Below are 57,483 nucleotides of genomic sequence, written 5' to 3' on the forward strand. Positions count from 1 at the left end.
TCGGTTTATCCACACGAAATGTCCCTTAAGCCAGCTGCTGCGTCTTGGGCCGCCACCACGCGGCCTGCGCCGCCGTGAATTCCTTGTGCTCAAAGGTCGAGATTTCATCGAGCGCCCGCATGTACTCCGGCACCATCGCTCGCGGCAGCCGCAGCCCCATCGTCAGGTGCGGGGTCCACCGCGGGCCTCTCCCCTCCGGGTTCGAGGCACTGAGGCGGCGCGCGGCAGATTCCAGCTCATCCGTGGTTTCTAAAAGCCACGCCACGGTCTGTTTACTCTTCGTCCCAAAGACCACCGTGCCCACGCGGCGAAAGGCCGCGGGCAGAAGCGGCGGGAGCAGGTTGCGGGCCTCGTCGACGACTGCGGTCTCGAGCGCCGGCGCGAACGTCACCGTAATGTGCGGGCGCTGGTGCTGCACCGGAAAGCCACGCTGAGCCAGGGCAGCATAGACGTCCCGGAGGGTATTTTCATCCTCTGGGGTGAGGTACAACAGGAGGTTTTCGGGCGAATTTCGGCTCACACGGCCCGAGTCTAACTAACCTCCCGCAGCGCCACGACGGGTTGCCCGCGGTGGTCCAGCACATCCGTCTCTACGCCGTAGACCTCGCGCAAGAGCTCCTCCGTGAGCACCTCCCCCGGCGCGCCATGGGCGCAGGCCTTGCCACCATGGAGCACGACGAGCTGGTCGCACATCCGGGCGGCCAGGTTGATGTCATGAATCGCCACCAACGCGAGGCTTCCTTCCTCCCGAGCTTTTGCCCGCACGCGGCCCAAGACGAAGAGCTGCCGGTTGAGGTCGAGGGCGGAGGTGGGTTCGTCGAGAAGCATGAGCCCAGGGGTCCCCACCAGCATCTGCGCCACGGCGACGAGCTGGCGTTGGCCGCCGGAGAGCTCGTTGAGGTAGCGCTGCGCAATGTCGTCGAGCCCCATGGAGTGCAGGACCGCGGCGGTGCGGGTGATTGGGTCCTCGCACGCTTCGCGCCGCGCCGCAATCAGCACCGCCTCAAACGCGCGCAGCGCCGCGGTGTGCGGCAGGCCCTGCGGCACATAGCCAATGAGCTGGCGGCGCCGCTGCCCGCGCGGGCTCTGGCCGTCGACGCGAAAGTCCACCGTGCCGCCCCGCGCGCGATGCACGCCAGCGAGCGTCTTGATGGTGGTGGTCTTGCCGGACGCATTCGGCCCCAGCAGCCCCACGACCTGCCCGCCGCGCAGGGTGGGAAGGCTCAGCCCGTCCACCACCGTGCGCGAGCCATAGCCGGCAGATAGATCGGTGATGGTGAGTTCTACGTCCACAATGCCCTCCTCCGAGTCATGACGATGGCGATGAAGAATGGCACGCCCAGAAGCGAGGTGACGATGCCGATGGGGATGGCCAGCCCGGGCTTAATCAGGAGGCTGAGCGCGTGGGCGGCGCACATCACCGCCGCGCCCGCGGCCATGGAGGCCGGCACGAAGTAGCGCTGGTCCTCACCCACCAACATGCGCGCGATGTGCGGGCCCACTAGGCCGATAAATCCGATGATGCCGGCGAAAGCCACGGTGGTGGCCGCGACGAGCGAGACCACGACGAGAACAATCACGCGTAGGCGGGAGGTGTTGATACCGAGGGCGGTGGCGCGGGCGTCACCAAGCCGCAGCGCCGTTAGCCGCCACGACAGCGCTCCCAGGATGGGCAAGGCTACCGCAAGCACGCCGGCCAGCACGGCGTTGGCCTGCCAGCTAGCGCGGGTGAGCGAACCCATGGACCAAAAGACGATCTGCTGGAGAGCCTCGCTGGAAGAGCGGTATTGAATGAGCGCCAGCATGGCCTGGAAGAAGAAGACGAGGCCGATGCCGAGCAGCACCATCGTCTCGGACTTCGCACCGCGAATAACGGCGGCAACGACGATGATGGCTGTGGCCAGCGCCGCCGACAGCCACGCGATGAGTGCGAGGTTGAACTGCGGCTGGGCCAGAAGCTGCCAACGCAACACGATGGCGCTGGCTCCGCCGAAGGCAGCCGCCGCGGAGATGCCGAGGGTAAAGGGCTCCGCCAGCGGATTATCCAGGATGGTCTGCATCTGCGCGCCAGCCAGTGACAGGCTGGCCCCGATAAGCAGCGCCATGACGGCCATAGGCAGGCGCAGGCTCCACAGGACTGTACGCGTTTGCTTGTCGACGCCTCCCGGATCCACCATCCCCCGCAGCACCTGCCCCGGGGTGAGGTCGATGGCGCCAACGATCACGCTAAGAACGAATGCGGCGAGTGCTACGACGATAAGCCCGGCGACGATGGCGATACGGCGGCGGGTCACGCGGGAGTGCTCGCGTGCGAGGGCCTCCACGGGAAGCACCGCGGTTTCTGCGCGCGTGGTCCGTTCAGGGCTTGCCGAGCGCGCGGTTGAGGTGAGAATGCTCATGACTAGTTGGTACTGAAGAAGGTTCCGTCGCCGGGGACGGGCGAGTATTTCTCTTGGGCTTCGGCCCATTCTTGCTGAACGTCGACGTCTGCGTAGTCCTCTGGGTGGAGCCACGCGGCGATCTGGAGGAGCGCCAGGTAGTTGAAGGGCGAGTTGTAGAACTGGTGCCACAGGCCGTGGAGGTTGTGCTCCTTGACGGCGGAGAGGTCCTCAAAACCAGGTTGAACGCCGGCCAGCGAAGCGGCGCTCTCGTGGGCATCCTTTTCGCTGATGCCATAGCCGGCGGCAGCGAAGCCGGTGTGGCCCTTTGCGCTATCGACCTTGGCGGACCAGTCGCCGCCGGTGGCGATGATCATGTCGGGATTGGCGTCGATGACCTTCTCCGGGGTCAGCGCGCCGGACTCACCCTCGATGATGCCGTCTGCCACGTTCTTTCCACCGGCGACGTTGACCAGCTCAGAAATGTTGGAGTCATTCCACGAGCCGCAGCAATCGGAGACACCCGCTGCGCGCCACACGAAGGTGGAGGGCTTGTCCTGCGCTTTCGTGGCGCGCTCGGTTACCAGATCCACGTTCTTTTGCCAGTCCGCGATGAACTCCTCCGCGCGGTCCTCGTGGCCGAAGATATCGGCGAAGATTTCCATGGTGGGAATGGTGTTCTCCAAGGGCTTGGCGCGGAAGTCCGTGACGGCATAGGTCAGGCCGGCCTGATCCAGCTTGTCGGTGAGCCCAGCGGTCTGGGAGGCCTCGTACTGATCCTTGGAGAGCACGATGAGGTCCGGGTCGAGGCTGATGAGCTCCTCCACAGTGACATCACCCTTGGTGAAGCCGCCGATTTCCGGCAGCTCGTTGACTTTGGGCGTGGTCTTTTCCAACTCGCGGTAGTAGTCGGGCACATTCTGCTTCAGGTCCGATCCGATGGCCACGACCTTGTCCAGCGGGTCTTCCTTGTTGAGGATGCCGGTGGCAAAGACGCTGCGGCCTTCTCCCAGGATGACGCGTTCCGGCGCGTGGTCCAGCTCCACCTGGCGGCCGGCAAGGTCTGTGAAACTCACAGCGGCAGTCCCCTGCGCTCCCGTGGCCTGCTCGCTGCCGGCATCGGCATTGTCGGAGGCACAGCCCGCCAGCGCGCTGGCCAGCGCCGCCACCATGGCGCACGCCCCTACTACTCGCCCGGCGCGCGGACGGGATGCCTGGCCTGCAGGCGTCGATACGTGAAGCACGATTTCTCCTTCAAACTTTGGTCTTATGGTCTGTTCGGAGGTTCATACTACACAGACAGGTAAGACTAACCAAAGCCTGCATAGGGTAGGCAATGCTTCCAGTAACGCATACGGAGCACAAAAATGCCCCACCCCGGGGTATTTCCCAAGGCAGGGCCTCTAGGTATGCAGTCGCGCCCAACGGCGCTAACCGGCTCTAGCGACGCTCAGCGAGCAGGCGCTGCAGTTCCTTGATATCGGACTTGCGGCGCTTGGAGCGGAAAACGGAGAAAGCGATAAGGCCTACGACGGCTGCACCAACGCCGGCGAGCGCCATCTGCACATTGCGCTCCTGCAGCTTCTGGGTTGCCGCGCCCTTAGCGTCCTCGACGAAGTTCTGCGGCTTGCTGCGATCAGCCAGCTCATCCAAGGTGCTAGCCAGCTGACGGCGGGTGCGCTCGATGTCGCGCTGGATATCATCAATGTTGCGTGCCACGTGAATCTCCTGAATTTGGCTTCGTTCGGTGTTGTTGCGGTTAGTGTCTTTCTAACCGTTGTGGTTCTAACGTCGACATTCTACATTGACCGCCAGCTCCCCTGCAGAGTTGGCCAACGTTTGTTTCACCCTCGGTGGCGTAGATTCGCCAGATAGCCTCCCCGTAGGGCACGGTAAGGTAGACAGCATGACTGAAGCACAACGACTATCCGTAGGAGACAAGGCTCCCGCTTTTTCCTTGAGCGATGATGCCGGCAACACCGTAAGTCTGAGTGACTATGCTGGCCAGCGCGTCGTGGTTTACTTCTACCCGCGCGCCAACACCCCTGGCTGCACGAAGGAAGCCTGCGACTTCCGCGACAGCCTGGAGCAGCTCAATGGCATGAACATCGCCGTGGTGGGAATCTCCCCTGACAAGCCCGAGGCACTGGCAAAGTTCCGCGAGGACCACGAGCTGAACTTCCCGTTGCTGTCTGACCCCGACAAGGAAGTCATGACGGCTTATGCCGCTTTCGGCGAGAAGAAGAACTACGGCAAAATCGTCCAAGGCGTTATCCGCTCTACCTTCCTTGTGGAAGAGGACGGCACGATCGGCCAAGCCATGTACAATGTCAAGGCCACCGGCCACGTCGCCCGCGTGCTTAAGGGGCTCAACTAAACCGTGGAATCCAGCTCGAAGTCACCGGAGATTCTGGTCCCGAGGCGTCGCCCAGCGCAGGCGCGCAGCCGGGCCAAGTATGACCGGATCTTGTCCTGCGCGCGGGAGACGCTCGTGGACTATGGCTTCGAGTCCTTTACTTTCGACGAAGTCTCGCGCCGCGCGGAAGTGCCGATTGGCACGCTCTACCAGTACTTCGCCAACAAGTACGTGCTGATCTGCGAGCTCGACCGCCAAGACACCGCGGAGATGTTGGCTGAGGTTGAGCGCTTTTCCCAGCGCGTTCCTGCCCTGCAATGGCCGGACTTCCTCGAAGAATTCATCGACCACATGGCTCGTGTTTGGCGCAACGACCCCTCGCGCCGAGCGGTGTGGCATGCCGTGCAGTCCACACCCGCGACCCGCGCCACGGCTGCGGATACGGAGCTCAGCTTGCTCAAGCCCATCGCGGAAATCATCGAGCCTCTTGCCCAGGGCATGGACGCCGATGCCCGTGTGGAGATCGCCGCCTTCCTCGTCCACACCGTGGTCTCCCTGCTCAACTACAGCACCATGCGCTCCGAGGAAAGCTTTGATGGCGTGGTGGAAGAGATTAAGCGCATGCTCATCGCCTACCTCTTCGCCATTGCCACGAGCGCCTAGCCGCACCCAGCGAAGTCAGGTGCGACCAGGCGTGTTTAGCGCGAAAGGTACACAATGGCGGTGGCGTAGTCACCATCGTGGCTGATGGACAGCGCAGTTGAAAAATCCCCCAAGGACTCCCGCGCGAGGCGGGCAATCTCACCACGCAACTCGAGTGCTACGCGCCCCCACGCATCCGGGCGGACCTCAATCTCCGCCCAGTCCACGGCTTCCTCTGCGATGACCGGCGGGTGCGCGTAAAGCGCTTGCGACCACGCCTTGATGAAGGCCTCCTTCGCCGCCCAGCGCCCCGCCAGGTGCTGCGCGCGGGCAGCACCGCTCAGCCCCCGGGCCTGCGTCACGCGCAGTTCGGAAGCGCTGAAAACCTGCGCGAAGCGCGTGCCGGGAACCTCCAGCTGCTGGGCAAAGGACGGGATATGCACTAGGTCGGTGCCCACGCTCACGCCACTTTTTGTCATGCGGGCAAGCTTAGCGTGCCAGCTCCTGTTTGAGCTCCTCCAGCTCGTCGCCGCCCGCCATCCACTGGGTCAGCTCCGGCAACGTGACCTCCTTCTTAGAAGCGTCCAGCGACATCTGCCCCACCGTGAGCACGATGAAGTGATCGCCCACGAGGTAGGCGTGCTGCGGGTTGTGCGTAATGAAGACCACGCCCATGCCGCGTTCGCGGGCGGCGTCGATAAAGCGCAACACCATGCCCGACTGCTTCACGCCGAGTGCTGCGGTGGGCTCGTCCAGGATGATGTAGCGCGCGCCGAAGTAGATGGCGCGGGCAATCGCCACCACCTGGCGCTGACCGCCGGAGAGCGCGGAGAGTTCCACGGAGACGTCGCCAAGCTCAATGCCCATTTCGGACAGCTGCTCGTGCGTAATGCGCTTCATCTCTTCCTCGCGCAAGCTCCCCAACGCCCCGGTGAGCTCCTGTCCCAAGAAAAAGTTGCGCCACACCGACAGCGAGGGCACCAACGCCAAATCCTGGTACACGGTGGCGATACCGGCGTCGAGGGAATCGCGAGGGCTGGTGAAGTTCACCTCTTCCCCATCGACGGTGATGGTGCCACCGGTGGGCTGGTTAAGTCCGGCCAGAATCTTGATCAGTGTGGACTTGCCCGCGCCGTTATCACCCAGCACGCAGGTCACCGCGCCCTCTTTCACAGAAAGGTTGATGCCGCGCAGGGCGTGGAAGTTGCCGAAGGTTTGGGAAATATCGTGCAGCTCAATCATGGTTATCGCTTCCTCGTAAAGTTGGCCACCGAGGTGTTCGTCAGCACGGCAAAGAGCAGCATGGCACCGAGGAAGAACTTGAACCAGTCGGGGTTCCAGCCGGCGTACACGATGCCCTGGTTGGTCATGCCGAAGATGAGCGCGCCGATGGCGGTGCCCACCGCGGTGCCGCGCCCGCCGGTCATGGAGCAGCCGCCAATGACCGCGGCGATGATGTAGAGGAACTCGTTACCGATGCCCTGTCCGGCCTGGATGGAGTCGAAGGCAAAGAGGGTGTGCATGCCCACGAACCACGCCGCGAAGCCGACGAGCATGAACAGCGCCACCTTGACGCGGCGCACGGGAACGCCGACGGCGCGGGCGGCTTCATCATCGCCGCCCACGGCGAAGATCCAGTTTCCCCAGCGCGTCTTGTACAGCACCCACGAGGCAATGGCGACGAAGAGGATCCACCAGATGACGGTGGCGCGGATGCTCAAGCCACCGATGTGGATGGTGCCGGCAAAAATGACGCGGGCCGAGCTGAATCCTTCCATGTCAGCGATGGTCGGGGTGGCCACCTGGCCGGTCACCAGCTTGGTAATCGCCAGGTTGAGCCCCTGCAGCATGAGGAAAGCCGCCAGCGTAATAAGGAAGGAGTCGATCTTTGTGCGCACCACAAGGAAGCCGTTGAGCGCGCCGATGGCTAGCGCGGTCAGCAGGGATAGGCCCACGCCCACCCACGAGTTGAGGTGGAAATTGTAGTTGAGCATGGTGGCCACAAGCGCCGCGGACGTCACCGCCACACCGGAGGACAGATCAAACTCATTACCAATCATGAGCAGGCCCACCGCCAACGCCACGATGCCCAGCGTGGAGCTGGCATAAAGCACCGTAGAGAAGGCCTCCACCGAGCGGAAGGCGGGCGCCACGATCATGAAGAGGACGAAGATGACCACCGCGCCGAGCAGACTGGCCAGCTCCGGGCGGCGGATGAGGCGCGCGAAACCGCTGCGGCGAGTCAGGCGGGTATCGGAAGGGCTGGATAGTGCCTCGTCGGATGCAGTCGTGGTTTCGCTCATCGCAGGCCTTCCTTAGCAGATTCGGAGATGATGTCCACGTTGGTGGAATCCACGAAGGAGGGGCCGGTGTAGACGGGGCGGCCGCCGCCCATGGTGGATCCGTTGCGGTGCGCCAACCACAGCGAGTCGACGGCGAGGTAGCCCTGCATATAGGGCTGCTGGTCGACGGCCCACTGGATACGCTGATCCGCGATGGCGCCGACAAGCTCGGCGTTGGTGTCGAAAGTGGAGACCTTGGCCTTGGAGGAGGCGTCGGCAACCGCGTCGGCGGAGCGCATAGCCACGGAGGCCTGCAGCGCCATGACCCAGTCGATGGAGGGATCCTGGCTCAGCTTCGCGTTAATGGTGGACTGCGCGGCAGTCAGATCCTTGCCGTTGACGTACAGAAGCTCAACCTTGCCGTTGTCCAGCCCTTTCTTCACGCCGGCGCAGCGCGACTCCTGCGAGGAGTTGCCTTGCTCGTGGATAACGCACAAGACGTGCTTGGCGCCCTCATCCTTGAGGCGCTCGCCGGCCTTGGTGCCGGCCACTTTTTCCTCTTGGCCGAAGAAGGCGCTCATTCCATACTTCTGGTAATCATCCATGCCGGCGTTAAGCCCCACGGTCGGGATGCCGGCATCGGAAGCCTTCTTGGCCACAGGCCCGATCGCACCAGAGTTGGGCATGGTCACGGCGATGCCATCCACGCCGGAGTCGATGGCGGACTGCACCAGGTTTGCCTGGTTGGGCGCTTCCGGGTCCGAGGAGTAGCGCAGCTCGATATTGTCCTTGCGGGCGGCATCCTCCGCGCCCTTGCGCACGAGGTCCCAGTAGGTATCCCCCGGCGCGCCGTGGGAGATCATGGCGACGACAAGGCGCTCGGTGTCGACGCCACCGGCTAGCTCGCCGTCAGCGTCGGGGCGGGGCGCGCCACCGGTGGCCGAACATGCTGTAAGCACGGCGGCGGCAGCGACCGAGATGAGACCTAGCAGTGGTTTCTTAGCATTTTTCACCCTTGCATGGTGCCCCAGATTGGGGGACTTCTCCAACACGTCTGACCTGCTTCTTTATCGTTCCAGAGGGTACAAGCTGGGGATACTCCACGGTTTGCTACCCCCGTTGAGCTGTGCTTCCTCCCTCCGGATCCAGGGTGCCTCCGCGCAGTCGCGCGGACTCGCTTAGCAGCACTGCAGCCTCGCGTTCAGCTACCTCGGCGGCTGTGCCCGCCCCCAGGTTGCGGCTCACCGGCCGCTCGTACAGGGCGGGCCCGCCGCGCATGGCTTTTTCCAGGCGCCGCAAGCCACACCGCTCCCGCTCGGCGGCGGCTGAGCGCCATGCTTCGGCCTCGGCCTCACCCCGCTCACGAACCAGCGCGGCATAAAACGCACCCGGGTGCACAAGCGCGATGAGGGCGGAGACATGCCCGAATCCCAGGGAGGTCACCAAGCCGGCTTTCGGCGGGGTGCAGCGCAGGTCCAACGGTTGGCGCAGCCACACCAGGTGCGGGTGGCGGCGCAGCACGGGGTCAACGCAATCAAGCGAACGGTTCGGCGGAAGGACTCCACTACGCAACACCTGAGTCAGACCGATGAGCTGGAAGGCGGCGGCACCGCCCTTGGCGTGCCCGGTCAGGCTCTTCTGCGAAACCACATACAGCGGGTTGCCGGGGCTGCGGCCGAGTGCGGCGGCGATGCGCTCGTGCAGATCCGATTCGTTGGGGTCGTTGGCGTTGGTGGACGTATCGTGCTTCGACACCACCGCAATATCGTCCGCGCCCACGCCGAGGGCCTTCAGCGAGCGGGCCAGGCGGGAGTCCTGCCCACCCCGCGCCGCCGAGAGCGCGCCCAGGCCCGGCGCGGGGATGGAGGTGTGCGCGCCGTCGGCGAAGGACTCGGCAAAGCCCACCACGCCAAGCACCGGCAACCCCATCTCGGCCGCAAAGGTTCCCCGCGCAAGCAGGATGGTTCCGCCGCCTTCGGATTCCACGAAGCCGCCGCGGCGGCGGTCGTTAGCGCGGGAGAAAAAGCGATGCTCAATCCCCTTCGCCGCCATCTCCGCGCTATCGGCCGTGGCCGCCATGTCCCCGAACCCGGTGATTCCCTCAATCGACAGGGCGTCGATGCCGCCGGCCACGACGAAGTCCGCTTTGCGCAGGCGCAGCTTGTCGACGCCCTCCTCCACCGACACTGCCGCCGTGGCACAGGCGGCCACGGGGTGCACCATCTGGCCATAGCCGCCGACATAGGACTGCATCACGTGCGCGGCAATGACGTTGGGCAGCGCTTCCTGGAGGATGTCATTGGGCCGCGGCTGGGCCAAGAGCTTATCGACGTACAGCGAGCGCAGCGCCTCCTGGCCTGCCATGCCGGTTCCCTGGGTGGAGCTCACGCGCGCCGGGTGGATGTGGGCTAAGAGCTCGGCGGGGCTAAAGCCCGCTGACAGGAAGGCCTCCACAGCGCACACGAGGTTCCACAGGGCGAGGCGGTCGAGGTTATCCACCATGTCCGCGGGGATGCCGTAGACCTGTGGGTCGAAGCCCTCCGGAATCTGGCCGCCCACAAAGCGGGTCATGGCCACGCGGCGCGGTACGCGCACCGACGAGCCCGCGGCCCGGGTGACCTGCCATTCATCCTCACCGGTCGCATCAGTGACGCGGCGCAGCGTAGTGCCCTCGCAGCTGTCGACGAAGCTGCGCGCCGTCTCTTCGTCCTGCACAGTGAAGCTCAGTGGCTTCTCCAAGTAGATGGTGGTCAGCTCGGGCGCGAGGTTATCCACCATGGGCAGGTGCGGGCCGAAGTCATCGTGGAAGCGACGCACACCAATCCCGGCGAGCACCTCGTCGTGGAAGCGCGCGTAGACGTCTTCCTCGGCTATCTCCTCGCCTTCGGCCGTCAGCCATCCGGCTGTGCGCTCATCCCAGCTGATGAGCCCGCGGCTCCACGCCAGCTCCAGCACTCCAGCAGCAGACAGGTCCCCGCCGACCTCCGCCTCAAAGCGAGTACGCGATGAACCCAGCGGGCCGAGCTCGCCGGCCCCGACGATGACCACCATGTCCTCGAGGGACTGCGTCACGCCATTGAAGTCTGGGCTGGTGCACTCGGCAGGCCTGAGCACGTTCGGCAGGGCTTTTACCGTTCGCGGCGCCTTCCCTTCGCACAAACTACCGGCTACGCGCGATGCGTCGCTGTTCTCGGACTGCGCCGCACGGGCCAGCGCTGCAAAGTCCAGCTCGGCCTCGGCCAGCCCACCGGTGAGGTCCACGCTCAGTGGTGAGGACGCTGCCTGGGCACGGATGTCGGAAGAAGCAGTGGCGTCGATAAGCTGCACCGCCATCTCCTTCGCCGAGAAGGTCCGCACGCCGCGGGCCTCCACCTGAGTAACCAGCGGATCGTTGCTGCCCATCAGGCCGGTGCCGCGCACCCACCCGATCTGGGCATGCACCAGCGAGGTGCGCGCGCCCCAGCTGGATTGCTCGGAAGACCAGCGGTTAACCAATGCATCGAGGGCCGCCTTGGCCTCGCCGTAGGCGCCGTCGCCGCCGAAGCGCCCGCGGTTGGGCGAGCCCGGAAGCACCACGTGCAGCCGGTGGCCAACATGTGTATCCGCGCCTACGCCGGACAGCGACGCGATGAGCTTCTCCACCGACCACAGCAGCAGACGCATCTGGGACTCCGCCCCCGCCCCGGCATCCGCAAGAGTGCCGGCCACACGCGGCGCGGCAAAGGGGAAGAGGAGATCTGGCACGTAAGCCGGCTTCAGTCGCACGGACTCACCACCCACGGTGGCGGTGTGCTCCGCCGCAATCCATTTCGCGAGCGCGTCCACGTCCGCGAAGGAATTGAGGTTCGCTGGAACGACCCATAGTGCTGCCGCGCCGACGGCCCGGCTGCGGTAGAGCTGCTTATAGAACTCGAGGCGCTCGTGGCTTAGCTGGGAGGTCGTGGCGATCACGGTCGCTCCTTCCGCGAGCAGCTCGCCGATGAGCTCGGCGGCAATCGAACCCGGCGAGCCACCCGTCACCACGGCCACCTGTCCGGCGAAGAGCAATCCGTCGGCCGGGGTGCGGGCATCGCGAGCTAAGTCTTCGTAGCCGAAGTGCTCGGCCAGGAGCGCAACCTCCTCGCCGGTGCCCAGCACGTCCAGCTCGGGCTCTGCTTCCCCGGCGGCGGCCGCGCGGGCGATGTCCTCGCGGGCGCTGGCCCAGAGGTCGTCGAGAAGCACTGCCTTGCGCGCATCGAAAGCGGAGGCGACTTGTCGCTGCCAGTCCGGGCCGAGCTCCGCTGCAACGAGCTGCTCCAGCTCCGTGTGCGAAGCGCTGTCCCCCTGCTCAGTCGCGGTCTCCTCGCGGCCCAGGGCGGCGAGTGCCGCGCGGGCGGAGTCCTCCAGCGCCGCTTCGAGGCCCTCGGTATAGGCGCGCACCGCCTCCGGGTCCACGGTCTCGGTCGGCGTGGCCAAAGCTTGCTTCTGCAGCGAGACTCCTTCGCGCTCGCCGGCGGCGCGCACGGAGGCGTCGATCAGCGCATCGAGCTCAGCAACCGATGCCGCACCGGTCATGGGCAAGCTGGCCAGCTCCCCGCCGCGCAGTGACGAGCCCTCGCGCGTGCCCAGGACCAGCTGTGCAATAGCGCGATCGGCCCAGCCCGGGCCCAATCCCCAGGTAGTGCTCACGCGCTCGGCCACGTAGCTCGGCTTCTTGCCCGCGGGCCCGGTCAGCCGGGTGAGCGCCTGCGCGACGTGCTCCGCGAGGACCTCCCCAAACGTTGCATAGCCCGGCGCGCGCTGCGCCACGCTCTCCGCCAGCTGCGGGATGGGTGCGTCCGCGGCATTCTCGATGGCGCTGATACCGAACTCCACGCCGAGGTCAACGAGCAACTGGTTGCGGCGGGAGGACACGCCTTCCACGAGGGTTTCTATGGAATCGGTCGCGGCCATCTGAGCAGGCCGGACCTTGGTCCACAGCGCGATGAGCATCTCAAGAGCCTGGTGCACGCTGAGCGGAAGATCCTCGACGGCGGCTGGGGCCTCCTCGCGCGGGGCGTGCACGGAGTCTTCCCGGTGTGCGCTCTCAATTGGCTGCCTCGACTCAGGCTCATCTGCCTGTGCTTCGACGGCGTCCGCAGAATCCTTCGCTGCTGACTCGGGTGCCGTCTCGGCGTCTTCGGCAAAGACCCGCCCACGGTCGCGCTCATAGTTGAGCACCTCAATGCCTGCGCTGCCCGCATACTGGGGCAGGCGCAGTGTTTGGCCCAGCATATTGGTCAGCGTCGGCGCGGTGCCAACGCCAACCTCGATGAAACGCTCCACGCCGAGCTGCCCAAGGATCAGGTCCTGGGTCTCTATCCAGCGCACCGGGGAGGCAAACTGCCAGGCCAATAGCTCGATGAGCAGGGTTCGTCCTAGGCGCGCCGGGCATGCCATGGCACCATCGAAATCCGAGAGGATCTCCTCGATGGGCTCCGAATCCACCACTTCTGCGATGGCCTCCACGAACTCGCGGCTCAGCGCAAAGGGCCGCGCCACGAGGTTTGGAATATAGCGCCCCACCAGCGCGTCGAGGTTAATCTCTTCAGGGATGAGTGCATCGAGGTGCGCGCGGAAATCCGCCACGCCGCCCACCAAGCGGGAGGAATGGAAGGGCACGTCAATCCCCGGGATGGGGATGACGGCACGCTGCCCGGGGGCGCGCTGCTCGGCGTCGCTCGCCAGCGCATCCAGGCCCGCCTTCGTCCCGGCGACCGCGTATTGGCGCCCGGCAATATTGTGGTTGACCACCTCGAGGAACGCACCCGTCTCCGCGGCCACGCGGGCGACATGGGCGAAAGCCTCGCCCGCGCTCATCCCCATCTTGTGCGGGCGCAGCGCCGCCAAACCATAGAGGGACTGGCCAGCGGAATCGCGCTCGACCAAACGGTGCATGGTCAACCCGCGGACATAAACGATGTCCAGCACCGCCTCCAGCGACAGGACCTCGGCATAGGCGGCCAGTGCGTTGTACTCGCCCACCGAGTGGCCAGCGAAGAAGGCACCACTATCGAGAACCCCAGCTTCCTTGAGTGCCGCGATCTGCGCGCAGCCCAGGGTGGCCATGGCCACCTGCGTGAACTGCGTCAGGTAAAGCACCCCGTCTGGGTGCGTGAAGGTCTCACCATCCACCACCACGGTGTCGGGATTGTGGCGGACAATCTCCAGGATGGAGAAGCTCAAGCTGCGCCGCGTGTGCTTGTCCGCGCGCTCCCACACCGCACGGGCTGCTGCGGATTCCGCATAGTCCCTCATCCCCATCCCCGGCGACTGGATGCCCTGGCCGGGGAAGGCATAGAAGGTAGTGGGGCTGCTCATCGTTGCTCGCGCCTGTAGCACCGGCACGCCCTGGCTGGTGGCGGTCACGCTGCGGACCTCACCGTAGCCGCGCCGCTTGTCGACGCCCACCCGTTCCACCTCGAACTCCACCTCACTGCCCGGAAGCACTGGTGCAAGCCAGGTAGCGGACCAGTCGAGGACGCGGGCGCCGTCAAAAGCCGCGGCCGCCTGCGCGAGCGCCGAGGTCCACATGCCGTGGACGATGGGGCCTTCACGATGTCCCGCCAGCGCCGCCGCGTTCGATGACAGGTGGATGGGGTTCCTATCCCCCGTAACCACGGCGAAAGGCAGCAAGGACTCCGGTGCCACCACGCTGGTGCGGTGGCGGAAGGAGCGCGGTGTCTCACGGACCGATGACTCTACTGTCTCCGCCCCGCTTTCTTGTGCACCATAAGTTGCGGCGCCCACGGTCTCGAGCGCGGCGTCACCGCGGCGCCCGGTGATAAGGAAGCGCTCGTGCATCTGCGCGAATTCATGTTCTTCTCCGCGCACGGCTGCAGCCACGCCGACAGAAACGTCGACTACGCGCCCCGACGGTGTATCGCGAACGTGTTTCAGTTCTGCGGTGTAGCTCAGTGCCAAGGGCTCAGCGCCTGGGGCTGCGCTAGTGAGAAACAGCTCCCAGGTATCTGGTTTGAGGCTCAGCGCGTGCTCGAGGTGGACCAGGTCGAGAAAGCCCTCCACTACCGGCTCCCCGGACGCCGCATGGGCGCTGGCCAGCACGGCGAAGGTGGCCGGCCAGGCGGGGCCGACGAGGACATCGGGCGAGACAGTAGCGCTTATCTCCCCGCTCGTCACCGCGCTGTAGTGGGCGATGTCGGTGGTGCTGAGGTGAGCGCTGACCGTCGCGGTCCCGGAGCTAACGTCCGGAAGATCACCGCCGAGGGCCTGGCGCAGCAGCTCCCGCATGGCGGTCTCGGCATCCTCGACCTTAACGAGTGGTGAGGCACCCGGAATGCTCGGCGGAGTGATGCGAACACGCATCGACGCATCGGAGTGGAAAGGAACGGTCAAGCACATGGCCTCCTCGCCCGCAGCTTCCAGTTCGGCGCCATCAATCCCAAGGCTCAGCGGGTTGGGCTGCTCGCGCCCGGCCCAATTCAGGCTCGGGGCGCGGCGGATGATCTCTTCGTCGCTCATGTTGAGCTCGCCCGCAAGCACCTCGTCGAACTCTTCGTCGGAGGCGTCGAGAAGCGCAAGCGCCGCCTGCTCGAAGTGGTCGAGTATCTGTGCCACCGGCTCGTTGGCCTGCGCGATTCCCTCAACGGCTGACGTGCCGGGGATGATGCAGACCTCGTCGGCGTCGTAATGCTCATCGTGGGCCTGCCACAAGGTATCGCGGCGCCAGCGGCGGCGTACGTCAGCATCGATGACCGGCACAAAGTTTGCGGGTTTGCCCGGACCATCCACGAGCTGAATGAACCACGCGGCGTCGGTCGGGTGCAGCGCCGCGTCACCGTAGAGTTCGCTTAGCTGAGCAACTGCCTCGGCAGGGTTCTCGCGATCAACCTCAACGCGCAGCTCGATCTCGCCGTGATCGGTCGGGTGAAGGCGGGCTTCGGCGCGAGCCACCATGCTCGTAAAACACCTCAACCAGGATTCATCGACCCAGCCATCCAGGTAGGACAGCTCAAGGTAGCGCTGCAGCCACTCGGAATAGGACATCTCATCGAGGTCCCCGAAGTAGGGCTTGCACGTGTGCCCGATGGCCTCAATGATCTCCGCGCGGCGCGCCTCCACGGCCGCAACATCACCGGCCACCTCATCCAGCAGGCGCCCGGCGCGAGCGAAGGAATTGTCCAGCTCATGGATGTCCGCGCCCAGGTCCGAGCGGCCCGACACAACGTCACTGCTGCGCGCGGCGACAAGAGCCTGCTTCACCGCCTCGGATGCGGTGGATTCCTTCGCTGCTATGACAGCGGTGCCCACCATGATGGCGTCGACTGGCGCTGCGGGCAGGCCGAAGCGTTGCGCCCACGTGCCCAGGAGGTACTCCGCGCCACGCGCCGGGGTGCCGATTCCCCCGCCAACGGCGAGGAGGACATTGTCGCGCTCACGAATCCGCGCGTAGGTGGCAACAAGGACCTCATCAAGGCCCTCTAGGGAATGGTGGCCACCGGCCGCGCTTCCTTCCAGCTGCATGATGATGGTGGTATCAGGGAGAGCATCGGCGATGCGGAGCACCTCCTCCACCTGCGCCGAAGTTCCCGGCTTGAAGGCGACCCAAGGGATGTTCGCGGCGTGGAGCTTCTCCACCAGCTCTACCGCCTCCTCCACAGGAGGAATGCCGGCGGAAATCACCACGCCATTGATGGGCATTCCTGCGGCACGCGCTCGCAGAATCGAGTTTGGCCCCTCAATCTGGCGGCGCCACTGGGAAGCCGCAAGGTACAGCGCATTGAACTGGGCGTTCACCCCTGGCTTTAGCAGCCGGCGCAGGGTATGCAGGTTCTCCTGCAGGATGTCATCGGTGTGCTGACCCCCGCCGGCCAGCTCCGCCCAGTGCCCGGCGTTGGCCGCTGCGGCAACAATGCCCGGGTCCACCGTGGTGGGGGTCATCCCGGGGAGCATGACCGGTGAGTATCCGGTGGTCTGCGTAAAGGCAGTCACCAGACGCCCGTCCGCCACGCGCGGTGCCCACTCGGACCACGCGCGAGGCAAAATGGGTGCGCGGCCCGGCTCCACGAGCTGGGCCAACCCTTCCGATGCAGCGACGGCCAGCGTGCCTACACCGCGCCCGGCGACGATTTCCCGAGTCAGCAGCTCCACCCCGCGGGCGGGCCCGATTTCCAGAATCCAACGCGCCCCGGCCTGAAGCGCTATGTCAACGCGCTCGGGCCAATCCACGTAATCGGTCAATACTGCCCGCGCGAGCTGCGCGGCGGATTCGGGTTCCAGTCCGATCCGAGCTGCCCAGCTTTCCACCTGGTCCACCGCACACTGCATGGTGGGATGATGGAAAGCAGCTGACACGTCAAGGTCGGAAACGGTAACTGCGGCGGGCTTCCCTTCCGCCCCTTCCGCCTGAGTCGTGTTCTCCTGCAGCGCGGCCTTCACCCGGGCAAGTTCAGCCGGGGTTCCGACGATGACGAAGCGCCCCCGCCCGTTATCGAGTCCGATGTGGGCGCCGGCGTCGCGTAGTTGCTGCTTCGTCGCGCCGGTCACCGCCGCCATGGGCGCGCCCTGCGGGGTGCGGACCAGCCCAGCACTGCGTGCAGTAGTCGTCATGGCCGCGCCGATGAGGCGTGCCAGCGCCAGAGCCTCGGCTGGGCTCATGCGTCCCTCAACGACCGCCGCGGCAAGCACGCCCTGGGAATGTCCGATGCTGGTGACGGCATCCTCGAGTTCTATTCCCTGCGCACGCAGTGATTCGAGGACCGCTAGCTGCGCGGTGAGGATGCCGGGGGTGGAAAGCGAGGCGTCGGCAAGCGCGTGCGCCCACGCCGGCTCCTCGTCTGCCCAGGCCAAAGGGGCAAACCCGTGCGGAGCAGCAGCCAGAAGCTCCTCCTCCAGCGGGGCGAGGAGTTCCTCGGCCGCGGAGAGGAACGCCGCTATCTTGGGTCGGACGCCGGTGGCGAGGGCATCGCGCAACGTCGGCAGCCAGGCATAACCCTGACCGGAGAAAGACAGCGCAAAGGGCTCGGAGCCCAAGCGCGCGGACAAAGGCGACAAAGGCGCAGAGACGTGAAAATCAGACACCTGCACTACTCCCCCAAGGTGTGGGCGACGAGTTGAACCGCCTCTTCGAGGGAAGACTGGGTCTTCGGCTCAGGCGCATCACAAAAGACCTGGCAGGCGTGGTCCGGGACAACCTCGGCCGAGCGCGTCAGACCGCGTTCAGCGAGGTACTCGTCAAAGAACATATCGATACTCATACCGTGTGCCGATTCTACCCACTAGGATCAATGCGTCATGGCCTCTCGTACCCCGTTCTTCATCGCCGCGCTGCTCAACGCCGCGGTAGCAGTACTAGTGGTCTTCGGTCTTATCCTCCCCACCCCAACCGAACCTGCGCCCGAGCGGCCCAAGGCCACTGAGACAGCGGCACCCACGCAGGAAGGCCCAGCAGAAGAACAAGCCGAAGAGGCCACACCCGCGCCAAGCATTGCGCCGGACATCGCCGAAGCTCTCGCCGCCTTAGAATCCTTAGAGGTCAAAGGCCGCGCGCCCAAGACCGGCTATGAGCGCGAAGAGTTTGGCCAGGCGTGGTCCGATGACGTCACCGTGGAGTTCGGCCACAACGGCTGCGATACCCGCAATGACATCCTCCGCAGGGACTTGGATCCGGAGAGCCTCGTTCTCAAGGAAGGCACCCACGACTGCGTGGCGCTTTCCGGCACCTTGCACGATCCCTACTCGGGCCAGGACATTGAGTTCCAGCGCGGGGCGCAGACATCACGTGCGGTACAGATCGATCACGTTGTGCCGCTTGCCGACGCCTGGCAGAAAGGCGCCCAGCAATGGTCACCAGAAAAACGCCGCGACTTTGCTAATGATCCCCGCAACCTCCTTGCCGTTGATGGTCCCCTCAACCAGCAAAAAGGCGCTGGCGATGCCGCCACGTGGTTGCCGCCCAACAAAGGATTTCGCTGTGAGTATGCGCGCCGCATCGTAGAGGTGAAGGCGGCCTATGAAATCTGGGTCACGGCAGCGGAGAAGGATGCGCTCCGTCGGCTACTGAATGCTTGCTGAGTATTTTTACCCCTTTTAGATGCCCTGATACCCCTCCCGCTACCCCCGAAATTATGCGCATAATATTCACTCGCCCCTAAACGGTTATGCAGGGTTTTCGGCGGCGGGAACCTTGGTGCGCACTGCACCTACATTCCTCACGCCCGATGATTTCTATAGGCCTATTAATATGTAATAAATGCAACCTAAGGACGTGCAGGCAGCACCCCTCATGAAACAAAAACCATAAATTGCTCCATCCCGTCTCACATTTCTTTTAATATGTGACACAGCACCTAGCCTGAGGTCTAGGTCACATGGATGCCGTGAATTTTCACGGCCGCCGTACTTCCCAAACCCGTTGAGACCACACCCTGCGAAGGAATAGTGATGTTCAAGTACATCATCAAGAAGACCGCCAGCTGGCTGGTAGTCATCTTCCTCGCGACTAATATCGCGTACCTCCTGGCCGCAACCTTCCTTGATCCCCGATCAAATTATGTCGGCCGCAACCCACCGCTCGGGCCGGAAGAAATCGGCCGAATTCTCACGCCACTCGGCCTCAACCCGGAGACCCCTCTCATTGAGCGCTGGTGGGGATGGCTGTCCAACATCATCTTCCACTGGGACTGGGGTACCTCCCCTCTCGGTGACCCGGTCAGCGCACAAATCGGGCACCGCGCGCTCGTCTCGGCACAGCTGCTGCTCGTGGCCACGATTCTCTCCGTCGTCATCGGCGTCGCCCTCGGCGTCTACACCGCCTCCCGCCAGTACAAGGCGGCCGACCGCTTCTGGCAGGGAGTCTCCATCATCACGATGAACACGCACGTCGTCGTGGCCTCCATCTTGGTCGTCGCCGGTGGTCTGTGGATCAACCGCGTGACCGGCCACCGCGTAGTCTACGTGACGGGCGCTTCCAGCCTCGGCGTCGAAGGCTTCTTCCCCAAGCTGCTGGATATGGCGCAGCACCTCATCTTGCCGTCCATCTCGCTCATCATCATCAGCTACGCCGGCTACCACATGATGCAGCGCACCTTGCTGCTGGATAACTTGAACGCCGACTATGTGCGCACCGCCCGGGCCAAGGGCCTCACGCGCTCCCAGGCCATCCGCAAGCACGCCCTGCGCACCTCCATCATTCCGGTCGCAACCTCCGTGGCCTTCTCCGTTCCCGGAATCTTTACCGGCGCCATCATGACGGAAACCATCTTCGCGTGGAAGGGAATGGGCCAGTACTTCATCGAAACCATCAGCCGCAACGACGTCAACGGCACCACCGCCGTCGCCGCATTCGGTGCCGTCATGATTGCCTTCTCCGCAATCCTGGCTGACCTCGTCGTCGTCGCCCTCGATCCGCGAGTAAGGGTGAGCTAAATGTCTCCAGAAAAGAAATCTACGTCGCCACGCTCCGAAGCGCGCCACACCGAGCGCCACCGCCGCAACGACCTCGCTATCGATACGGCAGCTGATAACCTCGGCGTGCGCCCGCATGCCGCCACTGCGGACTTTTCACCGCAGACCGAACCCAGCGCACAATCCGCACTCGGCTCCGGCGTCGACGTCGATGACGCGCAGCGCAAGCAATTCTCCAGCAGTGATTTCCGCGGCACCTCCAAGCTCAAGCTGTACGTCCGCCGCTTCTTCCGCAACAAGGCGGCTGCCGTCGGCCTCGTTATCTTCGTGCTACTCGCGCTGCTCTCCATCTTCGGCAGCTACCTCACCCCGTGGTCCTTCGATGAGCCGGACTTCTTCAACCTCTCCACCGGGCCTTCCCCGGAGCACTGGTTCGGAACCACGGACTCTGGAAACGATCTCTTTGCGCAGACCGTCCACGGCTTGGGCCGCTCGCTGATCATCGCACTCATCGTCTCGTTGGCCTCTACCCTGCTGTCCGCCTTCATCGGCGCGGCCGCGGCCATGTACGGCGGTGCGGTGGAAAAGGTCATCCTGGCAGTCATTCACTTCCTGCTGGCTATCCCGACCTTCCTGCTCATCGCCCTGGTGGTTTCTGATTCCGGCGGCGACTGGAAGCTGCTCATCGTGGTGCTCATCGCCTTCGGCTGGATGTACCCGGCGCGCGTCATCTGGGCCATGGCGCTCAGCGTGCGCGAGAACGACTACGTCCGTGCCGCCGACTACATGGGAGTCTCGCGTCTGCGCACCATCTTCCGCCACGTGGTTCCCAATATCGGCTCGCTGCTCATCATCCAGGCGGCCCTGGGCGTGGTGTCCACCATCATGTCGGAGACCGCACTGTCCTTCCTGGGCTTGGGCGTGAAGCTTCCCGACGTCTCCCTGGGCACCCTCCTGGCCGGCGGCGCCAACGCCGTCGAGGCCTCGCCCTGGCTCTTCTACTTCCCCGCAGGCATCCTCACGCTGCTGACCGTCTCCATGGCGTTCATCGCCGACGGCCTGCGCGATGCCATTGACCCCAACTCGAACTCCGGAGGCCGAGCATGACCCCGCAGAATACTGCACACACCGCCAACGCCGTCCCGGCCCGCCGCGCCACCGACTCCGCTGCATCCACCGAGCCGGTGCTATCCGTGCGCGACCTCACCGTCACCTTCCCCTCGGAGGCCGGCTCCGTCCACGCAGTGCGCGGCGTCGACTTCGACCTCATGCCGGGCCGCACCCTGGCGATTGTGGGCGAGTCAGGCTCCGGTAAGTCCGTGACCTCTTTGGCCGTCATGGGTCTGTTGCCGGATTATGCCAAGGTGGAAGGCTCCGTGGTCTATGCCGGCACCGAGCTCATCGGCAAGTCCGACAAGGAAATGTCGAAGATCCGTGGCAAGGATATCGCCATGATCTTCCAGGATCCTCTCTCCTCCCTTACCCCGGTGTTCTCCATCGGTGACCAGCTCATCGAGGCTATCCAAACCCACCGCGATGTCTCCAAAAAGGAAGCGGAGAAGGAGGCCATTCGCCTGCTCGAGCTCGTCGGCATCCCGGAAGCGGAGAAGCGTGTGAAGTCCTTCCCGCACGAATTCTCCGGCGGTATGCGCCAGCGCGTGGTCATCGCCATCGCCATGGCCAACAACCCGCGCGTCATTATCGCCGACGAGCCCACCACTGCGCTCGACGTCACCATCCAGGCCCAGATCCTGGAGGTCCTCAAGGTGGCCCAGCGCGAAACGGGTGCCGCAGTCATCATGATTACCCACGACATGGGTGTGGTCGCCGGCACGGCCGACGACGTCCTGGTCATGTACGCCGGGCGCCCGGTGGAGCTGGGTGATGTCGACACCATCTTCAACAACCCCAAGATGCCTTATACCGTGGGCCTTCTCGGGTCGACGCCGCGCGTGGACAAGGCCACCGACGAACCACTGACCCCCATCGTGGGTACCCCGCCGCAGCTTATCGATGTCGCAGCCGAATGCCCCTTCGCGGACCGCTGCCCGGTGGTGAAGGATGAGTGCCGAACCTTGGAACCGGAGCTGCGCGCGCTTGACGACGTCCCCGGGCACTTCGCCTCCTGCCTGCGCTCCGATGAGATCAAGGACGGCACCATCGGCGGCGAGCGCATGTACCCGTTGCCGAAGATTTCCGCCGATACCCTGGGCGATACTCCCTACGAGCAGCGGCCGGTCACCTTGGAGGTCAAGAACCTGGTCAAGGACTTCCCGCTCATCAAGGGAGCAATTCTCAAGCGCCGCGTCGGCACAGTACACGCGGTCAAGAACGTCAGCTTCGATGTGCACCAGGGCGAGTGCTTTGCCATCGTGGGCGAGTCCGGCTCCGGCAAGACCACCACCCTGCTGGAAATCATGGACCTCAACCCGCCAGAGGGTTCCACCATCGTGGTCAACGGCACCAACACCTCCGGCTTGAGCGCGTCGGCGCGCCGCAAGCTGCGCAAGGATATCCAAATCGTCTTCCAGGACCCGATGAGCTCGCTCAACCCGCGTATGACCATCCGCGAGATCATCGCCGAGCCGCTGGAGTCGCTGGGGTATGAGGGGGACGTCGGCCAGCGCGTGGCCGAGCTGATGCAGCTCGTCGGTCTTGAGTCCCACCAGGTGGACCGCTTCCCCGGACACTTCTCCGGCGGACAGCGCCAGCGCATCGGCCTGGCCCGTGCTCTGGCCACCAACCCCTCCATCGTGGTGCTCGACGAGCCCGTCTCCGCACTCGATGTGTCCATCCAGGCCGGCATCATCAACCTGCTGCACGACCTGAAGAATCGCCTAGGCATCTCCCTGGTGTTCGTCGCCCACGACCTCTCCGTGGTGCGCCACCTCTCCGACAAGGTCGCCGTGATGTACAAGGGCGACTTCGTGGAATACGGCCCCACGGACGAAGTCTTCGACAACCCGCAACACGCCTATACCCGCGCGCTGCTCTCCGCCATCCCGGTGCCGGATCCAGCCGTGGAACGTGACCGGGTACGCGAGATTTACCAGCCCGCCGAAACCCCGGCTTAGCAAGACTTATAACTAAATACTCACCTTTGTCTCCATGTTTCCTCTCGAAAGGACACACATATGAATATGAAGCTCCGCAGGACCGCCCTCGCAGTGGTCACCGCCTCTGCCCTCATCCTGACCGGCTGCGCCTCCGATGGCGGCTCCGGCTCCGATGGATCAGGCAATTCCGCCTCCGGCGAGAAGCTCGACGTCAAGCTGGACGGCTCCTACAACCCCAAGGACCGCTCCGAGCTCAAGGAGGGTGGCGAGCTGCGCTTGGCTATCGACGAGATCTCCCAGCAGCAGAACACCTTCCAGGCCGACGCCACCTCATACACCCTGAGCCTGTGGAAGTACTACAACCCGCAAATTGGCCTCTTCGATGGCGCGGGTGAGTTCCACGTCAACAATGACTACATCACCGACGTCAAAGATGAAGAAAAGGACGGTAAGACCGTCGTCACCTTCACCATCCACGAGAAGGCGCAGTACAACGACGGCACCCCGATTGACTGGAAATCCTTTGAGAACACGTGGAAGTTCAACAACGGTGAGAACAAGGACGTCAACGTTAGCGCCACCGACGGCTACGAGCTCATCGAGTCCGTCAAGCCGGGTGAGAACGACAAGCAGGCCGTCATCACCTTTAAACAGGCCTATCCGTGGTGGCAGGGTCTGTTCAACGTCCTGCTCCCGCCACAGGTTGACTCCGCGGAGAAGTTCAACGAGGCCTACCTGGGCAAGGTCCACCCGGAGTGGGGTGCGGGCCCGTACAAGGTCGAAAGCGTCGACTTCAAGAACGGCAGCGCTACCTTCGTTCCGAACGAGAAGTGGTGGGGTGATAAGCCATTCCTAGACAAGGTGACCTACCGCCAGATGGAGGACCAGGCCTCAATCAACGCGTTCAAGGCCGGCGAAATTGACGCCACCGGCGTGGCCAACAAGGAACGCCTGGCGGCCGTAAAGGACATGCCAGACGTTGAAATTCGCACCGCCATGACCCCAGGCAAGAACCTGTACACGCTCAACTCCAAGAACGAGATCCTCTCTGATATCAAGGTGCGCGAAGCCATCATGACCGGTATCGACCGCGCCACGCTCTCCGGCATCCGCTTCAACGGACTCAACGGCTACACCGAGGACCTGCCAGGTTCCTTCAACCTCTACCAAACCCAGAAGGGCTACGAGGACAACGTCGGCGCAGTCATTTCTTTCGATCCAGAGAAGGCCAAGTCGCTCCTCGATGAGGCCGGCTGGAAGGAAGGCGGCGACGGCATCCGCGAGAAGGACGGCAAGAAGCTGTCCATGCGCTACACGCTGCTGGGAGATTCTTCCATCAGCAAGGCCATGGCCACCGCCACCCAAAAGATGATGAAGGATATCGGCGTGGACCTGAAGGTGGAGGAACGCCCAGTCTCTGACTTCTCCGAGATCACCTCCAAGTACGACTTCGATATTCTGCCTATGGGTTTCTCCTCCGGCGATCCCTTCGGTGTCGCTTACTTCGGCCAGACCTATCGCACCGGCTCCCAGCTCAACCGCTCCGGCACGGGCACACCAGAACTGGACAAGAAGATCGACAAGCTTTCCCAGATCGCCGACCCAGACGAGCAGATCAAAAAATCCAATGAGCTGGAGAAAGAAGCCCTTGCCCAGTACGGCATCATTCCTATCTTCAACGGCCCGACCATGGTTGCGACCCACCCCGATATCGCAAACTTCGGCGCCAACTCCTTCGCCGTCATCGAGGTGGAGAACATCGGCTACACCAAGTAGGTAACGGCCGCCTAGCACCACCCAAGGCAGCAAAGAGGGCCTTCCCCAAGCGGGAAGGCCCTCTTTTTATGTGCTGAGCTTAGTCTTAAGCGCTGTGCTTAGTTATTGCCCTTGTTGAGCTGGTTGCGCAGCTGGTCAAAATAGTCGCGCGCGCTCTGCGGCTGGTTATTGCCCTGCGGCGGGGAAGGGAAGCTCGGAATCTGGCTAAAGCCCTGGCCCTGCTGTGGTGCGTTCTGCACCTGCTGCTGTGCTTGTTGCTGCGCGCGCTGCGCCTGCTCCATCATCTCAGCTTCGCGGCGGGCGCGCTCGTCGCGCTCACGGCGCTCCTGCTCCTCGCGGCGGCGACGTGCAGCACCGGAATCCTCGCGGCTGTGCTTGTTCTCGGACAGGGAAACCGACGGCTTCGGCGCTTCATTAATAGCGTTGGTGGACAGCAGTGCGTCGCGCATACCACCGAAGAGATCCTGCATGCCGCCCGGATTAGACGGCATGTAGAGCACATTGGTGTGGGCGCGGTCGGCCACGTCTACCATGGCGTCGAGGTACTGGGAGACCAGCATGAGGGTCTCGGGGTTCTCCTGCACGCCGGCAGCACGCAGCAGCTCATACTGCTGAGCAATACCTTCGACGATCTCCTTACGCTGGTCAGCCACACCGCGGCCCTGCAGCTTCTTGGCCTCGGCCGCACCTTCGGCTTCCTTCACCACGCGGATCTTCTCGGCCTCTGCCTGGGCAACGGCCGCCTCGCGCTCACGCTGTGCAGCGTTAATAGAGTTCATGGACTCACGCACGCGGGCATCCGGGCGGATATCGGTGACCAGGGTATTGACAAAGTTCCAGCCGTAGGCGGCCATGTTATCGCGCAGGGACATCGCCACGTTGCGGGCGATGGTGTCCTTGGAGGAGAAGGAATCATCCAAGTCCATGTTGGCAACCGAAGAACGGACATTGTCCTGAACATAAGCCACGATCTGCTGCTCGTGGTTAGACAGGGTGTAGAAGGCCTGACGCTCGCTGCCCTGAACTACCTCGTACTGCACGGCAACGGGGATCTGGACGAAGACGTTGTCCTTGGTCTTGGTTTCCACCATGACGTCGAGCTGACGGATCTGCAGGCTGATCTTGGCGCGCACGCGGTCGACATAAGGCACCTTGAAGTGCAAGCCCGCGTGAGCAACGTTCACGAACTTACCCATCCGCTCAATGATGGCGGCCTCCTTCGTCCGGACGATGTAGAAACCGTCGAAGGCGGTGGCAATAATAATTAGAAGAATCACGCCGATGACGATGAGTCCGCCCATAGGCTTATCCTTTCTGCTTCGGTTGGATTTTCCTAACTAGTGTGCCACACGGTGACCACCACCACATCTTGGGGGAGATCGCTCCCCGAACGCAGTCGACTCCCGTTAACGCTCGTCAGCCGCCCGGAAGAGCTCGCCCAAAATCCCCGCGCCGTCTTCGCTAATACCGTTGTGCTGGAAGCGGTTGGTCACCACCGGGCGCAAGTCACGATAGGTCTCCCCCGTGGCAAGGGAATCTTCGAAGGGCACGAAGATATCGTCAAGGTAGATGGCGGCGGAGGCGGTAACGGGGGCGTCGGCAAGCGCGGCAGCATCGTACGGCGAGCTTGCCCACTCGTGGGCGGCGAGCTCCTCGGCAGCCTGCTTGAAGGGGCGCAGCGCCGGGTCCTCGTCGAACTGCCAAGGGAAAATGTGCTCGCCGGTCAGATACGTGCCATCCTCGGCGAACTCGGGGAATTCCTCGCGCACGCGGTGCGCCGCCCAGCCGGTCACAGCCTGGCCGCCGACGCCACCGTAAATGGACTCATGAATCGCCGCGTAGAGCGGACCGGCCTGGAAGCTCACACGGCTACCGACGTTATTGAGGAAGTCCGAACGCAAGCGCTTTTCGCCGTTCACGGTGCGGAAAGGCTCCTCCAGCAGGTAGCCCAGAGAATCGAATCCGGTACCGCGGCCCAGTTCGATGCCGATGGTGCGGAAGCGGCGCGAGGACAGGCGCTCTCCTGTCGGCAGCAGCTCTTCCGAGTTGTCCAGGTGGTGGATGAGCTCCTCGATGCGTGCTTGAGCCCACGGGAACTGGGCATAAAAGCGCTCGTGGCGGACCTTGAGCTTGGCAAAGGTCGTGCGGTAGAGAGCATCCGCGCCCTTGGTCAGGGTGGGCAGGCCGCCGGTGAGAAAGGCACGGCCGATGGAATCGGGGAACATCGAAACATAGGCGGTAATGATGAAACCGCCAAAGGATTGGCCGTAGAGATCCCAGGAGTCCTCGCCGAGGTGCTCGCGGAGGTGCTCGGCATCGCGCACGATATTCTCCTGCCGCAGCTGTGCCAAGCGCTGCGCCGTGCGATCCTCAGCTGGGCTGAGCTCGTCAATGCGGTGGCTGCGCCCAGTGCCGCGCTGGTCCATGAGGATCCAGCGGTAGAGCTCCAGGCCCTTTCCGATCAGCCCAGTGGCACCCGTCGGCCGCGGCGCCGGGAAACCCGGCCCGCCCTGGTTATAGAGCAGCGCCGGGTAATTCTCACCGCCCGGCGGGATGATCTCCCGGGCGTAGAGCTCGAACTCCCCCGCGGCTGGATTGTCATAGTCCCAGGGGACGGTGATGGTGTGTTCCTTGATGGTGTGGCCGAAGCGTTTCATGCTTCTAGTAGACCACGAAACCTTCCTTACGGAACACCTCACGGATCTCCTCCACGTCTTCCGGCTTCGGCGGCTTCGTATCCTCCAAGGTGTACGGGTAGCCCAACTCGTGCCACTTGTCCGCGCCCATGTTGTGGAAGGGCAGCACCTCGACGCGCTCGACGTTGCTCTTCCAGCGGGAGACAATTTTGGCCACGTTGGCGACGTTCTCGGGGCTGTCGGTAAGCCCCGGCACCACCACGAAGCGAATCCAGACCGGCTTGCCTATGGCGTTGAGGCGATCCCCAAAGTCGATCGTCGGCTGCAGCTCGCGGCGGGTGACCTTCTTATAGGTCTCCTCGTCACCGGACTTGACGTCCAAGAGCACCAGGTCGATGTTGTCCAGGTCCTCATCGCGCAGGCGCGCGCCGAGGTAACCCGAGGTGTCGATCGTGGTGTGGATGCCTGCATCGTGGACTTCCTTGAGCACACGCCGTGCGAAGGCGATCTGGAAGAGCGGCTCACCGCCCGAGATGGTCAGACCGCCCCCGGAAGCCTTGAAGATGGGCTTATAGCGTTTAATGCGCTTGACCACATCCTCGATGCGCTCCAACGTTCCGACCTTCATTTCCATGGTGTCGGGATTGTGGCAATACTGGCAGCGCAACGGGCAACCCGACATGAACATGGTCATGCGGGTTCCAGGCCCATCCACGGCCGTCACCAGCTCCCAGGAGTGCACGAGCGCGACATCGCCAGAGCGGCGGGCCTGCATCAACTCCGGGCGGGTGTAGCCCTCGAGGTCATTGTCCGTTCCTAAACCGGCGGCGGCGCCGCGCACCTTCTCCCCTTCTTCAGGGTTGAGGTGCACGACGCCGGTAATGCCATCTGCCATTTAGGAGCCCTGGTGGAAGGTACGGGAGATGACGTCGAGCTGCTGCTCGCGGGTGAGCTTCACGAAGTTCACCGCGTAGCCGGAAACACGGACGGTGAGGTTCGGGTACTTCTCCGGGTGCTCAACGGCGTCCTCCAGGGTGGACTTGTCCAGGACGTTGATGTTGGCGTGGTAGAGGCCCGAGTTCATGTTGTTGGCGGTGCGGCTGGCCTTCATGGAAGCGAGGCGCTCGTCGAAAGTTTTGGTTGCCATGTTGTGTTCTCCTTAGGAAGTGGTGTGGATGTGGTCTATTCGGAATCCATGATGAAGCCGGCATCGAGGACGCCCACCAGGTTGGTGATGCGCTCCTCCGGGGTGCGGCCCAATCCGGACGGGGTGATGGTGTTGGTCAGCGAGATGCCGTCGAGTGCATCCTTGTAGTCCAGCTTGCCTACCGACAGCATGGAGGCAACCATGCCGTGGCTATCCGCGCCGTTCTCCGGGTTGGCACCCGGCGCGAACGGGGTGCCCGCCTCGTGGCCGGACGGGAAGGCACCGGTGGCCTTGCCGTAGACCACGTTGGAGGTAATGGTCAGCACCGACTGGGTGGGGATGGCGTTGCGGTACATCGGGATGGCCTTAATCTTCTCCATCACGGTGTGAACGATGGTGGCGGCGATGTCATCGGCGCGGTCGTCATCGTTTCCGTAGAAGGGGAAGTCACCTTCCGTCTTGTAGTCCACGATCAGCCCGGAATCATCGCGCACCGGGTAGACCTTGGCGTACTTGATGGCGGAAAGCGAGTCAGCCACGATGGACAGGCCCGCGATACCGCAGCCCATGGAGCGCACGATATCGGAATCATGCAGCGCCATCTCGATGGCCTCGTAGGCGTACTTGTCGTGGCAATAGTGGATGATGTTGAGGGCCTCAACGTAGGTGCCCACAACCCAGTCCAGCATCTCCTCGTACTTCTGCCAGACCTCGTCGAAGTCGAGCGGTCCATCGCCCTTGATGGGCTCGTAACCGTCGACGACCTGCTTGCCACTGACCTCGTCGCGGCCGCCGTTGATGGCGTAGAGCAGGGCCTTCGCAGCGTTGACGCGGGCGCCGAAGAACTGCATTTGCTTGCCGACGGCCATCGGGGACACGCAGCACGCAATTGCGGCGTCGTCGCCCCACTGCTCACGAATCTGCTTATCGGACTCGTACTGGATCGAGGAGGTCTCAATCGAGATGTGGGCGCAGAATTCCTTGTAGCCCGCCGGCAGCTGCGGATCCCAGAAGATGGTGATGTTCGGCTCCGGGGAGGGACCCAGGTTGATCAGTGTCTGCAGCAGACGGAAGGAAGTCTTGGTCACCATGTGGCGGCCATCGTCGCCAAAGCCGGCATCGGACCAGGTTGCCCAGTACGGGTCACCGGAGAAGATCTGGTCATAGTCCTCGGTGCGCAGGAAGCGCACGATGCGCAGCTTGAGCACCAGCTGGTCGATGATTTCTTGGGCGTCTTCCTCGGTGATGATGCCAGCGGCAAGGTCGCGCTCGAAGTAGCAGTCGAAGAATGCGGAGAGGCGGCCGATGGACATGGCGGCGCCGTCCTGGGACTTGATGGAGGCCAGGTAGCCAAAGTAGGTCCACTGCACTGCCTCGTGGGCGGTCTTCGCGGGCTTCGAGATATCGAAGCCATAGGACTCAGCCATGACCTTGAGCTTCTTCAGAGCCTTGATCTGCTCGGCGTGCTCCTCGCGGTAGCGTGCCCAGTGCTCGGAGAATCCGATATCACCGACTGCGTGCTTGGATGCCTCCTTCTCAGCGATGAGGTAATCCACGCCGTAGAGGGCCACGCGGCGGTAGTCACCAATGATGCGGCCGCGGCCATAGGCATCCGGCAGGCCGGTGATGATGTGAGAGGAACGCGCTGCGCGGATGCGCGGGGTGTAGATATCGAAGACCGCGTCATTGTGGGTCTTGCGGTAGCGGGTGAAGATCTTCTCTACGTCTGGGTCAACTTCCTTGCCGGCCTCAAAGATAGCCTGCTTGACCATGCGCCAGCCGCCGTTGGGCATCATGGCGCGCTTCAGCGGAGAATCCGTCTGCAGGCCCACGATGACGTTGTCGTCCTCACAGATGTAGCCGGCCGGGAAAGCATCGATATCGCTCGGGGTGTGGGTGTCCACGTCGAAGATGCGCTTCTGGCGCTCGATGGACAGGTAGTTCTCCTCCAGGTGATTCCACACATTCTTGGTCTTCTCGGTGGGTCCAGCAAGGAAGGAGGAATCCCCGTCATAAGGGGTGTAGTTGCGCTGGATAAAATCACGAACGTCAATGTTCTCAGTCCACGGGCCGGGCTCGAAGCCCTTCCATGCCTCGAACTGCACGGACTGTTCAGTTGCGGTGGTCACTATATTGACTCCCTTCGTAGTTCACACGACGCGTAATGCTTAGTCGCAGAAGGGCTTTAGGTGACTTCAATTCACGGGCAATTCGGTCAACCCGTCCGTCACCGAACCCCTCTCTGTAGCCCATAGTAGGGGTAAAGACGCACAAGCTCATATCGGCAAATGCGGGCCGCGCACCACCAAGGGTGCCAGTGTGAGCACTGCACAGGTCAGCTCCGTCATAGGTAACGGCCGTACGGTTGGATGCGGGGGTAAAGTACCCCCTGACGTGGCCTTTCCCACACTTTTTGGGGCGAGCTCTTGGTGCGTGTCCTTGCCGCGCTCTATTGTTATGCGCAGTATCCTCGTCTCGCTTTTTAGCAAGGAGCCTCCCCGCGTGTCCGACATCGCAACCGCCCCTCAGCCCACACACCCGGTCGACGCCGTCCCACCAGCCCCGAAGTTGGCAGCGCTCGGACTCCAGCACGTCCTCGCATTTTATGCTGGCGCGGTCATCGTCCCGCTGCTTATCGCGGGCTCGCTGGGGCTGGATGAGGCCACAACGATCCACCTCATCAACGCCGACCTGTTGACCTGTGGTCTGGCGACGTTGATCCAGGCGGTGGGCGTCGGCAAGCACATCGGCGTTCGCCTGCCCATCATCCAGGGTGTGACCACCACGGCGGTCAGCCCCATCATTGCTATCGGACTCAGCGCGGGTGACCAGCCGCTGCCTACGATTTATGGCGCAATTATTGCCGCCGGTATTTTTACGTTTTTCGCCGCGCCGGTCTTTGGACGAGTGCTCAAATACTTCCCGCCGATTGTCACCGGCACCGTGCTCTTGGTCATGGGTACATCGCTGCTGGCGGTATCTGCAAATGACTTTGTCAATTACGCCGACGGGGTTCCGGCCGCGCGCGATCTGCTGTATGGCTTCGGCACGCTGGCCATCATCATCGTGGTTCAGCGCTTCTTCCGTGGCTTTCTGGGGACGCTGTCGGTGCTGCTTGGTTTGATCATCGGCACCGCTTTGGCGCTCGTGTTGGGTGATACGTCCTTCGACGGTGTGCGTGAGGCCGACGCCATCGGCATGACCACGCCTTTCTATTTCGGCATGCCGCGCTTCGACATCATGGCGATTCTCTCCCTCATCATCGTCATGATCATCACCATGGTGGAGACCACCGGCGATGTTTTCGCCACCGGTGAGATTGTAAAGAAGCGCATCAAGCGCGATGACGTTGTGCGCGCCATCCGCGCCGATGGCCTCTCCACCACCCTGGGCGGCGTGATGAACTCCTTCCCGTATACCTGCTTCGCGCAAAACGTCGGCTTGGTTCGCCTGACCGGTGTGAAATCGCGCTGGGTGGCAGCATCGGCAGCCGGTTTCATGATCATCCTGGGACTACTGCCCAAGGCCGCCGCCGTGGTGGCGGCTATCCCCTCCCCGGTGCTCGGCGGTGCCTCGTTGGCGCTCTTCGCCAACGTTGCCTGGGCCGGCCTGCAGACCATTGCGAAAGAAGACATCACCGACGGCCGCAACGCCGCCATCGTTACCACCGCGCTGGGCTTGGCCATGCTGGTCACCTTCAAACCGGACGTAGCCACCGCCTTCCCGGAGTGGGCGCAGATCTTTGTCTCCTCCGGAATGTCCATCGGCGCAATTACGGCGATTCTCCTCAACTTACTGTTCTTCCACGTCGGTGCGCAGTCGGGTGATGATGTCAGCCGCCTCGACGGCGCCGGCGTCTCCCTTAAGGAGCTCAACGAGATGGAGCGCGACAGCTTCGTCAGCGCCCTGCGCCCGCTCTTTAACAACGAGACCTGGCCGCTTGAGGCCGCCTGGGAGCTGCGTCCCTTCCAGGACGTCAGCCAACTGCGGGAAGCAATCCAGGTTGCGGTGCTCACCGCCCCGAGTGAGAAGCACCGCGCACTGATCCACGACTACCCGGCGATGGATGAGCTGCTGCTTGTCGACGCTGACTCGGCCGCCACCATCTCCGCCGACCGCGGATCCTTGGCCTTGGATGACCTCGATGATGTACAGACGCAGCAGCTTATCGACGTTTCAACGGCCTACCGCAAGCGCTTCGACATGCCCTTTGTGGCATACCTGGACACCAACGACTCGGCCGACCGCGTTATCGATGCGGGCGTGCGCCGCTTGTCCAACTCGGATGAGCTGGAACAGCGCGTGGTCTTGAGCGAAATCATCGAGATTGCCAACGACCGCTTCGACATCCTCCTCGCGGACGCCAACCCAGTTCGGGCTTATTGGGACCGCAAGTTCACGGAGGTCGAGTGACCAGAAGTCACTCGACGTAGAAAAGGTTCATTCCACGTACAAGGCCACTCGACGTTAATAGGTTCATTCCGAGTAGGAGAAGGTTCATTCCGCCTTCAAGGTCACTTGGCGGGCGAAGGTTTGTGGAACTCCATGGTGACCTGGGCTTCGGAGTCCACTCCGCGAATGATGCCTTCATAAAAGCTGCGGGCTTGGTCTTGTAAGAGCTCGCGGTTGTCGTTGATGTCCTTGCGCTTCTTATCGGCGCTGAGGACGTCCGACACCGTGGATGCAGCGTCGAGTGGCTGCGTGGTCCAGCTGAGAACTCCGTTGTTCTCCACGGCGGTCTTAAACTCCTCGTCGGTGTGCCCGATGAAGATGAAGTCCGGGATGTGGACCGTGTAGGAATGCTCGCCGGTTTCGGTGACGCTCACGTCCTTACCCTCAATACCAAGCTTGGCTTTGTAGGAATACTGCACAAACTGGGTGCGGTCGGTCCACGGAACCCTCACGCCAAATACCTGCCCAGCGGAAGACTTCTCTGTGAGTCCTTGGATACCGAGGCTAAGCAAGACGACTTGCTCCTCGCGCTCGACTGCGTTGATTACCTGCGAATTGGTTGACTCTACCGGCGCGGTATACACCTCTTGTGGTTGGCGCACGGCATACACACCTAAACCGGCACAGGCGAGTGAGAGAAGCACCACCAACGCGATGAGCGTGGTGCTGAGTTTGCGAGGAGACATGAGGCTTAGCCCTTCGTGCGTAGTAGAGATAGCTACGCTCCAGATTAGTCTCCGCAGTTTTAGTACACGTCACCTGCAACCACCGAGATGAGAGCCTGCTGCTCAGCGAAAGCAGCAAAAGCCATTAACAGGGTGTCGATATGCGTGCGCAGGTGACGATCCATGACCACCGACCCCGACTTCCGAAGGCGTTCTTCGGCGGCTCCGTTGACGTCGCCAAGCACCAGCACAACCTGGCCGGGAAGAACACCAGCGAATTCTGTGGCGTCGACAATCACGCCGTCGCACGCACGCGCTTCCGCTTCGCTACCGATCCACCGGACAGAGACTCCTTGCGGCGCATAAGCGGCGATGTCATCTGCGAGCCGTTTGCTCATCATAAGCCCAAGGGTTATGGTCTTGCGCATTTCAATCATCTTCCTTAATCGTGCTTGACGTGGCTTTTTGCCTTGACAAGCTACAGATTAAAGATTGAAGCGTTCACCAACCATGGTCATTTCATGCCGATACAATCAAGCCCATGGACAAGGAAGAACGCCAGCGCAGAATCATTTGGGCCGTTGACTCAGGAAGCAAAACGGTCAGCCAATTACAAGAACTCACCGGAGCTTCCGCTATTACCGTCCGCCGCGACCTCGCGGCGCTGGAAGAAGTAGGGGCCCTCGAACGATTTCACGGAGGAGCGCGCCCCGCGGTTCGAAGGGGCGCCCGCTATCCCCTGGAGGTACGCCGAAAAGAGGATCCCGCCGGCAAACGGGCGATTGCTGCGGAGGCTGCCCGCCTCGTTGAACCAGGCTCCTGCGTGCTCGTTGACTCAGGGACAACACCAACTGCCGTTGCCCGCAATCTCGCCGGCATGGACATCACAGCACTAGCGATGTCCCTGTACGCGGGCGCAGCATTAGCCAAGACGCCGGGCAGTGACGTCATCATTCCCGGCGGAACCGTCAACAGCGACGATCTTGCGGTGTACGGGGCGGAAGCGGTTGAAACAGTCCTGTCTATGCGCTTCGACCTCGCGATTGTCGGAATCTGCGCGTGCACTCCGTCGGTAGGCCTTATGTCCCCGAACCTCACCGAGGCGACCATTAAGCGGGCCTATTTCCAAGCCGCCCGACGAGTCATCGTTGTCACCACACCAGAGAAATTCACGCGCATGTCAGCCCACCGCGTGGCCACATTTGATCAAGTAGACACGGTCATCACAACGACTGACCTATCCCAGGAACTAGCCCAGGATGTGGTCGATGCCGGCGCCAACCTCACGATGGTGCCGGTGGAAGGCGCCTAAAGCTGGAACTTTTCGACGATTTCAGTGCGACGCTTGTGCTCCATCCAGAAGGACAGGAACGGGACAACACCGGCAAGCGCCGTGGTGAACAACTTGCTCACCGGCCACATGACACGCGGCCCAAGAACCAGGATGGAAACGAGGTAGACCATATAGGCCACGCCGTGGGCTTGGGCAATGAGCGTGGCCCACGACGGCATTTCCATGCCTACGCCGTACTGCAGGATCATGCGCACAACCAAAATAAGAAGGAAGATACCGGTAACCGTGGCGGCGATGGAAAAGAACTTCAGCGGACCACGGATGCGGGCCTGGCGGTCTGGGTGGACGGCGTTGCTCACTGAGTTGCTCATTAATTCTCCTCTTCGGTGCCGCGACGGCGGCGCTGTTTGTTCATGGCGTTGAAGGTTTCCACATCAACCTGCGGCCGAGGTGGCAGGAAATCCTCGTCGATCTTGGTCACGGCTTGTTCCTTGGTTGACCTCACGCTCTTTGCTTCATACTGAGCTGGTTCTTCTCCCCGCTCGAGGGCTTCGTTCTCTGCATCGATACGCTCATTCTCGTAGCGCATAGCGGTGCGATATGCGTAGACCACGAACACCGCGAAGAGCGGCCACTGGAAGGCGTATCCCAGATTTTGGAAGGTTCCCGAGCCAGAGCGGAACCGAGTCCACTGCCAATAGGCAAGGAACAAAAAGAGCACGACAAAGAACACGATGAGGACGATGTGCCACCATCGAACCTTCATCCGCTTTTTCGGTGCTGGGTTGGTGCTCACGCACAACAGCCTACCCACCACGCCGTGAAAAGTGGATTTCCTTCCGCGGCCTGCTGCCCTGTAGGCTAGTGGACGTTGCGCAGAGAAGGTAGTACTCCGCAGCAACAAAACCAGCGCCCGTGGCGGAATTGGCAGACGCGCTAGATTTAGGTTCTAGTGTCTTATGACGTGTGAGTTCAAGTCTCACCGGGCGCACAATTTCAAACCCCGCTCGGCAAATTTCGAGCGGGGCTTTTGTTATTCCCAGTTCTGCGCAGGGCCGCGCTTAGGCTTGCCCGGCGAGGGCCGCCAAAGGTTCGCGCAGCTGCGCCAGTGCGCGGCCACGGTGCGACACCGCGTTCTTTTCCTCCGGGGCCATCTCCGCGGCGGAGCGGGATTCGCCCTCGGGCTGGAAGAGGGGATCGTAGCCGAAGCCATTTTCGCCCTGCGATGCGGTGAGCAAGGAGCCTGGCCACCGACCCTCCACCACGTGCTCCTGGCCATCCGGGGTCACCAGCGCGCAGACCGACACGAAGGCAGCCGCGCGACGCTCTGCGGGTACGTGAGACATCTGCCCCAACAGCAAACGATTATTCGCTTCATCGTCGCCGTGTCCGCCCGACCACCGGGCCGAGAGCACACCAGGCATGCCGTTGAGTTCTTCCACCGCGAGGCCGGAATCATCCGCAATCGTTGCCAAGCCGGTGTGCTGCACCCCGGCGCGCGCCTTAATCAACGCGTTGTCGGCAAAGGTGCGGCCATCCTCCACGGGCTCCGGGTAAGCCTCCACCGCGGAAAGCGGGAGCAGCTCGATGCCCGCGATGCCGGCGTCGGCGAGGATCTTCTCTAGTTCCTTGAGCTTCTTGGCATTATTCGAAGCGACGAGGAGCTTTACCATCCGAGGGCCGCCTTTTGAGCGTCGATAAGCTGGGCGCAACCAGCCTGCGCCACGTCCAACATGTCATTGAGCTCCGCGCGGCCGAACAAACCGTGCTCGCCGGTGCCCTGAATCTCAACGAAGTCTCCGCCTTCCTGCATCACCACGTTGAGATCGACCTCCGCGCGGGAATCCTCTTCATAGGGCAGGTCGAGGCACACGTGGCCGTCGATGATGCCGACGGAAACAGCAGCGATGGGATCCAGCAGCGGCTCGCCCGGGACGACGCCTTCCTCCTTGAGGTAAGCAATCGCATCAGCAAGCGCCACATACGCGCCGGTGATCGACGCCGTGCGGGTACCGCCGTCTGCCTGCAGCACGTCGCAATCCAGCTGGATGGTGTTCTCCCCCAGCTCAGACAGGTCCACGGCGGCGCGCAGGCTGCGGCCCACCAGGCGGGAAATCTCGTGGGTACGGCCCTTGACCTTGCCCTTCATCGACTCGCGCGGCATGCGCTCGTGGGTTGCAGAGGGCAGCATGGCGTACTCAGCAGTCAGCCAGCCCTCGCCGGAATCCTTCTTAAAACGCGGCACCCCGAATTCCACGGAAGCCGTACACATGACTCGGGTGTTGCCGAACTCCACCAGCACCGACCCAGCCGGATTGGTGGTGAAATTACGGGTAATGCGAACGCTACGGAGTTGGTCGAGCGTGCGACCATCAGCACGAGTGAAATCAGTCATGCCCACTACCCTACCGCGCGTGTTAAAAGTCGAGCTCCATCCCAGCGGCGCCGACGACGATCTCTCCGTCGAACTCGCGGGCAGCGGCGGCATATGTTGCGGCGACATCGCCCCACGGCTGTAGGTGAACAAGCACGAGCTTCTTTACCCCTGCCTCACGCGCTAGGCGCCCAGCTTCTGCTCCCGACATGTGCATGTCTGGAGCCTTATCCTCCGAAGTCTCGCCCCATGCAGCCTCGCAGAGGAAAGCATCCACGCCTTGGGCAGCCTCAACGAGTGCGGGCGTATAAGCGGAATCCGCCGAGTAACACACAGTTGCGCCGGTCTTCGTGTGCTCGACCCGCAGGGCATACGTTTCTACCGGGTGCACGGTACGGAAAGGCGTGATGTAGACATCGTCGACAAGCTGGCGCTCACGGTCCACCCAGGGACTAAACGCAAAGGAATCACTCATATCATCCACCCCATCCGGGGCATCCGATGACAACCGGCCCAAGTGGGTTTCAGTCGCCGCCGGGCCGAGGCAAAAATTGCGAGAAGCTGCCGGGGCCGTGGGGTGGAAACGGCGCCAGACCATCAGCGACGGGAAGTCTAGGCAGTGGTCAGCGTGGAGATGCGTTAATGCCACGTGGGCATCGCAAGGATCCTGGAGTTCCTGCAGGCGAGCAAGCGTACCCGGGCCGAGGTCCATGATGATGGACGGAGCCGAGGGGAATGACAGGAGGTAGCCAGAGGCCGGATTACCCACAGTGGGCACCGACCCGGAACAGCCTAGGATGGTCAGCTTCATGCGTTCAATAGTTCCACGAAACAATGGGGGATGCGAGATTTGGCTCGATTGTACATCTTTGCCGGTGCTAAATCTTGGGTCCCAGGAATCGCGTAGCCAAACGCTCGAACGCCGCGTGGTCACCAGTGCACTCAAAACTGCGGGTTGGCACTTGCCCCGCCGGGGCAAGCATGTCCGTCTTGGTGAGGATGCGCAAAACGTCCTTCGTGGTCTCCTCGGCGGAAGACACCAAGGTGACGTTGTCACCGATAGCGAGCTGGATGACGCCTGTAAGCAGTGGGTAGTGCGTGCAGCCGAGGACGAGTGTGTCGACCCCTGCCGATTGCAACGGCGCGAGGTAGCCTTCCGCCACACCGAGGATCTGACGCCCAGCGGTAATGCCGCGCTCGACAAAGTTCACAAAGTCCGGGCAAGCAACTGCCTCGCACTCGACGTTCGGGTTGACCGCAAAAAGATCTTGGTAAGCACCTGAATTAATGGTGCCCTCCGTACCGATCACGCCGATCTTGCCGTTGCGGGTCGTGGCGATGGCACGGCGCACGGCCGGGCGAATCACCTCGACGACTGGAATGTCGTAGCGCTCGCGGGCATCGTGGAGGAAGGCTGCGGTGGCGGTGTTGCACGCAATCACCAGCATCTTGCAGCCACGCTCCACGAGTTCATCAGCAATCGCGGTGGACAGCTCCCGCACTTGGGCAATGGGCCGTGGGCCATAAGGGGCATGGGCGGTATCGCCGATGTAGACGATGGATTCGTCGGGAAGCTGCTCAATGATTGTGCGCGCAACGGTGAGCCCGCCTACGCCTGAATCAAAAATCCCAATGGGAGAGGTTGCATCAGCCATTAGTTCATCGCTCCTCGAGGCGCAGGCTTAACCTTCTTCATCGGGTCGTCAGAGGTGATCACCATGCCCGCGACGATGCCGCCAATGGCACCGAAAAGGTGGCCCTGCCAGCTCACTCCCTCATAGATGGGCAGCACGCCCCAGATCAGGCCGGAGTAGGCAAAACCAAGGCCTAAGCCAACGAGGAACTGGCTCAACGAGCGGTTAAAGATACCTCTTACGATGAGGTAGGCCAACCAGCCATACACCACGCCCGAGGCGCCAATATGCGAGGTTCCCGGCCCGCCCAGCAGCCACGTGCCAACACCGGCGATGAGTACCACGATGATGGTGACCTCCCACCACGCCTTACGTCCGGATAGGCCAATCAGGAAACAAAAAACCGCACCCGGCAACGAGTTACCGATGAGGTGCTCAAAGTTTGCGTGGAGCAGCGGCGCGGTGAAGATCCCCCAGATGCCGTTGAAATCCAGCGGGTGAATGCCGTACTGCCCCAGCTCGCTTCCAAAGAACAGGAAGTTGATGATGTGGATGATCCACTCGACGGCCAGGAAGCCCACCGTTAAAGACGCAGCCGTTTTTAAACGTCCGGTCCGGGTGTAGTTCTTCGAGTCCCCCTTGTTGAGTACGGGTTGGTGCCCCGTTCCCGGTCCTGCCGGGCGGGGTTGGAAAGGGTTGGGCTCATGCGATTGCTGCTGGCCAAAGGGTCCACTCGTGGTCATAATGCCTCCAACTTTAGCAAGCGTGAGGCAAGGACTACGTCTCCAATCCCGGCCTGTGCTTCTGCTAGTCCATGATGACGTTGAGCAGCGAATCCTGGCAGAAGGCCAGCCATTCCACGAGCGCATCGCGGTCTGCCCCGGGGGTATCCTGCGGTACGTCCCCCGCAGCGATGTAGAGGCGCAGGTCATTGAGGCCGGCGAGGAAAGCATGTGCCTCTTCCTCACTGATAGCCACCTCTACCCCGCCAGTGGGGCCAAGGGCGGTGTTAATCACCTGGAGATTCTCCAGCTTGGCGCGCGCGATGTCATTCTCGTGCAGCGAGCGCAGCAGCGAATTATCACCATCGAACTCCTCATCCCCTGGCTTCTGGAAGTCTGGAAAGAGACGGGCCAGTGACGGATCCTCCGGTGCTTCGGTGTGGCCAGTGGGCATGTCGAGCATGTCCGCTAATTCATCCTTCGGCGCTGACTGCGCGCGGGCGATGATGGCCTCGGAGACCGTCGCGGTGAGATCACCGAGGACTTCACGCTCCATGGGCTCGAATACGGTGGTGTACTTCGCACCACGCATGAAGGACTTTTTCTTCTTCCACGTCTGCATACTCTTATCCTGCCTGCTGCATCGTGGCCCACAGGCCGGCGACCTGTAGTTTCTTCACGTCAGCTTCAACCTTGTCGCGTTCACCCGAGGACACCGCCGCCTTACCTTCGGTATGGACTTGCATCATCAGCTCGTTAGCTCGCTTCTTGTCATAACCCAAAACAGTCTGGAACACGTAGGAAACGTAGCTCATTAGGTTGACTGGGTCATCCCAGACAATGCACATCCACGGCAGGTTTTCGCTCGTGGCGACGTCGACGTCAATCGCCTCATCCAGCTCCGGGGTGGCCATGGGCGAACTCATCACCACGACTGCGGACGTTTCGTTGTGCGCTTTCATGTCCTCTACACTAGCCAAATTTTTTCATCGCGCGAACAGTTATACTGTCTTCGACCTTTAACCTGATTGTCGTTTGCAGGTGGCATCGATGAATTCTTTCTCCCTTCCCCCAGCCGTTACTGACATTCTCGCGGGACGCCAACCCTCAAGAGAGGACCTTGTGCCTCTCGTGCAGCGCATCATCACCGTATTGGTCCTCGGTGGCACGCTCGTGACCGCCGTGCTCAGCTTGACCAGCCCCTCCGATAACGGCAGTTCACAGGATTCTGAGCCTCCCGCACCGGCGACGTGCGATTACGAGCTTCCCGACGTCCCCGTCCAACGCCAGCTCGCCACCATCCAAGATGAGCTCATAGAGGCGCTCAACACGTGGCGCAAGGAGGATGGTCTAGCCCCGCTGGTGCCCTGGATCGACCGCCAAACCGCAGCCCGCGAAAAGGCGGAGTGCAACGCGGTAACACACGAGGAAGGACCATCAGAAGAAAACGTGCAAATGGTCCAGCACCACCTTCCTTTGGACAAAGCTAGCGCCTATGAATTTGTCGAAGCCTTCCGAGCTTCCCCCTCCCACGTGGCCGCCTTGCGCGATCCCCGCATGACCACCGCTGCGGTGGGCACGGCTTACAGCGACGGCGAAGTCTACGTTGTCATTCAGCTCGAAGCATAGAACTGCTGATTTTTCGGTACGCGCTGAGTAGCATCTTCGATGTGACTACTACCTCAGACAACGTCCAGGATTCTGGGCTCGGGCCCAGCGATCGTTCTACGGCCCTGCTTACCGATAAGTATGAGCTGACCATGCTGCAGGCTGCGCTGCGCGATGGCTCCGCGCACCGCCAGGTGGCCTGCGAAGTGTTTGCCCGCCGCCTCCCCAACGAGCGGCGCTACGGTGTTGTCGCCGGCACCGAGCGTGTCCTTCGCGCAGTCCGGGACTTCCGCTTCACCGCTCAGCAGCTGGCGGAGATGGATTTCCTCGATGCAGAGACCAAGGAGTACCTGGCTAATTACCGTTTCTCCGGGCACATCGACGGCTATCGCGAAGGCGAGCTGTACTTCCCCAACTCGCCACTGCTGACCGTGCGCGGAACCTTTGGCGAATGCCTGATCCTGGAAACCGTGATCCTGTCCATCATGAATTCCGATTCCGCCGTGGCCTCTGCGGCCTCACGCATGGTGGTGGCTGCGGATGGCCGCCCCATCATCGAGATGGGCTCGCGCCGCACGCACGAGTATGCCGCCGTCACCGCCGCCCGCGCCGCCTACTTAGCCGGTTTCCAGGCCACTTCCAACCTGGAAGCTGGCTACCGCTACGACATCCCGGTCTCCGGTACTGCGGCGCATGCATGGACGCTCGCGCACGTCAACGAAGACGGAACCCCGAACGAGGAGGCGGCATTCCGCGGGCAGATCGAAACCCTCGGCGTGGGCACCACCCTGTTGGTGGATACCTACGACATCACCAAGGGCGTGGAAACCGCCGTGCGGGTGGCCGGCCCCGAGCTGGGCGGCGTTCGCATCGACTCCGGCGATTTGGCCGCTGTCACCCGCCGCGTGCGCAAACAGCTCGATGACTTGGGCAACCACAACACGAAGATCGTTGTCTCTTCCGACCTGGATGAGTTCGCCATCGCTGGTCTGCGCGGAGATCCCGTCGACGTCTACGGCGTCGGTACCTCGGTGGTCACCGGCTCTGGCGCCCCAACCGCCAGCATGGTGTACAAGGTCGTCGAGGTTGATGGCCATCCCGTGGCCAAGCGTTCCTCCTCGAAGAAGTCGCAGGGCGGGGCAAAGCGCTCCCTGCGCACCTACCGCTCCTCCGGGGTGGCCGTCGAGGAGCTCGTGCTCCCCTTCTCCGCCGAAGACCCAGACACCGGGACGCTGAGCACCCGCGACATGACGGTGCCGCTCATGCGCGACGGAGAGATCCTGGACAATCTGCCCACCCTCCACGAAGCCCGCGAGTACCTAGCCCAAGCCATCACCACTCTGCCGTGGGAAGGGTTGGCTCTGACTCGCGACGAACCTGCGGTGCCGACCCGCTTCATCGGGTTCGGCTCATAGGATGCGTGCGGGAGGCAACCGACTAGACTGACTCAAATGCAGGACTCAACGGTTGACCTCCTCGACGCCGCCGTCTCCGCCCTCGGAGGTGCGCGGCGTGCCGGCCAGGTGCGCATGGCGGAAGCCGTGACCACCGCGTTGGAAAAAGAGCGCCACCTCGCCGTGCAAGCTGGAACGGGTACGGGTAAATCACTGGCTTACCTCGTCCCTGCTTTTCGCCACGCGCAAGAGACCGGGCACACCGTGATTGTTTCCACGGCCACGCTGGCACTGCAACGCCAGCTGGTGGAACGAGATCTGCCGCGCCTCGCCGAGGCCCTCGAACCGCACCTGGAAAAGAAGCCGACCTTCGCCATCATGAAGGGGCGTTCCAACTACGTCTGCCTCAACAAAGTCTCCCGCGCCGCTGAGCTTGACGACGAAGACGCCCTGCTTGACCAGGACGCCATCTCCAGCCTCGGCCGCCATGTCCAGCGCGTCTACGAGTGGGCGGAGGACACCGAGACGGGCGACCGCGAGGACCTCGAACCGGGAGTGCCCGATCTAGCCTGGCGGCAGGTCTCCGTCACCTCCAATGAGTGCCTTGGTGCTACCCGCTGCCCGCACGGCGAGGACTGCTTCGCGGAGCGCGCGCGGCACCGCGCGGCGGACGTCGACATCGTCGTCACCAACCACGCGCTGCTCGCCATCGATGCGGTGGCAGACATCAACATCCTGCCGGAGCACGATGTCGTCATCATCGATGAGGCACACGAGCTGGACGGCCGTATCACCTCAGTCTCTACCGCCGAGATCACCGGGCGCGCCCTCAAAATGGCGGCCAACCGCGCCAAGTCCCTCGGCGCCAATGGCAAAGACCAGCGACTGAGCGAACAAGCCAATGAGCTCAGCCAACTACTCGGTGAATTCACGCCGGGCCGCTGGACCGATCTTCCGGAGGAAGCCAAGCAACAACTCATGAGCCTCGCGGACACGTTAAGCGACTGCCGCGAGACCATCGCCCGCGCCCCCGAAGGCGAACAGGCCCAAGACCCGGAAAAATCTGCCGAGCGCCAAAACCTGGCCAATCACCTCGGCAGCCTCGTCGAAGCCATCGCCCGCATCCTCGATGTCTTCGCCACCGGTGACCCCGCAGCACACGCCGACGTGGTGTGGCTGGAACGCGATGAGCGCACGCTGAACGACACCCTGGCCGTTGCCCCGCTCTCCATCGCCGGGATGCTGCACGAAAAGCTCTTCGGCGAACAGACTGTCGTGCTGACCTCCGCCACGCTTGCCTTGGGCGGGCGCTTCGACGCCATGGCCGCACAATGGGGCCTGCCCAAAGGTACATGGGATAGTCTCGACGTGGGCTATCCTTTCGACCCCGCGCGCAGCGGCATCCTTTATACCGCAGCGCACCTGCCGCAGCCGGGCCGCGACGGACTCAGCCCGCAGACGCTTAAGGAAATCCGCGAGCTCATCATGGCCGCGGGCGGGCGCACCCTCGGTCTCTTTTCCTCACGCCGGGCCGCACAACAAGCGGCCGAGGAGCTCAAGCCCACGCTCCCTTTCGACATTTACCTTCAAGGCGAGGACTCCATCGGCGCGCTCGTGGATAAGTTCACGAAGAACGAGAACTCCTGTCTGTTCGGCACGCTCACTCTCTGGCAGGGTGTCGACGTCCCGGGCCCCGCGTGTTCCCTGGTGCTCATCGACCGTATCCCCTTCCCCCGCCCAGATAATCCCCTGATGCAAGCGCGCACCGAAGCCGCGAAAGCGGCTGGGCGCAACGGTTTTATGGAGGTTTCCGCTACGCACGCGGCGCTGCTTATGGCCCAGGGCGCGGGCCGCTTGCTGCGCTCCACTGCGGACCGCGGGGTCGTCGCAGTCCTCGATAGCCGCTTGGAAACCAAGCGCTATGGCTCCTACCTACGCGCCTCGATGCCGCAGATGTGGCCCACGAGCGACCCGCAGGTCGTACGCGGGGCGCTCAAGCGCCTGGTTGAGGCCCGCTAGGGATGACGCAGCGCGCACACCGTGGCTGAGTCTGGAGCGACCTCGGTGAAACCGGCGTCATGCACCACCACCGCTCCCGGACGCGCACAAGCCACGGCAAATTCCTCATGGGGGATTTCGCGCACGGACAGCACAAAGTCCTGTGCTGCCCAGTCCTCCACTTCCTCGGAGCTCATCGCCGCGGCCAGCAGCATTGAGCCGTGCCCTACTTGTGCTGCGGCCTTTCCCGCACTCATGGCGAGGGAGGCGTCGACGTAGATCACGGGGGCGTCGCCAAGCGCGGGCCCGGGCTCATCCTGGGGCAAATCGGTGTGACCGATCTGCAGCTTCGCCACGAGTGGGTGCACGTCCTGCACCGCCGAGGGGAGGAAGACGCGCGCGCGATCATCCACGGTGACGCCCGGCAGGGACTGCACATCACGCCAGGCCTTGTTGCGTGCGCGGCGCGCCACCTTGCGGATGCGGTGCCCGTACCACTGCCCTAGGGCCTCGGCGAAGGCCCCATCCTGGCCAGCCCTATCATCGAGGCAGAGCTTGACGACGCCTTTAGCTGCCGCCTCGAGCACCTCCGTGCGCGCGGGCGGATCCTGCTTGGGCAGGTTAAGCGCGATCTGCATCGCCTGAATGGTCTCGGGTTTGTTCGGGTCCTCAGGATCATCGCGCCAACTGCGCTCGCTACACGCAGCCGCAAGACGGCGATGGGCCTCGCGGAGATTACTCACTGGCAACTTCTTCCATCGGGATACCGAGGATCTGCAGAATCTCATCCATGTATGGGTGGTTTACGGAGGTATCCGCAACCTGGCGCAGCGCTGGCTTGGCGTTGAAGGCGATGCCTAAGCCGGCGGCGGAAATCATGTCGATATCGTTAGCGCCATCGCCGACGGCAACGGTCTGCAGCATGCTCAGGCCCGAATCCGCAGCGAATTCGCGCAGGAACTTCTCCTTGGCCTTGCGGTCCACCACGTCACCGATGACGCGGCCGGTGAGCTTACCGTCCACGATTTCGAGCGTGTTGGCGCGCACGTAGTCGAGGTCGAGTTCCTGTGCCAGATCTTCGAGGACCTGGATAAAGCCACCAGAGACTACCGCAACCCGGTATCCCATGCGCTTGAGGGTGCGGATGGTGGTCCGCACGCCCGGGGTCAGGCAAATATCGGCGGCGGTTTCTGCGATGACGGACTCCGGCAAACCTTCCAAGGTGGCGACGCGCTCGCGTAGGGATTGCTCGAAGTCCAGCTCGCCGCGCATCGCGCGCTCCGTCACTGCGGCAACCTCGGCTTCCTTGCCGGCGTGGGCGGCCAGCATTTCGATGACCTCGCCGGTGATAAGGGTGGAATCGCAGTCAAAGCAGATAAGCCGCTTCGAACGGCGCTGCAGGCCGGAGCGCTCGATGGCGATGTCGACACCTTGCTCGGTAGCTAGGCGGGCCAGCATGGCGCGCACAGGATCGGCAGCACCATCGATCGTGATATACAGCTCCAAGCCATTGAGCGGATAAGTGGAGAGCCCGCGGATACGGTCGATGTTGACGTTGAGGTTAGCCAGTTCCTTAGCAATGGCAGACATCTGGCTGGCGTTGAGCTGGCGTCCCAGAACCACGACGACGTGCGTCGAGCGCGGGCGTGAGGTTGACTCTTCTTCTCGCAGATCCACGTTGATGGACTGCGCGTAGATGCTCAGCGTATTTCGCAATCCCTGCTCCAAAGCCTCGAGGCGCGAGGAACGAACCCGGATGTAGGCGGACAGCGAAATCCGACCGGAGAAGATGGCTTGCTCGGCGTCGACGAGCTCCACATCATGAGAGCCCAGTACGCGGAAGAAGGCCGCCGACACGCCGGGCTTATCGGGGCCGGAGGCGGTAACAACGGCGAAGACTTGTTCACTTTGATTATCCACGGGGCTTATTATCTCACACCACGTTCGTGACCTTTTCACCTACGGCAAACGCCGCCTCCCCATCGCAGTGATGGGGAGGCGGCGTTTTCAGGAGTACTCAGCTAGTGAGTGCTTAGTGGCCGACGTGTGCTTCCTCGCGAATGCGCTTAACCATGTGCGGGTAGTGCAGCTCGAAGGCCGGGCGCTCGGAACGAATGCGCGGCAGCGACACGAAGTTGTGGCGCGGCGGCGGGCAGGAGGTGGCCCACTCGAGGGAGTTGCCATAGCCCCACGGATCGTCCACGGTGACGATCTCACCGTAGCGCCAGGACTTGAAGACGTTCCAAATCAGCGGGATAACCGAGGCGCCGAGGACGAAGGAGAAGATGGTGGAAATCTGGTTGAAGACCGTGAAGCCATCAGACTCCAGGTAGTCGGCGTAACGACGCGGCATACCCATGTTGCCCACCCAGTGCTGAACCAGGAAGGTGCCGTGGAAGCCGATGAAGGTCAGCCAGAAGTGAATCTTGCCCAGGCGCTCATCGAGCATGCGGCCGGTCATCTTCGGGAACCAGAAGTACAGGCCAGCGAAGGCGGAGAACACCACGGTGCCGAAGAGGGTGTAGTGGAAGTGAGCAATCAAGAAGTAGGACTCAGCAAGGTGGAAGTCCAGTGCCGGGGAGGCCAGCATAATACCGGTCATGCCGCCGAAGAGGAAGGTTGCCAGGAAGCCCATGGCGAAGATCATCGGGGTATCCCAGGTGATGTGGCCCTTCCACATGGTGCCGACCCAGTTGAAGAACTTCACGCCGGTCGGAACCGCAATGAGGAAGGTCATGAAGGAGAAGAACGGCAGCAGAATAGCACCGGTCACGAACATGTGGTGAGCCCACACGGCCATGGACAGCGCACCGATTGCCAGCAGGGCGAAGACCAGACCGATGTAGCCGAAGACCGGCTTGCGAGCGAAGACCGGGACAACCTCAGAGATGATGCCGAAGAACGGGAGTGCCAGGACGTAGACCTCCGGGTGGCCGAAGAACCAGAAGAGGTGCTGCCACAGGATGCCGCCGCCGTTGGCGGAGTCGAAGATGTGGCCGCCCAGCTTGCGGTCATAAAGAACACCCAGCGCCGCAGCGGTCAGCAGCGGGAAGATCATCAGAACGATGACAGATGCGGTAAACACTGCCCAGGTGAAGACCGGCAGACGGAACATGGTCATGCCCGGTGCACGCAGGGTGAGGACCGTGGTGATCATGTTGATGGCGGAAGCAATGGTACCGACACCGGTAGCGCCCACGCCGACGATCCACATGTCGGCGCCGATACCCGGGGTGTGAACCGAGTCAGACAGCGGGACGTACATGGTCCAGCCGAAGTCAGCAGCGCCGCCCGGGGTCAAGAAGCCCGCGAGCATCACGACGCCGCCGGTCAGGGTAATCCAGAAACCGAAAGCGTTCAGACGCGGGAAGGCCACATCCGGTGCGCCAATCTGCAGGGGCAGAACATAGTTACCGAATGCCCACACCACTGGTGTTGCAAACAGCAGCAGCATGACGGTGCCGTGCATGGTGAAGAGCTGGTTGAACTGCTCGTTGGACAGGAACTGCAATCCTGGGGTGAAAAGCTCAGCGCGAAGCAGCAGAGCCATGAAGCCACCGAGGAAGAAGAAGCTGAAGGCCATGATCATGTACATGATGCCCAGCTGCTTGTGGTCGGTGGTGGTTAGCAACATCCACGCCTTGGAACCGGTCTTTGCGTTACCAGTCGGCTCCGGACGTGTAGGCGCGACGTAATCGTCGAGCCGTGGCGCCACAGCGGTCATAAAATCCTCCTGAAGAACAAGCGTCTAACCACATCGGTATCACGCGTTTTATCGCGCCACACGCCCAGTGATTAAACACCTAGGTTTACTCGCCTTATATTAGGGCACCTCAGGGCCAAATTTCCAGCGCTCTGATATTCCCCATAGCCCTTGTTAGCCCCGTTTTATCCGGATAACCCCTTGTACGTGGCAGACCTGCCACGCCATGCCCCACCAGGCGGTGATCTAGAACACAGATGGTCGGGTGTGTCGGCCCCTAAAACCCGAAAACGCACCCCCTGAAAGAATCAAACTTTCGGTTGATCGTTCTAGGAGGTGCGGCGTGGCAGTGGATGCTACTTAGAAGTCCCAGTCCTCGTCGGTGGTTTCCTCCGCCTTGCCAATCACGTAGGAGGAACCGGAGCCAGAGAAAAAGTCATGGTTCTCATCCGCGTTCGGAGACAAGGAGGACAGGATGGCCGGGGACACGCGGGTTTCATCAGCCGGGAAAAGCCCCTCGAAGCCTAGGTTATTGAGCGCCTTGTTGGCGTTGTAGCGAAGGAAGCGCTTTACATCCTCGGTCCAGCCCAACTCATCGTAGAGATCCTCGGTGTAATCGATCTCGTTCTCGTAGAGTTCATAGAGCAGGTCGAAGGCGTAGCCCTTCATCTCTTCCTGCTCCGACTCCGAGAGCTTCTTGTAGCCCTGCTGGAACTTGTAGCCGATGTAATAGCCGTGGACGGCCTCATCGCGGATGATGAGGCGGATGATATCGGCCGTGTTCGTCAGCTTTGCGCGCGACGAGAAGTACATCGGCAGGAAGAAGCCTGAGTAGAAGAGGAAGGATTCCAGCAAGGTGGACGCAACCTTCTTCTTCAGCGGGTCATCGCCCTGATAGTAGGACATAACGATTTTTGCCTTGCGCTGGAGGTTTTCATTCTCCTCGGACCAGCGGAAGGCGTCGTTGATCATAGGAGTCGACGCCAACGTCATGAAGATATTGGAGTAGGACTTCGCGTGAACGGACTCCATGAAGGCGATGTTGGTATAGACCGCCTCTTCGTGGAGAGTGGTGGCGTCGGGAAGCAGCGATACCGCACCGACGGTGCCCTGGATGGTATCGAGCAGAGTGAGACCAGCGAAGACACGCATGGTGGTCTCCTGCTCCTTCTCAGTCAGAGTTTTCCAGCTCTGGATATCGTTAGACACCGGCACCTTTTCCGGAAGCCAGAAGTTACCGGTGAGGCGATCCCACACCTCGAGATCCTTCTCATCTGGAATCGTGTTCCAGTTAATCGCCTTCACCGGAGCCTCGTGGCTAGCGATGTAATCGTCGTACTCGTGAGACACGCACGTCACCTCATCTTACTAGTTATTGTGAGTCTGGTGCCATGGTACCCGGTAAAACTAGGGGCCAAAATTCCTGCGTGTTTTATACTTAAGCCCTGTTCACACGCCCCCGAATGTCGATGGAGGTACCGGCTCCCCGTGACTGAGCCCTCCGCTCCCCTACTCAGCACCGTTCTAGACACCATGGGCGCCGACATCGTCAGCGGCACCCTTGCCGCCGGTGAGCGTTTTACACTCACCGATCTCTGCGCGCGTTTCGGAGTTTCCCGAACCGTAGCCCGCGAGGCAATGCGCGCACTAGAGCACTTAGGCATGGTCTCTTCTTCACGCCGCGTAGGTATCACGGTGCTCCCCATCAGCGAGTGGGCGGTCTATGATCCCGCCATCATTTCGTGGCGCCTGAGCTCAGAGAAATCCCGCGACAGGCAGCGCTCCTCACTCAACGAACTGCGCCTTGCCATCGAGCCCGTCGCCGCCGGCCTCGCTGCGCTGCATGCGTCCCAAGAAGACAAGGAAGAGATCTTAGAGCTGGCCCAACGCCTCCAAGACACGCCAACGCGGCGCGTCGGTGAGCACCTCGCTACCGACCTGCGTTTTCATGCCATGGTTCTCCATGCCTCGGGCAATGAGATGTTTTCAGCTCTCAGCCCCTATCTGCTGTCCATGGTGCGCGGGCGTTCCCTCTTTGGCTCCCGCAAACGCAACCCCACGGCCGGCACCGAACAGCGCCACCTGGACCTAGCGGAAGCAATCCACCGCGGCGACTCCCCCGAGGCAGAAAAAATCGCACGCGCCATCCTAATTGAGGCGCGTGCGAACAAGGACTAACAAGAACTAGAGCATGCAGGAAACGCAGCCCTCAACCTCGGTTCCCTCCAGAGCCATCTGGCGCAAGCGGATGTAGTAGAGGGTCTTAATACCCTTTCGCCATGCGTAGATCTGGGCGCGGTTGATATCGCGGGTAGTGGCGGTGTCCTTGAAGAACAGCGTCAGCGACAGACCTTGGTCAACGTACTTCGTGGCCTCGGCGTAGGTGTCGATGATCTTCTCGTAGCCGATCTCATAGGAGTCCTTGAAGTACTCCAGGTTGTCGTTGTCCATGTGCGGCGCCGGATAGTAGACGCGGCCAATCTTGCCTTCCTTGCGGATTTCAATCTTGGAGGCGATCGGGTGAATCGAGGACGTCGAGTTGTTGATGTACGAAATCGATCCGGTCGGCGGCACTGCCTGCAGGTTGCGGTTGTAGATGCCGTGCTTGGCGACGTCCGCCTTCAGCGCAGCCCACTCCTCCGCCGACGGGGTGTGAATCGAGGACTTAGCGAAGAGCTCCTTGACCTTTTCCGTGCGCGGAGCAAAGTCAGCCGGATCATAACGGTCGAAGAACTCACCGCTGGCATAGTCAGACTCGGGGAACTCGGTGAAGTACTCGCCACACTCGCGGGCCAGCTTGTTGGACGCACGCAACGCGGCGTACATGATGGCGGCGAAGTAAGCGTTGGTGAAGTCCAAGCCTTCATCGGAGCCGTACTCAATGTGCTCGCGGCCAAGGTAACCGTGCAGGTTCATCTGCCCCAGGCCAATCGCGTGGGAATCATCGTTGCCCTTGCGCACGGAGGGAACGGAGTCGATAGAGGTCTTGTCCGACACAGCCGTCAAGCCACGGATAGCGGTTTCCACTGTCAAGGCGAAGTCCGGGGAATCCATGGTAGCCGCGATATTGAGGGAGCCAAGGTTGCAGGAAATATCGCTACCCAGGGTCTTGTAGGTGAGGTCGTCGTTGAGCTCTGACGGGGCGTTCACCTGCAGAATCTCGGAGCACAGGTTCGACATGTTGATGCGCCCAGTCTTGACCGGGTTGGCGCGGTTCACGGTGTCCTCGAACATGATGTAGGGGTAACCGGACTCGAACTGCAGCTCCGCGACGGTCTGGAAGAAGTGGCGAGCGTTGATCTTCTTCTTGCGGATACGCGGATCCTCGACCATCTCTTCGTAGTGCTCGGTGATGGAAATATCGCCGAAGGCCTTGCCGTAGACGCGCTCGACATCGTACGGGCTGAACAGGTACATGTCATCGTTACGCTTTGCCAGCTCGAAGGTGATGTCGGGGATCACGATGCCAAGCGAAAGGGTCTTGATACGGATCTTCTCGTCCGCATTCTCACGCTTGGTGTCAAGGAAGCTCATAATGTCCGGGTGATGCGCGTTGAGGTACACCGCACCAGCGCCCTGGCGAGCGCCCAGCTGGTTGGCATAGGAGAAGGAATCCTCCAACAGCTTCATCACGGGGATGACGCCGGAAGACTGGTTCTCAATATGCTTGATGGGCGCACCGGATTCACGGATGTTGGACAGCAACAGGGCCACGCCGCCGCCGCGCTTGGACAGCTGCAGAGCGGAGTTAATAGAGCGCCCAATCGACTCCATGTTGTCCTCGATGCGCAACAGGAAGCAGGACACCAGCTCGCCACGCTGAGCCTTGCCGGCGTTAAGGAAGGTCGGGGTAGCCGGCTGGAAGCGACCGGTCATGATTTCATCCACGAGGTGTTCAGCCACCTCCGTGTCACCATCCGCCAAGAAGAGTGCGGTCATGGACACACGGTCTTCGAAGCGCTCGAGGTAGCGGCGGCCGTCGAAGGTCTTCAGGGTGTACGACGTGTAGTACTTGTAGGCGCCAAGGAAGGTCTTAAAACGGAACTTAAAGGCATAGGCGCGCTTGAACAGGGACTTGATGAAATCGAAGTCGTACTGCTCGATCAGCTCCGGCTCGTAGTACTTGTTTTCCACCAGGTAGCGCATCTTCTCTTCCAAGTCGTGGAAGTAGACAGTGTTCTGGTTGACGTGCTGGAGGAAGAATTGGTTCGCGGCCTCGCGGTCCTTGTCGAACTGAATCTTGCCGTTCTCGTCATACAAGTTCAGCAGCGCGTTAAGTGCATGATAATCCAGTTGCTCGGCCGGCTTCACAGGTTCGGCGACGGTCTTACCCAGTTGCGTGGTCACGACGTTCACGGGCCTTTCTTTGCTATGGCGAAATGGAGAGACGAAATAGTACGGATGAGGCTTTAGGCAGCCAAACCTAAAGCGGCCGCGTTGGCCAGGAGGCCTTCACGGCAAATTGTGACATCTTCCTCGGTTCCGAGAAGCTCGAAGCGATACACATAAGGAACCTTACACTTGGCGGCGATAACGTCACCCGCCTTGCCAAAGTCACTGCCGAAGTTGCTGTTTCCTCCGGCTACAACGGCGCGAATGAAGCTGCGGTTGTGTTCATCATTCAGGAAACGAATGACTTGTTTGGGTACAGGCCGCGTGTTCTGCCCGCTTACCGACGCCCCTCCCCCGTATGTCGGGCACACCAAGACATAAGGTTCATTCACGGTGAGGGGCTCGTCATTAAGGCGCAGCGGGATGCGGGCGCTGGGAAGGCCGAGCTTCTCGACGAAGCGGTGGGTGTTTTCCGTAGCGGAAGAGAAATACACGACCAACATGGCGTTAACCTAGGCGCTCGCCACCATCGCAGTGAGGGCCTTGATGCGATCCGGGCGGAAGCCGGACCAGTGCTCGCCGTGCGCTTCCACGACCGGCGCTTGGACGTATCCGAGGGCCATGACGTAGTCGCGGGCATCATCATCGAGGGAGATATCCACCAACTCGTACTCGAGACCAGCACGGTCGAGAGCCTTCTTGGTGGCGTTGCACTGGACGCAAGCGGGCTTAGTGTAGACAGTGATGCTCATGTGACGTTCCTTTGGCTTCCTTCGGCGCTACACGCGGAGTGACTGTTGAATTCGATACTGGCAGAGCGTTCAACGGCTCTGCCTACAGGCTCTGAACAGCGATATCGGACCGCCGTTCAAGCAACATCAACGACACTATACTTTGTGCCCGCACCCCGCAACTAGCACTACATGTAGTAGTTACATGCCTGGTATTCCCAGGATGTAACTTGGCCCGACCCCACATGTTGACACCCCATCACTCCGCCCGTCCCCACGGCGGTAACTACACCGTTGATATTCCCTGCACGTTTACCGAAGATTCACTTAGTTTGTGACAAAGTCCACAAAAGGGCACGGCTCTAGGCCACGCCCTCGATACCGGCCCCTTTATTGCCAATGAAATCTAATCAAGCATTGGCTCGACACAGGTTCCAGAATCAGCCCCTTGCCCCGCCTCGCGGGTCAGACCAAAGAGGACCTGGCTCATCGTCATGGGATCCCGCGGCAGGTCCGGATGCAGCGGCTCCGCTCCGCACAGCTCCCCTAGATCGATGTTGACCACGTCGGCACCGTCGACAGGTGTAAGCATGGAGGAAGAGTTCGGGGTCACCGTGACGTCGGCAGGCGAATAGATCGAGGTATAGAGCGGCCCCGGCGCCGTATCAGGCAGCGCGTTGAGGTTCTCCATGAACTCGGAGCCGACAACTTGCTGGATGCCTGCAGAGCTCGCCAAGAACCGAGCAAAGTGTGGCATCGCCGCAATCATCTTGGCCAGAACCTCGCCCATCCCGTTAAGGGTTGTGCCATGGAGGTTGCCACCAATGGCCACAGCGTGGGAAACGTGCTCAGCCGAACCGTACATCTGCGTGTAGGTCTTGATGTGCAGCCCACCCTGCGAGTGACCCACCAGATTAACCTTGTCGCTTCCGGTCACCTCGCGCACGTAATCAATCTGCCCTGCAATTTCGCGCGCAGACTCATCCAAGTCCGCAATCGCCTTGGCACGAGGATTCGCATTCTGCAGCGTCACGTCGTCCGCGCCGTAGTCAAAGGCCCACACGCACATCCCTTCCTCCTGCAGGACCGGGATCAGTTCGTTCCACGTCGAGGAATTGTCCGACGTGCCGTGGAGAAGCACCACCGGCTCACGCACCTCGCCGCTCGGCTCGCACGAGGGATCATTGATTCCCAGCGAGGGATCCACCAAGCTTTCAAACTCAAAGTCCACAGCATGAGCTACCGGAACAGTGAACCCAACTGCAGCAGCACACACCGCCGCCGCGAGACGCTTCTTCATTATTCTTCTTTCTTTCAACTATCTTTCGGACCCCTGCTAAAGTCCGCCCGATAATTATATTCATTAAACCGCATCTGTCCAGGCACGTGGGCATAAAAAATCCGCCCTCCCCACAAAGCGGGGAGGGCGGAGACGAGGAAACTCGTTTCTTAGCCCTGGCGAGCCTTGAAGCGCGGATCCTTCTTGTTGATCACGAAGACCTTACCGTGGCGGCGAATAACCTGGGCGCCCGGCTTCTTCTTCAGCGACCGAAGCGACTTGCGAACCTTCATCGGGCGCTCCTTTCGTTATGCGCAATCTTGATGCGATTGATTAGTTCAAAGCATAGCTGGGAAGACCCCCAGCAATGACACGAGGAAAAATGTTACCCCACACGCGCGTCATTACCAAAACACTCAGCTTTCGGAGTAGCGGGAGCGCAGCTGCTCGGCAACATCCTCGAGGCTCTCCCCCGCCGTTTCCGGAACGAGTGCGCGGGTATATCCCACCGCGACGAGGCCTAAGACCGCGAAGATTCCAAAGGCCAGCGAGCCGCCGAGCCACTCGACCACCGGCAAGAAGAACTGCGCCACCGCCCAGTTACTCACCCACAGTGCCAGCCCAGCAATTCCCATGCCCACGCCGCGGACCTCTGGCGGCACGATTTCTGACATGAGCAACCACGTGGCCGGGGAGACTGCCGCCTGCTGAAAGGCAATGAACGCCGCCATGCACGCCAACGACAGCATGGCCAGCGGAATGGAGTCATGGGCGAAGTGATAGGCCACCGCGAGGACCACGAGTGAGACCACGTTGCCGCCTAGGCCCGCCAACAGCAGCCGGCGGCGTCCCAGCCGGTCAATCACGCGCATGCCCACGAGGCACGCTACGACGGATACCGCACCGATCACCATCGACGTATATACCGAGTTAGTAGTGGAGATACCCACCTGGTTCATCATCGTGGGCGCGAAGTACACAATGGCGTTCACACCCGTAATCTGCTGAGTCACCCCCATGAGCATGGCAAGCGCGATGGCCCAGCGCATCCAACGGTGGCGTCGCAAAGCTCGCCATTCACCCGTGCTCGGACGTGGACTAAGCTCCAACTCCGCTCCCTGCGCGCCGACCCGAGCGCTGACCGCGGCAGCTTCACGCGGTCGCCCTTGTGCCGCGAGCCATGCCGGGGTATCGGGCAGGAAGACCATGCCGAGCGCCAGCGCCGCGCCCGGGACCGCGGCCAGCCCCAGCATCCAATGCCAGCTGCCGCTTGCAGCCAATAGCGAGTTCACGCCATACGCCAGCAGCTGCCCCACGACGATCATGAGCGTATTGAGGGAGACCATCCGGCCCCGCACAGCCGCCGGGGTGATTTCGGAGATATACATCGGGGAGACGATCGACACCGCGCCCACTGCCACGCCGAGGAATGTGCGGGCGGCAGCGAGTTCATCGGCCGAGCTTGAAAGCGCGCACCACACGGAACCAGCCACAAAGATGAGCCCACCGGCGATGAGAGTGCGACGCCGCCCGATCATGCTCGCCACACGCCCAGCGACCAGCGCGCCGGCTGCCGCGCCAACCAAAAGCATCGAGGTCACCAGCCCCTCCTCGTGGGCGGACATGCCAAATTCCGGCCCAACGAAGAGGAGGGCGCCGGACATCACTCCGGTGTCATATCCAAAGAGCAGGCCACCCAGGGCGGCGACGCCTGCGACCATCATGACGTACGTATCTTTGTTCACGGGTTCCTATTGTCGCAGGCGGCTACCATTGGCGTCATGTCACATGAATCCATAGACCTCCAGCACGACATCATCGGGGCCCTCGGCGTAAAACCCAGTATCGATCCGGCAGAAGAGGTTGAGCGCCGCGTCGCCTTTTTGGTGGACTACCTACGCACAACCGGCGCGAAGGGCTTTGTCCTGGGCATCTCTGGCGGCCAGGACTCCACCCTGGCTGGGCGCTTGGCACAGCTAGCGGTGGCCCGCGTCGATGGCGCGGACTTCTGGGCCGTGCGCCTTCCCCACGGCGTACAGGCCGACGAGGATGACGCACAGATCGCCCTCGACTTTATCGAGCCCGACCACTGCCTCACCGTCAACATCGCCGAGGCCACCGCGGCTCTCGACGGCGCCGTGGCCAACGCCCTACACCAGGACTCCCTGGGGGACTTCAATCGAGGCAACCTCAAGGCCCGCCTGCGCATGGCCGCGCAGTACGCGCTGGCCGGCGAAGTCGGCGCGCTGGTCATCGGTACAGACCACGCCGCCGAAAACGTCACCGCCTTCTTTACCAAGTGGGGCGACGGCGCTGCCGACGTCCTGCCCCTCGCCGGACTCAACAAGCGCCAGGGCGCTCAGCTTCTGAAGCATCTCGGCGCACCAGATTCCACGTGGAAGAAGGTTCCCACCGCAGATCTAGAGGATGACCGCCCCCTACTCTCTGACGAAGAAGCGCTCGGCGTCACCTACTCCCACATCGATGACTACCTCGAGGGCAAGGACGTGCCTGCCGCCGCCCAATCGCGCATCGAGACCTTGTGGCGCCGCGGCGCCCACAAGCGCACCATGCCGCCTGGGCCGCAATAATCTTCTGCCGGTTGCAGGGCGCTCTTAAGCAATGGAATCGCGCTAACGC

Annotated in this window: 52 protein-coding genes and 1 tRNA gene (1 of these 53 only partly in view); 15 read left to right on the plus strand and 38 right to left on the minus strand. The window is 62.2% G+C overall.

All coding sequences use genetic code 11. The annotated features are described in order from the left end of the window. Positions 1-25: 25 nt before the first annotated feature. The 5 genes from HMPREF2792_RS00520 to HMPREF2792_RS00540 form a co-directional block, all read right to left on the minus strand. Positions 26-520, minus strand: a complete 495-nt coding sequence (locus HMPREF2792_RS00520) for a 2'-5' RNA ligase family protein (RefSeq protein WP_070530001.1) — start codon at positions 518-520, stop codon at positions 26-28. A gap of 11 nt (positions 521-531) precedes the next feature. Then, a complete protein-coding gene (locus HMPREF2792_RS00525) occupies positions 532-1,293 on the minus strand; it encodes an ABC transporter ATP-binding protein (protein WP_070530004.1) in 762 nt (253 codons plus the stop codon). Beyond that, the gene (locus tag HMPREF2792_RS00530; protein ID WP_209167932.1) at positions 1,284-2,399 is read right to left on the minus strand and encodes a FecCD family ABC transporter permease; all 1,116 of its coding nucleotides are present in this window, start codon (positions 2,397-2,399) and stop codon (positions 1,284-1,286) included. The genes HMPREF2792_RS00525 and HMPREF2792_RS00530 overlap by 10 nt, the downstream gene beginning before the upstream one ends. A 2-nt stretch (positions 2,400-2,401) precedes the next feature. Further along, on the minus strand, positions 2,402-3,550 hold the full coding sequence (locus HMPREF2792_RS00535; RefSeq protein WP_070530007.1) for an ABC transporter substrate-binding protein: 1,149 nt from the start codon (positions 3,548-3,550) through the stop codon (positions 2,402-2,404). Between the two features lie 268 nt (positions 3,551-3,818). Beyond that, a complete protein-coding gene (locus tag HMPREF2792_RS00540) occupies positions 3,819-4,097 on the minus strand; it encodes a DUF3618 domain-containing protein (protein ID WP_010191207.1) in 279 nt (92 codons plus the stop codon). A gap of 187 nt (positions 4,098-4,284) precedes the next feature. Here HMPREF2792_RS00540 and bcp point away from each other — a divergent pair, with 187 nt between their 5' ends. Then, positions 4,285-4,755 carry a thioredoxin-dependent thiol peroxidase gene (bcp, locus tag HMPREF2792_RS00545; protein WP_070530010.1) on the plus strand — a complete coding sequence of 157 codons (471 nt, stop codon included), beginning with the start codon at positions 4,285-4,287 and terminating at the stop codon, positions 4,753-4,755. Positions 4,756-4,758: 3 nt separating this feature from the next. After that, a complete protein-coding gene (locus tag HMPREF2792_RS00550) occupies positions 4,759-5,397 on the plus strand; it encodes a TetR family transcriptional regulator (RefSeq protein ID WP_070530012.1) in 639 nt (212 codons plus the stop codon). A gap of 35 nt (positions 5,398-5,432) precedes the next feature. Here the strand turns inward: HMPREF2792_RS00550 and HMPREF2792_RS00555 are convergent, their stop codons facing one another. From HMPREF2792_RS00555 to HMPREF2792_RS12915, 6 genes are all read right to left on the minus strand, one after another. Continuing rightward, positions 5,433-5,855, minus strand: a complete 423-nt coding sequence (locus HMPREF2792_RS00555) for a holo-ACP synthase AcpS (RefSeq protein WP_070530014.1) — start codon at positions 5,853-5,855, stop codon at positions 5,433-5,435. Positions 5,856-5,865: 10 nt separating this feature from the next. Continuing rightward, positions 5,866-6,618 carry an ATP-binding cassette domain-containing protein gene (locus HMPREF2792_RS00560; RefSeq protein WP_070522342.1) on the minus strand — a complete coding sequence of 251 codons (753 nt, stop codon included), beginning with the start codon at positions 6,616-6,618 and terminating at the stop codon, positions 5,866-5,868. 2 nt (positions 6,619-6,620) lie between these two features. Further along, positions 6,621-7,679, minus strand: a complete 1,059-nt coding sequence (locus HMPREF2792_RS00565) for an ABC transporter permease (RefSeq protein WP_070530017.1) — start codon at positions 7,677-7,679, stop codon at positions 6,621-6,623. Beyond that, on the minus strand, positions 7,676-8,671 hold the full coding sequence (locus HMPREF2792_RS00570) for a substrate-binding domain-containing protein (protein WP_070525334.1): 996 nt from the start codon (positions 8,669-8,671) through the stop codon (positions 7,676-7,678). Before HMPREF2792_RS00570 ends, HMPREF2792_RS00565 begins: the two co-directional genes overlap by 4 nt. A 97-nt stretch (positions 8,672-8,768) precedes the next feature. Then, positions 8,769-17,717, minus strand: coding sequence for a type I polyketide synthase (locus tag HMPREF2792_RS00575; RefSeq protein WP_070530095.1), 8,949 nt, complete (start codon positions 17,715-17,717; stop codon positions 8,769-8,771). A 5-nt stretch (positions 17,718-17,722) separates the two neighbouring features. Continuing rightward, positions 17,723-17,893 carry a hypothetical protein gene (locus tag HMPREF2792_RS12915; protein WP_154762460.1) on the minus strand — a complete coding sequence of 57 codons (171 nt, stop codon included), beginning with the start codon at positions 17,891-17,893 and terminating at the stop codon, positions 17,723-17,725. 37 nt (positions 17,894-17,930) lie between these two features. Here HMPREF2792_RS12915 and HMPREF2792_RS00580 point away from each other — a divergent pair, with 37 nt between their 5' ends. The 5 genes from HMPREF2792_RS00580 (at position 17,931) to HMPREF2792_RS00600 (ending at position 24,874) form a co-directional block, all read left to right on the plus strand. Next, positions 17,931-18,710 (plus strand): HNH endonuclease family protein, encoded by a 780-nt coding sequence (locus tag HMPREF2792_RS00580; protein WP_070530019.1) that lies wholly within the window; start codon positions 17,931-17,933, stop codon positions 18,708-18,710. A 369-nt stretch (positions 18,711-19,079) separates the two neighbouring features. Beyond that, on the plus strand, positions 19,080-20,063 hold the full coding sequence (locus HMPREF2792_RS00585; RefSeq protein WP_070530021.1) for an ABC transporter permease: 984 nt from the start codon (positions 19,080-19,082) through the stop codon (positions 20,061-20,063). Continuing rightward, on the plus strand, positions 20,064-21,149 hold the full coding sequence (locus HMPREF2792_RS00590; RefSeq protein ID WP_070522354.1) for an ABC transporter permease: 1,086 nt from the start codon (positions 20,064-20,066) through the stop codon (positions 21,147-21,149). It begins immediately after the preceding gene. Beyond that, positions 21,146-23,116 carry an ABC transporter ATP-binding protein gene (locus tag HMPREF2792_RS00595; RefSeq protein ID WP_070530023.1) on the plus strand — a complete coding sequence of 657 codons (1,971 nt, stop codon included), beginning with the start codon at positions 21,146-21,148 and terminating at the stop codon, positions 23,114-23,116. Before HMPREF2792_RS00590 ends, HMPREF2792_RS00595 begins: the two co-directional genes overlap by 4 nt. Positions 23,117-23,176: 60 nt before the next feature. Beyond that, on the plus strand, positions 23,177-24,874 hold the full coding sequence (locus tag HMPREF2792_RS00600) for an ABC transporter family substrate-binding protein (RefSeq protein WP_070530025.1): 1,698 nt from the start codon (positions 23,177-23,179) through the stop codon (positions 24,872-24,874). 98 nt (positions 24,875-24,972) lie between these two features. Here HMPREF2792_RS00600 and HMPREF2792_RS00605 read toward each other — a convergent pair whose 3' ends face one another. The 5 genes from HMPREF2792_RS00605 to pflB form a co-directional block, all read right to left on the minus strand. Next, the gene (locus tag HMPREF2792_RS00605; RefSeq protein WP_070530027.1) at positions 24,973-26,175 is read right to left on the minus strand and encodes an SPFH domain-containing protein; all 1,203 of its coding nucleotides are present in this window, start codon (positions 26,173-26,175) and stop codon (positions 24,973-24,975) included. Between the two features lie 105 nt (positions 26,176-26,280). Beyond that, positions 26,281-27,531, minus strand: coding sequence for an alpha/beta fold hydrolase (locus HMPREF2792_RS00610; protein WP_070530029.1), 1,251 nt, complete (start codon positions 27,529-27,531; stop codon positions 26,281-26,283). A 4-nt stretch (positions 27,532-27,535) separates the two neighbouring features. Continuing rightward, entirely contained in the window at positions 27,536-28,405 is an 870-nt protein-coding gene (pflA, locus tag HMPREF2792_RS00615) for a pyruvate formate-lyase-activating protein (protein WP_070530032.1), read from the minus strand. Next, the gene (gene grcA2, locus HMPREF2792_RS00620; protein ID WP_070525314.1) at positions 28,406-28,657 is read right to left on the minus strand and encodes an autonomous glycyl radical cofactor GrcA2; all 252 of its coding nucleotides are present in this window, start codon (positions 28,655-28,657) and stop codon (positions 28,406-28,408) included. Positions 28,658-28,692: 35 nt separating this feature from the next. Continuing rightward, on the minus strand, positions 28,693-30,786 hold the full coding sequence (gene pflB / locus HMPREF2792_RS00625; protein WP_070530034.1) for a formate C-acetyltransferase: 2,094 nt from the start codon (positions 30,784-30,786) through the stop codon (positions 28,693-28,695). A gap of 373 nt (positions 30,787-31,159) precedes the next feature. Between pflB and HMPREF2792_RS00630 the strand changes: the two genes are divergently transcribed. Next, positions 31,160-33,070: a solute carrier family 23 protein gene (locus HMPREF2792_RS00630; protein WP_070530036.1), complete on the plus strand. Its 1,911-nt coding sequence runs from the start codon at positions 31,160-31,162 to the stop codon at positions 33,068-33,070. Between the two features lie 101 nt (positions 33,071-33,171). On the opposite strand, the gene HMPREF2792_RS00635 is transcribed toward HMPREF2792_RS00630, so the two are convergent. Together HMPREF2792_RS00635 and HMPREF2792_RS00640 are read right to left on the minus strand one after the other, a co-directional pair. Next, a complete protein-coding gene (locus tag HMPREF2792_RS00635) occupies positions 33,172-33,795 on the minus strand; it encodes a hypothetical protein (RefSeq protein ID WP_070530038.1) in 624 nt (207 codons plus the stop codon). 59 nt (positions 33,796-33,854) lie between these two features. Further along, entirely contained in the window at positions 33,855-34,202 is a 348-nt protein-coding gene (locus tag HMPREF2792_RS00640) for a hypothetical protein (protein ID WP_227485862.1), read from the minus strand. A 113-nt stretch (positions 34,203-34,315) separates the two neighbouring features. Here HMPREF2792_RS00640 and HMPREF2792_RS00645 point away from each other — a divergent pair, with 113 nt between their 5' ends. After that, on the plus strand, positions 34,316-35,086 hold the full coding sequence (locus HMPREF2792_RS00645; protein WP_070530043.1) for a DeoR/GlpR family DNA-binding transcription regulator: 771 nt from the start codon (positions 34,316-34,318) through the stop codon (positions 35,084-35,086). Here HMPREF2792_RS00645 and HMPREF2792_RS00650 read toward each other — a convergent pair. Both HMPREF2792_RS00650 and HMPREF2792_RS00655 read right to left on the minus strand, forming a co-directional pair. Beyond that, positions 35,083-35,439 carry a DUF3817 domain-containing protein gene (locus HMPREF2792_RS00650; protein WP_070530046.1) on the minus strand — a complete coding sequence of 119 codons (357 nt, stop codon included), beginning with the start codon at positions 35,437-35,439 and terminating at the stop codon, positions 35,083-35,085. The genes HMPREF2792_RS00645 and HMPREF2792_RS00650 overlap by 4 nt on opposite strands. Then, positions 35,439-35,834 (minus strand): SURF1 family protein, encoded by a 396-nt coding sequence (locus tag HMPREF2792_RS00655; protein ID WP_070530048.1) that lies wholly within the window; start codon positions 35,832-35,834, stop codon positions 35,439-35,441. Before HMPREF2792_RS00655 ends, HMPREF2792_RS00650 begins: the two co-directional genes overlap by 1 nt. A 143-nt stretch (positions 35,835-35,977) precedes the next feature. Here HMPREF2792_RS00655 and HMPREF2792_RS00660 point away from each other — a divergent pair. Then, positions 35,978-36,059, plus strand: a tRNA-Leu gene (locus HMPREF2792_RS00660). 70 nt (positions 36,060-36,129) lie between these two features. Here HMPREF2792_RS00660 and rdgB read toward each other — a convergent pair. The 7 genes from rdgB to clpS all read right to left on the minus strand — a co-directional run bounded on the left by rdgB (position 36,130) and on the right by clpS (position 40,760). Further along, positions 36,130-36,741 carry an RdgB/HAM1 family non-canonical purine NTP pyrophosphatase gene (gene rdgB, locus HMPREF2792_RS00665; RefSeq protein WP_070530050.1) on the minus strand — a complete coding sequence of 204 codons (612 nt, stop codon included), beginning with the start codon at positions 36,739-36,741 and terminating at the stop codon, positions 36,130-36,132. Further along, positions 36,735-37,463 (minus strand): ribonuclease PH, encoded by a 729-nt coding sequence (gene rph / locus HMPREF2792_RS00670; protein ID WP_070530053.1) that lies wholly within the window; start codon positions 37,461-37,463, stop codon positions 36,735-36,737. Before rph ends, rdgB begins: the two co-directional genes overlap by 7 nt. Positions 37,464-37,485: 22 nt before the next feature. Continuing rightward, positions 37,486-38,253, minus strand: coding sequence for an MBL fold metallo-hydrolase (locus tag HMPREF2792_RS00675; RefSeq protein WP_070522394.1), 768 nt, complete (start codon positions 38,251-38,253; stop codon positions 37,486-37,488). Positions 38,254-38,320: 67 nt separating this feature from the next. Further along, on the minus strand, positions 38,321-39,097 hold the full coding sequence (gene murI / locus HMPREF2792_RS00680) for a glutamate racemase (RefSeq protein WP_070530055.1): 777 nt from the start codon (positions 39,095-39,097) through the stop codon (positions 38,321-38,323). Beyond that, complete coding sequence (locus tag HMPREF2792_RS00685; RefSeq protein WP_070530057.1) at positions 39,097-39,819, minus strand: rhomboid family intramembrane serine protease; 723 nt, start codon at positions 39,817-39,819, stop codon at positions 39,097-39,099. Before HMPREF2792_RS00685 ends, murI begins: the two co-directional genes overlap by 1 nt. Before the next feature lie 64 nt (positions 39,820-39,883). Then, a complete protein-coding gene (locus HMPREF2792_RS00690) occupies positions 39,884-40,420 on the minus strand; it encodes a DUF2017 domain-containing protein (RefSeq protein WP_070522403.1) in 537 nt (178 codons plus the stop codon). A gap of 4 nt (positions 40,421-40,424) precedes the next feature. After that, positions 40,425-40,760, minus strand: coding sequence for an ATP-dependent Clp protease adapter ClpS (clpS, locus tag HMPREF2792_RS00695; RefSeq protein WP_070522406.1), 336 nt, complete (start codon positions 40,758-40,760; stop codon positions 40,425-40,427). 88 nt (positions 40,761-40,848) lie between these two features. On the opposite strand from clpS, the gene HMPREF2792_RS00700 reads away from it, so the two are divergent. From HMPREF2792_RS00700 to HMPREF2792_RS00710, 3 genes are read left to right on the plus strand one after another with little or no spacing between them, the layout of a single operon-like run. Further along, the gene (locus HMPREF2792_RS00700) at positions 40,849-41,427 is read left to right on the plus strand and encodes a CAP domain-containing protein (RefSeq protein ID WP_070530060.1); all 579 of its coding nucleotides are present in this window, start codon (positions 40,849-40,851) and stop codon (positions 41,425-41,427) included. 41 nt (positions 41,428-41,468) lie between these two features. Continuing rightward, entirely contained in the window at positions 41,469-42,821 is a 1,353-nt protein-coding gene (locus tag HMPREF2792_RS00705; RefSeq protein ID WP_070530062.1) for a nicotinate phosphoribosyltransferase, read from the plus strand. 36 nt (positions 42,822-42,857) lie between these two features. After that, positions 42,858-44,819, plus strand: coding sequence for an ATP-dependent DNA helicase (locus tag HMPREF2792_RS00710; protein WP_070522414.1), 1,962 nt, complete (start codon positions 42,858-42,860; stop codon positions 44,817-44,819). On the opposite strand, the gene HMPREF2792_RS00715 is transcribed toward HMPREF2792_RS00710, so the two are convergent. The 4 genes from HMPREF2792_RS00715 to nrdF all read right to left on the minus strand — a co-directional run bounded on the left by HMPREF2792_RS00715 (position 44,816) and on the right by nrdF (position 49,851). Next, positions 44,816-45,541, minus strand: coding sequence for a peptidyl-tRNA hydrolase (locus tag HMPREF2792_RS00715; protein WP_070522417.1), 726 nt, complete (start codon positions 45,539-45,541; stop codon positions 44,816-44,818). The two genes, HMPREF2792_RS00710 and HMPREF2792_RS00715, sit on opposite strands and share 4 nt — an antisense overlap. Next, positions 45,534-46,727 (minus strand): phosphoserine phosphatase SerB, encoded by a 1,194-nt coding sequence (serB, locus tag HMPREF2792_RS00720; RefSeq protein WP_070530098.1) that lies wholly within the window; start codon positions 46,725-46,727, stop codon positions 45,534-45,536. Before serB ends, HMPREF2792_RS00715 begins: the two co-directional genes overlap by 8 nt. A gap of 103 nt (positions 46,728-46,830) precedes the next feature. After that, positions 46,831-48,522, minus strand: coding sequence for an aa3-type cytochrome oxidase subunit I (ctaD, locus tag HMPREF2792_RS00725; RefSeq protein WP_070522420.1), 1,692 nt, complete (start codon positions 48,520-48,522; stop codon positions 46,831-46,833). A 339-nt stretch (positions 48,523-48,861) separates the two neighbouring features. Next, complete coding sequence (gene nrdF, locus HMPREF2792_RS00730; protein WP_070522424.1) at positions 48,862-49,851, minus strand: class 1b ribonucleoside-diphosphate reductase subunit beta; 990 nt, start codon at positions 49,849-49,851, stop codon at positions 48,862-48,864. Between the two features lie 183 nt (positions 49,852-50,034). Between nrdF and HMPREF2792_RS00735 the strand changes: the two genes are divergently transcribed. After that, positions 50,035-50,679: a FadR/GntR family transcriptional regulator gene (locus HMPREF2792_RS00735; RefSeq protein WP_154762484.1), complete on the plus strand. Its 645-nt coding sequence runs from the start codon at positions 50,035-50,037 to the stop codon at positions 50,677-50,679. 6 nt (positions 50,680-50,685) lie between these two features. Here the strand turns inward: HMPREF2792_RS00735 and nrdE are convergent, their stop codons facing one another. From nrdE to HMPREF2792_RS00765, 6 genes are all read right to left on the minus strand, one after another. Further along, positions 50,686-52,848, minus strand: coding sequence for a class 1b ribonucleoside-diphosphate reductase subunit alpha (gene nrdE / locus HMPREF2792_RS00740; protein ID WP_070530100.1), 2,163 nt, complete (start codon positions 52,846-52,848; stop codon positions 50,686-50,688). Between the two features lie 62 nt (positions 52,849-52,910). Beyond that, positions 52,911-53,336 (minus strand): class Ib ribonucleoside-diphosphate reductase assembly flavoprotein NrdI, encoded by a 426-nt coding sequence (gene nrdI / locus HMPREF2792_RS00745; protein WP_070522431.1) that lies wholly within the window; start codon positions 53,334-53,336, stop codon positions 52,911-52,913. 9 nt (positions 53,337-53,345) lie between these two features. After that, positions 53,346-53,585, minus strand: a complete 240-nt coding sequence (nrdH, locus tag HMPREF2792_RS00750) for a glutaredoxin-like protein NrdH (protein ID WP_070522434.1) — start codon at positions 53,583-53,585, stop codon at positions 53,346-53,348. A gap of 385 nt (positions 53,586-53,970) precedes the next feature. Next, positions 53,971-54,864 carry an esterase/lipase family protein gene (locus tag HMPREF2792_RS00755; protein WP_070522437.1) on the minus strand — a complete coding sequence of 298 codons (894 nt, stop codon included), beginning with the start codon at positions 54,862-54,864 and terminating at the stop codon, positions 53,971-53,973. 149 nt (positions 54,865-55,013) lie between these two features. Beyond that, on the minus strand, positions 55,014-55,136 hold the full coding sequence (gene ykgO, locus HMPREF2792_RS00760) for a type B 50S ribosomal protein L36 (RefSeq protein ID WP_003847162.1): 123 nt from the start codon (positions 55,134-55,136) through the stop codon (positions 55,014-55,016). Between the two features lie 123 nt (positions 55,137-55,259). Next, positions 55,260-56,588 (minus strand): sugar porter family MFS transporter, encoded by a 1,329-nt coding sequence (locus tag HMPREF2792_RS00765; protein ID WP_070530064.1) that lies wholly within the window; start codon positions 56,586-56,588, stop codon positions 55,260-55,262. A gap of 36 nt (positions 56,589-56,624) precedes the next feature. On the opposite strand from HMPREF2792_RS00765, the gene nadE reads away from it, so the two are divergent. Then, positions 56,625-57,434: an ammonia-dependent NAD(+) synthetase gene (nadE, locus tag HMPREF2792_RS00770; RefSeq protein WP_369821981.1), complete on the plus strand. Its 810-nt coding sequence runs from the start codon at positions 56,625-56,627 to the stop codon at positions 57,432-57,434. 42 nt (positions 57,435-57,476) lie between these two features. On the opposite strand, the gene HMPREF2792_RS00775 is transcribed toward nadE, so the two are convergent. After that, positions 57,477-57,483, minus strand: the end of a protein-coding gene (locus tag HMPREF2792_RS00775; RefSeq protein ID WP_083306357.1) for a fructosamine kinase family protein. It continues 716 nt past the right edge of the window; 7 of the gene's 723 nt are visible here — the last part of the coding sequence; the start codon falls outside the window, past its right edge — the gene reads right to left on this strand; its stop codon occupies positions 57,477-57,479.

Origin of the sequence: Corynebacterium sp. HMSC068H04, assembly GCF_001811255.1 — a bacterium.
GTDB classification, from domain to species: Bacteria; Actinomycetota; Actinomycetes; order Mycobacteriales; family Mycobacteriaceae; genus Corynebacterium; species Corynebacterium hesseae.

Excerpts from the sequence above, each read along its gene's own strand:
- HMPREF2792_RS12915 (WP_154762460.1), bottom strand. The coding sequence starts at position 17,893 with ATGAGTATCGATATGTTCTTTGACGAGTACCTCGCTGAACGCGGTCTG.
- HMPREF2792_RS00530 (WP_209167932.1), bottom strand. The coding sequence starts at position 2,399 with ATGAGCATTCTCACCTCAACCGCGCGCTCGGCAAGCCCTGAACGGACC.
- HMPREF2792_RS00560 (WP_070522342.1), bottom strand. The coding sequence starts at position 6,618 with ATGATTGAGCTGCACGATATTTCCCAAACCTTCGGCAACTTCCACGCC.
- HMPREF2792_RS00690 (WP_070522403.1), bottom strand. The coding sequence starts at position 40,420 with ATGCAGACGTGGAAGAAGAAAAAGTCCTTCATGCGTGGTGCGAAGTAC.
- HMPREF2792_RS00605 (WP_070530027.1), bottom strand. The coding sequence starts at position 26,175 with ATGGGCGGACTCATCGTCATCGGCGTGATTCTTCTAATTATTATTGCC.
- nrdI (WP_070522431.1), bottom strand. The coding sequence starts at position 53,336 with ATGTTGGTCGTGTATTTCTCTTCCGCTACGGAAAACACCCACCGCTTC.
- pflA (WP_070530032.1), bottom strand. The coding sequence starts at position 28,405 with ATGGCAGATGGCATTACCGGCGTCGTGCACCTCAACCCTGAAGAAGGG.
- HMPREF2792_RS00685 (WP_070530057.1), bottom strand. The coding sequence starts at position 39,819 with ATGACCACGAGTGGACCCTTTGGCCAGCAGCAATCGCATGAGCCCAAC.
- rdgB (WP_070530050.1), bottom strand. The coding sequence starts at position 36,741 with ATGGTAAAGCTCCTCGTCGCTTCGAATAATGCCAAGAAGCTCAAGGAA.
- grcA2 (WP_070525314.1), bottom strand. The coding sequence starts at position 28,657 with ATGGCAACCAAAACTTTCGACGAGCGCCTCGCTTCCATGAAGGCCAGC.
- HMPREF2792_RS00535 (WP_070530007.1), bottom strand. The coding sequence starts at position 3,550 with ATGGTGGCGGCGCTGGCCAGCGCGCTGGCGGGCTGTGCCTCCGACAAT.
- HMPREF2792_RS00585 (WP_070530021.1), top strand. The coding sequence starts at position 19,080 with ATGTTCAAGTACATCATCAAGAAGACCGCCAGCTGGCTGGTAGTCATC.
- bcp (WP_070530010.1), top strand. The coding sequence starts at position 4,285 with ATGACTGAAGCACAACGACTATCCGTAGGAGACAAGGCTCCCGCTTTT.
- HMPREF2792_RS00565 (WP_070530017.1), bottom strand. The coding sequence starts at position 7,679 with ATGAGCGAAACCACGACTGCATCCGACGAGGCACTATCCAGCCCTTCC.
- HMPREF2792_RS00590 (WP_070522354.1), top strand. The coding sequence starts at position 20,064 with ATGTCTCCAGAAAAGAAATCTACGTCGCCACGCTCCGAAGCGCGCCAC.
- HMPREF2792_RS00655 (WP_070530048.1), bottom strand. The coding sequence starts at position 35,834 with ATGAAGGTTCGATGGTGGCACATCGTCCTCATCGTGTTCTTTGTCGTG.
- HMPREF2792_RS00650 (WP_070530046.1), bottom strand. The coding sequence starts at position 35,439 with ATGAGCAACTCAGTGAGCAACGCCGTCCACCCAGACCGCCAGGCCCGC.
- HMPREF2792_RS00610 (WP_070530029.1), bottom strand. The coding sequence starts at position 27,531 with ATGAAACGCTTCGGCCACACCATCAAGGAACACACCATCACCGTCCCC.
- murI (WP_070530055.1), bottom strand. The coding sequence starts at position 39,097 with ATGGCTGATGCAACCTCTCCCATTGGGATTTTTGATTCAGGCGTAGGC.
- HMPREF2792_RS00675 (WP_070522394.1), bottom strand. The coding sequence starts at position 38,253 with ATGAAGCTGACCATCCTAGGCTGTTCCGGGTCGGTGCCCACTGTGGGT.
- HMPREF2792_RS00600 (WP_070530025.1), top strand. The coding sequence starts at position 23,177 with ATGAATATGAAGCTCCGCAGGACCGCCCTCGCAGTGGTCACCGCCTCT.
- nadE (WP_369821981.1), top strand. The coding sequence starts at position 56,625 with ATGTCACATGAATCCATAGACCTCCAGCACGACATCATCGGGGCCCTC.
- ctaD (WP_070522420.1), bottom strand. The coding sequence starts at position 48,522 with ATGACCGCTGTGGCGCCACGGCTCGACGATTACGTCGCGCCTACACGT.
- HMPREF2792_RS00755 (WP_070522437.1), bottom strand. The coding sequence starts at position 54,864 with ATGAAGAAGCGTCTCGCGGCGGCGGTGTGTGCTGCTGCAGTTGGGTTC.
- HMPREF2792_RS00645 (WP_070530043.1), top strand. The coding sequence starts at position 34,316 with ATGGACAAGGAAGAACGCCAGCGCAGAATCATTTGGGCCGTTGACTCA.
- rph (WP_070530053.1), bottom strand. The coding sequence starts at position 37,463 with ATGACTGATTTCACTCGTGCTGATGGTCGCACGCTCGACCAACTCCGT.
- HMPREF2792_RS00580 (WP_070530019.1), top strand. The coding sequence starts at position 17,931 with ATGGCCTCTCGTACCCCGTTCTTCATCGCCGCGCTGCTCAACGCCGCG.
- HMPREF2792_RS00700 (WP_070530060.1), top strand. The coding sequence starts at position 40,849 with ATGAATTCTTTCTCCCTTCCCCCAGCCGTTACTGACATTCTCGCGGGA.
- HMPREF2792_RS00710 (WP_070522414.1), top strand. The coding sequence starts at position 42,858 with ATGCAGGACTCAACGGTTGACCTCCTCGACGCCGCCGTCTCCGCCCTC.
- HMPREF2792_RS00640 (WP_227485862.1), bottom strand. The coding sequence starts at position 34,202 with ATGCGCAAGACCATAACCCTTGGGCTTATGATGAGCAAACGGCTCGCA.
- clpS (WP_070522406.1), bottom strand. The coding sequence starts at position 40,760 with ATGAAAGCGCACAACGAAACGTCCGCAGTCGTGGTGATGAGTTCGCCC.
- HMPREF2792_RS00635 (WP_070530038.1), bottom strand. The coding sequence starts at position 33,795 with ATGTCTCCTCGCAAACTCAGCACCACGCTCATCGCGTTGGTGGTGCTT.
- HMPREF2792_RS00595 (WP_070530023.1), top strand. The coding sequence starts at position 21,146 with ATGACCCCGCAGAATACTGCACACACCGCCAACGCCGTCCCGGCCCGC.
- HMPREF2792_RS00735 (WP_154762484.1), top strand. The coding sequence starts at position 50,035 with ATGGGCGCCGACATCGTCAGCGGCACCCTTGCCGCCGGTGAGCGTTTT.
- ykgO (WP_003847162.1), bottom strand. The coding sequence starts at position 55,136 with ATGAAGGTTCGCAAGTCGCTTCGGTCGCTGAAGAAGAAGCCGGGCGCC.
- HMPREF2792_RS00555 (WP_070530014.1), bottom strand. The coding sequence starts at position 5,855 with ATGACAAAAAGTGGCGTGAGCGTGGGCACCGACCTAGTGCATATCCCG.
- nrdH (WP_070522434.1), bottom strand. The coding sequence starts at position 53,585 with ATGAGCATCACTGTCTACACTAAGCCCGCTTGCGTCCAGTGCAACGCC.